47 protein-coding genes, 1 pseudogene and 1 riboswitch (1 of these 49 running past the window's edge) are annotated in these 57,671 nt (G+C 72.3%); of the genes and pseudogenes, 31 read left to right on the top strand and 17 right to left on the bottom strand.

Features of this window, described 5'->3' with window-relative positions; all coding sequences use genetic code 11:
- Positions 1 to 523: pseudogene (locus tag FGF04_RS34100) on the top strand (hypothetical protein); it begins 81 nt to the left of the window's first position.
- 668 nt (positions 524 to 1,191) lie between these two features.
- Here FGF04_RS34100 and FGF04_RS34095 read toward each other — a convergent pair.
- Both FGF04_RS34095 and FGF04_RS34090 read right to left on the bottom strand, forming a co-directional pair.
- Positions 1,192 to 1,818 (bottom strand): hypothetical protein, encoded by a 627-nt coding sequence (locus tag FGF04_RS34095; RefSeq protein ID WP_149515264.1) that lies wholly within the window; start codon positions 1,816 to 1,818, stop codon positions 1,192 to 1,194.
- Between the two features lie 223 nt (positions 1,819 to 2,041).
- Positions 2,042 to 4,204 (bottom strand): RecQ family ATP-dependent DNA helicase, encoded by a 2,163-nt coding sequence (locus FGF04_RS34090; RefSeq protein ID WP_149515263.1) that lies wholly within the window; start codon positions 4,202 to 4,204, stop codon positions 2,042 to 2,044.
- Between the two features lie 403 nt (positions 4,205 to 4,607).
- On the opposite strand from FGF04_RS34090, the gene FGF04_RS34085 reads away from it, so the two are divergent.
- The 7 genes from FGF04_RS34085 to FGF04_RS34055 all read left to right on the top strand — a co-directional run bounded on the left by FGF04_RS34085 (position 4,608) and on the right by FGF04_RS34055 (position 15,312).
- Positions 4,608 to 5,951, top strand: a complete 1,344-nt coding sequence (locus FGF04_RS34085; protein ID WP_408055704.1) for a DUF4192 domain-containing protein — start codon at positions 4,608 to 4,610, stop codon at positions 5,949 to 5,951.
- 316 nt (positions 5,952 to 6,267) lie between these two features.
- Positions 6,268 to 8,325 (top strand): glycogen debranching N-terminal domain-containing protein, encoded by a 2,058-nt coding sequence (locus tag FGF04_RS34080; RefSeq protein ID WP_149515262.1) that lies wholly within the window; start codon positions 6,268 to 6,270, stop codon positions 8,323 to 8,325.
- Positions 8,326 to 8,581: 256 nt separating this feature from the next.
- The gene (locus FGF04_RS34075; RefSeq protein WP_149515261.1) at positions 8,582 to 9,340 is read left to right on the top strand and encodes an NUDIX hydrolase; all 759 of its coding nucleotides are present in this window, start codon (positions 8,582 to 8,584) and stop codon (positions 9,338 to 9,340) included.
- A 99-nt stretch (positions 9,341 to 9,439) separates the two neighbouring features.
- Positions 9,440 to 11,302, top strand: coding sequence for an ABC transporter ATP-binding protein (locus tag FGF04_RS34070; protein WP_149515260.1), 1,863 nt, complete (start codon positions 9,440 to 9,442; stop codon positions 11,300 to 11,302).
- 162 nt (positions 11,303 to 11,464) lie between these two features.
- Positions 11,465 to 12,358, top strand: coding sequence for a FadR/GntR family transcriptional regulator (locus tag FGF04_RS34065; RefSeq protein WP_149515259.1), 894 nt, complete (start codon positions 11,465 to 11,467; stop codon positions 12,356 to 12,358).
- A 400-nt stretch (positions 12,359 to 12,758) separates the two neighbouring features.
- Positions 12,759 to 14,303 (top strand): RNA polymerase sigma factor, encoded by a 1,545-nt coding sequence (locus FGF04_RS34060; RefSeq protein WP_188114354.1) that lies wholly within the window; start codon positions 12,759 to 12,761, stop codon positions 14,301 to 14,303.
- 214 nt (positions 14,304 to 14,517) lie between these two features.
- Positions 14,518 to 15,312: a serine protease gene (locus tag FGF04_RS34055; RefSeq protein WP_149515257.1), complete on the top strand. Its 795-nt coding sequence runs from the start codon at positions 14,518 to 14,520 to the stop codon at positions 15,310 to 15,312.
- A gap of 246 nt (positions 15,313 to 15,558) precedes the next feature.
- On the opposite strand, the gene FGF04_RS34050 is transcribed toward FGF04_RS34055, so the two are convergent.
- The gene (locus FGF04_RS34050; RefSeq protein WP_149515256.1) at positions 15,559 to 15,789 is read right to left on the bottom strand and encodes a DUF7455 domain-containing protein; all 231 of its coding nucleotides are present in this window, start codon (positions 15,787 to 15,789) and stop codon (positions 15,559 to 15,561) included.
- A gap of 440 nt (positions 15,790 to 16,229) precedes the next feature.
- Between FGF04_RS34050 and FGF04_RS34045 the strand changes: the two genes are divergently transcribed.
- The 3 genes from FGF04_RS34045 to FGF04_RS34035 all read left to right on the top strand — a co-directional run bounded on the left by FGF04_RS34045 (position 16,230) and on the right by FGF04_RS34035 (position 20,699).
- On the top strand, positions 16,230 to 18,353 hold the full coding sequence (locus FGF04_RS34045) for a DNA gyrase/topoisomerase IV subunit B (RefSeq protein WP_149515255.1): 2,124 nt from the start codon (positions 16,230 to 16,232) through the stop codon (positions 18,351 to 18,353).
- 268 nt (positions 18,354 to 18,621) lie between these two features.
- Positions 18,622 to 19,110, top strand: coding sequence for a DUF485 domain-containing protein (locus tag FGF04_RS34040; RefSeq protein WP_235882637.1), 489 nt, complete (start codon positions 18,622 to 18,624; stop codon positions 19,108 to 19,110).
- Complete coding sequence (locus tag FGF04_RS34035) at positions 19,107 to 20,699, top strand: solute symporter family protein (RefSeq protein ID WP_149515253.1); 1,593 nt, start codon at positions 19,107 to 19,109, stop codon at positions 20,697 to 20,699. Before FGF04_RS34040 ends, FGF04_RS34035 begins: the two co-directional genes overlap by 4 nt.
- Positions 20,700 to 20,823: 124 nt before the next feature.
- Here FGF04_RS34035 and FGF04_RS34030 read toward each other — a convergent pair whose 3' ends face one another.
- From FGF04_RS34030 to FGF04_RS34005, 6 genes are all read right to left on the bottom strand, one after another.
- Positions 20,824 to 21,504 carry a response regulator gene (locus tag FGF04_RS34030; protein WP_149515252.1) on the bottom strand — a complete coding sequence of 227 codons (681 nt, stop codon included), beginning with the start codon at positions 21,502 to 21,504 and terminating at the stop codon, positions 20,824 to 20,826.
- Positions 21,501 to 23,198, bottom strand: a complete 1,698-nt coding sequence (locus tag FGF04_RS34025) for a sensor histidine kinase (protein WP_149515251.1) — start codon at positions 23,196 to 23,198, stop codon at positions 21,501 to 21,503. The genes FGF04_RS34030 and FGF04_RS34025 overlap by 4 nt, the downstream gene beginning before the upstream one ends.
- A gap of 88 nt (positions 23,199 to 23,286) precedes the next feature.
- The gene (locus tag FGF04_RS34020) at positions 23,287 to 24,219 is read right to left on the bottom strand and encodes a sucrase ferredoxin (protein WP_149515250.1); all 933 of its coding nucleotides are present in this window, start codon (positions 24,217 to 24,219) and stop codon (positions 23,287 to 23,289) included.
- Between the two features lie 346 nt (positions 24,220 to 24,565).
- Positions 24,566 to 24,811: a hypothetical protein gene (locus FGF04_RS34015; protein WP_235882636.1), complete on the bottom strand. Its 246-nt coding sequence runs from the start codon at positions 24,809 to 24,811 to the stop codon at positions 24,566 to 24,568.
- Positions 24,812 to 24,944: 133 nt separating this feature from the next.
- Positions 24,945 to 25,181 carry a hypothetical protein gene (locus FGF04_RS34010; RefSeq protein ID WP_149515444.1) on the bottom strand — a complete coding sequence of 79 codons (237 nt, stop codon included), beginning with the start codon at positions 25,179 to 25,181 and terminating at the stop codon, positions 24,945 to 24,947.
- 121 nt (positions 25,182 to 25,302) lie between these two features.
- On the bottom strand, positions 25,303 to 25,821 hold the full coding sequence (locus FGF04_RS34005) for a DUF6082 family protein (RefSeq protein WP_149515248.1): 519 nt from the start codon (positions 25,819 to 25,821) through the stop codon (positions 25,303 to 25,305).
- Positions 25,822 to 26,139: 318 nt separating this feature from the next.
- Here FGF04_RS34005 and FGF04_RS34000 point away from each other — a divergent pair, with 318 nt between their 5' ends.
- Positions 26,140 to 27,261 (top strand): CobW family GTP-binding protein, encoded by a 1,122-nt coding sequence (locus tag FGF04_RS34000; RefSeq protein ID WP_149515247.1) that lies wholly within the window; start codon positions 26,140 to 26,142, stop codon positions 27,259 to 27,261.
- Positions 27,262 to 27,274: 13 nt separating this feature from the next.
- Here the strand turns inward: FGF04_RS34000 and FGF04_RS33995 are convergent, their stop codons facing one another.
- Positions 27,275 to 29,725, bottom strand: coding sequence for a DNA gyrase/topoisomerase IV subunit A (locus FGF04_RS33995; protein WP_149515246.1), 2,451 nt, complete (start codon positions 29,723 to 29,725; stop codon positions 27,275 to 27,277).
- A 441-nt stretch (positions 29,726 to 30,166) separates the two neighbouring features.
- Between FGF04_RS33995 and FGF04_RS33990 the strand changes: the two genes are divergently transcribed.
- The 4 genes from FGF04_RS33990 to FGF04_RS33975 all read left to right on the top strand — a co-directional run bounded on the left by FGF04_RS33990 (position 30,167) and on the right by FGF04_RS33975 (position 35,032).
- Positions 30,167 to 31,537 (top strand): M16 family metallopeptidase, encoded by a 1,371-nt coding sequence (locus FGF04_RS33990; protein ID WP_188114352.1) that lies wholly within the window; start codon positions 30,167 to 30,169, stop codon positions 31,535 to 31,537.
- Positions 31,534 to 32,922, top strand: a complete 1,389-nt coding sequence (locus FGF04_RS33985; RefSeq protein ID WP_149515244.1) for a M16 family metallopeptidase — start codon at positions 31,534 to 31,536, stop codon at positions 32,920 to 32,922. Before FGF04_RS33990 ends, FGF04_RS33985 begins: the two co-directional genes overlap by 4 nt.
- 256 nt (positions 32,923 to 33,178) lie before the next feature.
- A riboswitch (cyclic di-AMP (ydaO/yuaA leader) is annotated at positions 33,179 to 33,334 on the top strand.
- A gap of 13 nt (positions 33,335 to 33,347) precedes the next feature.
- Positions 33,348 to 34,136 carry a M23 family metallopeptidase gene (locus tag FGF04_RS33980; protein ID WP_149515243.1) on the top strand — a complete coding sequence of 263 codons (789 nt, stop codon included), beginning with the start codon at positions 33,348 to 33,350 and terminating at the stop codon, positions 34,134 to 34,136.
- A gap of 203 nt (positions 34,137 to 34,339) precedes the next feature.
- On the top strand, positions 34,340 to 35,032 hold the full coding sequence (locus FGF04_RS33975) for a GntR family transcriptional regulator (protein ID WP_149515242.1): 693 nt from the start codon (positions 34,340 to 34,342) through the stop codon (positions 35,030 to 35,032).
- Positions 35,033 to 35,245: 213 nt separating this feature from the next.
- Here FGF04_RS33975 and FGF04_RS33970 read toward each other — a convergent pair whose 3' ends face one another.
- Positions 35,246 to 35,527, bottom strand: coding sequence for an HPr family phosphocarrier protein (locus FGF04_RS33970; protein WP_149515241.1), 282 nt, complete (start codon positions 35,525 to 35,527; stop codon positions 35,246 to 35,248).
- Positions 35,528 to 35,885: 358 nt separating this feature from the next.
- Between FGF04_RS33970 and FGF04_RS33965 the strand changes: the two genes are divergently transcribed.
- The 4 genes from FGF04_RS33965 (at position 35,886) to FGF04_RS33950 (ending at position 41,420) form a co-directional block, all read left to right on the top strand.
- Positions 35,886 to 38,855: a bifunctional acetate--CoA ligase family protein/GNAT family N-acetyltransferase gene (locus tag FGF04_RS33965; RefSeq protein WP_149515240.1), complete on the top strand. Its 2,970-nt coding sequence runs from the start codon at positions 35,886 to 35,888 to the stop codon at positions 38,853 to 38,855.
- A 41-nt stretch (positions 38,856 to 38,896) separates the two neighbouring features.
- Positions 38,897 to 39,484 carry a DUF5998 family protein gene (locus tag FGF04_RS33960; RefSeq protein ID WP_107021511.1) on the top strand — a complete coding sequence of 196 codons (588 nt, stop codon included), beginning with the start codon at positions 38,897 to 38,899 and terminating at the stop codon, positions 39,482 to 39,484.
- Complete coding sequence (locus FGF04_RS33955; protein ID WP_188114351.1) at positions 39,484 to 40,674, top strand: alkaline phosphatase family protein; 1,191 nt, start codon at positions 39,484 to 39,486, stop codon at positions 40,672 to 40,674. Before FGF04_RS33960 ends, FGF04_RS33955 begins: the two co-directional genes overlap by 1 nt.
- An 89-nt stretch (positions 40,675 to 40,763) precedes the next feature.
- A complete protein-coding gene (locus FGF04_RS33950; protein WP_149515238.1) occupies positions 40,764 to 41,420 on the top strand; it encodes a thymidine kinase in 657 nt (218 codons plus the stop codon).
- A 43-nt stretch (positions 41,421 to 41,463) separates the two neighbouring features.
- On the opposite strand, the gene FGF04_RS33945 is transcribed toward FGF04_RS33950, so the two are convergent.
- Positions 41,464 to 42,258 (bottom strand): VOC family protein, encoded by a 795-nt coding sequence (locus FGF04_RS33945; RefSeq protein WP_149515237.1) that lies wholly within the window; start codon positions 42,256 to 42,258, stop codon positions 41,464 to 41,466.
- Between the two features lie 286 nt (positions 42,259 to 42,544).
- Here FGF04_RS33945 and FGF04_RS33940 point away from each other — a divergent pair, with 286 nt between their 5' ends.
- Positions 42,545 to 43,372, top strand: a complete 828-nt coding sequence (locus tag FGF04_RS33940) for a sulfurtransferase (RefSeq protein ID WP_149515236.1) — start codon at positions 42,545 to 42,547, stop codon at positions 43,370 to 43,372.
- Between the two features lie 63 nt (positions 43,373 to 43,435).
- Here the strand turns inward: FGF04_RS33940 and sepH are convergent, their stop codons facing one another.
- From sepH to FGF04_RS33925, 3 genes are all read right to left on the bottom strand, one after another.
- Positions 43,436 to 44,518: a septation protein SepH gene (gene sepH, locus FGF04_RS33935; protein WP_149515235.1), complete on the bottom strand. Its 1,083-nt coding sequence runs from the start codon at positions 44,516 to 44,518 to the stop codon at positions 43,436 to 43,438.
- 449 nt (positions 44,519 to 44,967) lie between these two features.
- Complete coding sequence (locus FGF04_RS33930; protein WP_149515234.1) at positions 44,968 to 46,287, bottom strand: D-arabinono-1,4-lactone oxidase; 1,320 nt, start codon at positions 46,285 to 46,287, stop codon at positions 44,968 to 44,970.
- Entirely contained in the window at positions 46,247 to 47,485 is a 1,239-nt protein-coding gene (locus FGF04_RS33925; protein WP_149515233.1) for an MFS transporter, read from the bottom strand. Before FGF04_RS33925 ends, FGF04_RS33930 begins: the two co-directional genes overlap by 41 nt.
- Before the next feature lie 163 nt (positions 47,486 to 47,648).
- Here FGF04_RS33925 and FGF04_RS33920 point away from each other — a divergent pair, with 163 nt between their 5' ends.
- Together FGF04_RS33920 and FGF04_RS33915 are read left to right on the top strand one after the other, a co-directional pair.
- The gene (locus FGF04_RS33920) at positions 47,649 to 48,776 is read left to right on the top strand and encodes a ferrochelatase (RefSeq protein ID WP_149515232.1); all 1,128 of its coding nucleotides are present in this window, start codon (positions 47,649 to 47,651) and stop codon (positions 48,774 to 48,776) included.
- The gene (locus FGF04_RS33915; RefSeq protein ID WP_149515231.1) at positions 48,773 to 49,597 is read left to right on the top strand and encodes an inositol monophosphatase family protein; all 825 of its coding nucleotides are present in this window, start codon (positions 48,773 to 48,775) and stop codon (positions 49,595 to 49,597) included. The genes FGF04_RS33920 and FGF04_RS33915 overlap by 4 nt, the downstream gene beginning before the upstream one ends.
- 101 nt (positions 49,598 to 49,698) lie before the next feature.
- Here the strand turns inward: FGF04_RS33915 and FGF04_RS40395 are convergent, their stop codons facing one another.
- Positions 49,699 to 49,872, bottom strand: coding sequence for a hypothetical protein (locus FGF04_RS40395; protein WP_188114350.1), 174 nt, complete (start codon positions 49,870 to 49,872; stop codon positions 49,699 to 49,701).
- 423 nt (positions 49,873 to 50,295) lie between these two features.
- Between FGF04_RS40395 and FGF04_RS33910 the strand changes: the two genes are divergently transcribed.
- From FGF04_RS33910 to FGF04_RS33895, 4 genes are all read left to right on the top strand, one after another.
- Entirely contained in the window at positions 50,296 to 50,949 is a 654-nt protein-coding gene (locus FGF04_RS33910) for a response regulator transcription factor (RefSeq protein WP_149515230.1), read from the top strand.
- A gap of 6 nt (positions 50,950 to 50,955) precedes the next feature.
- Entirely contained in the window at positions 50,956 to 52,197 is a 1,242-nt protein-coding gene (locus FGF04_RS33905) for a sensor histidine kinase (protein ID WP_149515229.1), read from the top strand.
- A gap of 393 nt (positions 52,198 to 52,590) precedes the next feature.
- Entirely contained in the window at positions 52,591 to 52,887 is a 297-nt protein-coding gene (locus tag FGF04_RS33900) for a DUF4193 domain-containing protein (RefSeq protein ID WP_005481602.1), read from the top strand.
- 13 nt (positions 52,888 to 52,900) lie between these two features.
- A complete protein-coding gene (locus FGF04_RS33895) occupies positions 52,901 to 53,797 on the top strand; it encodes a hypothetical protein (RefSeq protein WP_149515228.1) in 897 nt (298 codons plus the stop codon).
- A 112-nt stretch (positions 53,798 to 53,909) separates the two neighbouring features.
- Here FGF04_RS33895 and FGF04_RS33890 read toward each other — a convergent pair whose 3' ends face one another.
- Positions 53,910 to 54,371 (bottom strand): DUF3093 domain-containing protein, encoded by a 462-nt coding sequence (locus FGF04_RS33890; protein ID WP_149515227.1) that lies wholly within the window; start codon positions 54,369 to 54,371, stop codon positions 53,910 to 53,912.
- Between the two features lie 58 nt (positions 54,372 to 54,429).
- Here FGF04_RS33890 and FGF04_RS33885 point away from each other — a divergent pair, with 58 nt between their 5' ends.
- The 4 genes from FGF04_RS33885 (at position 54,430) to FGF04_RS33870 (ending at position 57,506) form a co-directional block, all read left to right on the top strand.
- Complete coding sequence (locus FGF04_RS33885) at positions 54,430 to 55,014, top strand: PaaI family thioesterase (protein ID WP_149515226.1); 585 nt, start codon at positions 54,430 to 54,432, stop codon at positions 55,012 to 55,014.
- Positions 55,011 to 55,532, top strand: a complete 522-nt coding sequence (dut, locus tag FGF04_RS33880) for a dUTP diphosphatase (protein WP_149515225.1) — start codon at positions 55,011 to 55,013, stop codon at positions 55,530 to 55,532. Before FGF04_RS33885 ends, dut begins: the two co-directional genes overlap by 4 nt.
- Before the next feature lies 1 nt (position 55,533).
- The gene (locus tag FGF04_RS33875) at positions 55,534 to 56,295 is read left to right on the top strand and encodes a DUF3710 domain-containing protein (RefSeq protein WP_149515224.1); all 762 of its coding nucleotides are present in this window, start codon (positions 55,534 to 55,536) and stop codon (positions 56,293 to 56,295) included.
- Positions 56,296 to 56,624: 329 nt separating this feature from the next.
- On the top strand, positions 56,625 to 57,506 hold the full coding sequence (locus FGF04_RS33870) for a peptidoglycan-binding domain-containing protein (RefSeq protein ID WP_149515223.1): 882 nt from the start codon (positions 56,625 to 56,627) through the stop codon (positions 57,504 to 57,506).
- Positions 57,507 to 57,671: the final 165 nt, after the last annotated feature.

Below are 57,671 nucleotides of genomic sequence, written 5' to 3'. Positions count from 1 at the left end.
CCGACCCCCCGTCCCGTACCGTCCAGGCCGTCCGGGTCCTGTCCGGCCGATGCCGCCTGTGCAACGCACGCCGCGCGACACGGCCGTGGCCAAGCCGGGGCCTGCCGCCCCGGCGGCCCCCGCCGCTGCCCCGACTCCGCAGCTCCAGCTGATCCCGGCCTCGGCCGAGGGCGCGCTGGACGCCGCCGAGGAAGCGGTCGACCTGCTCCTTGACTCGGGCAGGGCCCCCGGTGAGGTGCTGGTGATCACCACCGGCGAACCGCACCCGTGGGCCGCGCACGAGCTGTCCTTCGGCGAGGCCGCGTACTGGGCCCAGCACGACGCGGGGGACGACGTGTTCTACGCCGACGCCTCCGCTCTCGGTCGTGCCGCGTCCCGGCCCGTGGTCGTGGTCGCCGTCAACGGCGGGCCCGACGACGCCGTTGCCGCCGCCCTGCCGCTGGCCCGTGGCCGGGCCGGCACCCTGCTGATCGTCTGCGGGGAGCCGCAGCGGATCAACTCGGCGCTGGGCGCGGGGGTCTGAGGACTCCCGCTCTTCCGGGGGACCTCAGGACCTCACGACCGGGTGCCACCGCGGTGGCACCTGCTCGGAGCACGCGACAAGCACGGAGAGCGGGCTGACGTGTGCCGGTACGGGGACGTGCCGGCGTCGGCGGTCACCGCCGGAGGCGAGCGAGCGCGACCGGGGCACTGCCCCGGCCCGCTGTCGCCGCTGCCTTCGGCCTGGCCTGGTCCGGCCCGTATGGGGTCCTGCCGCTCCACGACCTGCGCCCCGGCGATCCTCCGGCTCGGCCAGCAGTCCGTCGGTCCTGTGACCCGGTGACCCGGTGGCCCAGTGGCCCGTCAGTCCTGTGACTCGACGGTCCTACAGCCCCGGGGCAGGACGGCGTTGGCTGATCACGGCGAAGCGAACCGGGCCGAGCGCGGCGAAGCGGACCGGGCCTGACTGGACCGGAAAGGACCGGAAGGTGCCGGACTGGTCCGGGAAGTGCTGGGCGCGGTCGGACCGGATCAGGCCGGACCGGATCGGACCGGACTGAACCGGGCCGGGCCAGACCGGAAGGGCGGCTCCGGTCCGTGCTCGCCGGGTGCGTGCCCGTTCCGGCGACGTCGGCAGCGCCGGCCGGTGGTTCCGGTCGGTGGCGTCGACCGGCGACTCCGCCGGTGACGCCGCGCGCCGGGATCGTCGGCTCAGCGGGCCGCCGCGCGCCGCAGTACCTCCGAAGCGACGCCACCGGTACGCGGCTGTATCGCCTCGGCCACCGCGAACGAATCCAGTGACTCCGGCTGCGAGTCCGCGTTGGGCCGCCGTCCTCCCCGGCCTTCGCCGAGCACCTGCCAGCCGTCACGCGTCAGCGTGATGTAGGCCCCGCAGCGCAGTCCGTGCAGCGTGCAGGCGTCCCGCAGCCCCCACATCCACGCCCCGTCCTCCTCCGTCCAACGCGCGTCGCCGTCACGGCAGTAGAGCAGGACGGCCGTACGCACCGGCGTGCGGCGCCGCAGGTCGTGCGGGATGACCCGGCGCAGCTGCGCGAGTAGTGCGTTGCGGAACATCCAGCCGTCCGCCGGAGCCGGTCGCCGGATGAAGGAGGCGCTCGCGCTCAGCCGTTCGTCCGGGTCGAGCACCGCGACGATCGCGGTCGCGGGCCGGGGTCGATGCCGGGAGTGCAGCCCGCTGACGACCTCCCGGGGATTGCGCAGGAGCGGAATCCCTGCCGCGGCCCATTCGGCGGGTTCGAGCATCCGGGCCAGTGGGTTGGCGGAAGTGGCGGACGTCGACATCGACGCCGACGAGGACGGAGCGAATCCGAAGGTCACGGTCCTCCCTTCGGCTACGCGCCCACACTGCGGGCGGGGGTCGGACTGGGGGAGCGCGCCGCAGCACAGCCCGAACGGGGGGTCTCGAAAGACCACGCGGGGCGCGAGACCAATTCTTCCTGTCGAATCTGGTTGCGGCAACGAGCAATTGGGGCCACCGGACCGCTATGCGGTGATCCGTCGCATATATCGCTCCCCGGTATCTACCCACGTCACGCAAGGATCACCCTTGCACGGCGAGGACCAGCGGCAACACCCCCTGGGCGCCGGCCCGCCGGAGCATGCGCGCGGCCACCGCGAGCGTCCAGCCGGTGTCGGTCGAGTCGTCCACGAGCAGGACCGGCCCGTCGGCCCCGGCGAGCGCCTCGGCCAGAGCGGGCGGCACCACCAGCGCACCGTCCAGGGCCTTCAGCCGCTGCGCGCTGTTGCTCCTGGAGGCCTGCGAGGCATCCGCGCCCGGCGCATAGGCGAGGGAACCCAGTAGGGGCAGCCGACCGACCTCGGCGATCCGCGCGCCCAGTGACCGGATGAGCTGCGGTCTGCGGTGCGACGCCATGGTGACGACGCCGACCGGCCGCGGCAGGGCGTCGGAACCGCCCGAGGCCCAGCCGCCCGGCCCCTTCGCCCAGTCGGCCAGCACACCGACGACGGCCTGCGCCACATCGTCCGGAACGGGTCCGTCCGGCGCTTGAGGGCCCAGCATCGGCCGCAGCCGGTTGCCCCAGCCGATGTCCGAAAGCCTCCCCAGTGCCCGCCCGGTGGCGGCCTGCTCCCCGGCCGGGATGCGTCCCTTCAGGTCGACGCCCACAGCCGGCAGACCCGTCGGCCACATCTTCCGGGGCTCCACCTCGACACCCGCGCGGTCCAGCTCCCCGCGGGCCGTGTCCAGGGCGGAGGAGGACACGGCGTCGGAGAACCGCGGCTCGGCGCAGTTGTCGCAGCGGCCGCACGGGGCTGCTTCCTCGTCGTCCAGCTGCCGGCGCAGGAACTCCATCCGGCAGCCGGTCGTCGTCACGTAGTCGCGCATGGCCTGCTGTTCGGCCTCACGCTGTTTGGCGACCCACGCGTAGCGCTCGGTGTCGTACGCCCACGGGGCGCCCGTGGAGACCCAGCCGCCCTTGACGCGCTGCACGGCACCGTCCACGTCCAGGACCTTGAGCATCGTCTCCAGCCGGGAGCGGCGCAGCTCCACCAGCGGTTCGAGCGCGGGCAGGGACAGCGGGCGGCCCGCCTGGCCCAGAACGTCCAGGGTGCGCCTGACCTGTTCCTCCGGGGGGAAGGCGATCGACGCGAAGTACTGCCAGATCGCCTGGTCCTCCTTGCCGGGCAGGAGCAGCACCTCGGCGTGTTCCACCCCGCGTCCCGCGCGGCCCACCTGCTGGTAGTAGGCGATGGGCGAGGACGGGGAGCCCAGGTGCACCACGAAACCGAGGTCGGGCTTGTCGAAGCCCATGCCCAGCGCCGAGGTGGCCACGAGGGCCTTGACCCGGTTGGCGAGCAGGTCCTCCTCCGCCTGCTGGCGGTCCGCGTTCTCGGTCTTCCCGGTGTACGAGGCCACGGTGTGACCGCACTGGCGCAGGAAGGCGGTGACCTCCTCGGCGGCGGCCACCGTGAGCGTGTAGATGATCCCGGAGCCGGGGAGCTCCCCGAGGTGCTCGGCGAGCCAGGCCATCCGGTGGGCGGCGTCCGGTAGTTGCAGCACGCCGAGGCTCAGGCTCTCCCGGTCCAGCGGGCCCCGCAGGACGAGGGCGTCCGTACTGCCGCCGGTGCCCAGTTGCTCGGCGACGTCGGCGGTCACGCGCGCGTTGGCCGTGGCGGTGGTCGCCAGGACCGGGACGCCCTGGGGCAGATCAGCCAGCATCGTGCGCAGGCGGCGGTAGTCCGGCCGGAAGTCGTGGCCCCAGTCGGAGATGCAGTGTGCCTCGTCGACCACGAGCAGACCGGTCGCCGCGGCGAGCCGGGGCAGCACCTGGTCTCTGAAGTCCGGGTTGTTGAGCCGCTCCGGGCTCACCAGGAGGACGTCGACCTCTCCCGCGGCCACCTCCTCCTGGACCGTGTCCCACTCCTCCGTGTTGGACGAGTTGATGGTCCGTGCTCTGATACCGGCGCGCGCCGCCGCCTCGACCTGGTTGCGCATGAGGGCCAGGAGCGGGGAGACGATGACGGTGGGACCCGCCCCGCGCTCCCGCAGCAGCGCGGTCGCGACGAAGTACACGGCGGACTTGCCCCAGCCGGTGCGCTGCACGACCAGGGCCCTGCGCTTGTCGGCCACCAGGGCCTCGATGGCGCGCCACTGGTCCTCGCGCAGCCGGGCGTCGCCTCCCGGCGCGCCGACGAGGCGGGCGAGGACGGTGTCGGCCGCGGCACGCAGCTCTTCGTTGCTCATGGCCCCATGCAACCCGATGGGTCGGACATTGCGCGAATGAGGTCCGCGGACTGTGGACAAGTCCTGACGCGGACATGGTCCTGGTTATCCACAGGGCGGAGCGGGATTTACGGATCCGCGGGATGGTCACGGCATGACGAACCACAGCGAACCGGCCGGGAACCTCGGCGACGGTGACATCGGCGGATGCGGCGAAACGACCGCGCGGGACGGATACGGGGGCGGATCGGGCGCGAGCCGCGGCGGCGACAGCAGTGACGGCAGGCCTAAGAGGGAGGAGGACGGTGCTGTTCCTGCCGGCCCGGCACACGGAGCAGCGCACGGTCGGGCATTCGGCACTGCACATGGCCCGGTCGGCGCCCCGGGCCCCGAGCGCCAGGTCACCCTGCGTACCCCGGCCGAATTGGCCGACGCCCTGCCGTACCTGCTCGGATACCGGCCCGAGGACAGCATCGTGCTCGTCGCCCTCCACGACAGGGACGGGCGCGGCCGGTTCGGCGGGCGGGCCCGGCTCGGTATCCCGGGCAACAGGGACGACTGGCCCTCCGCGGCGCAGCAGTTGACGCAGGGCCTGGTGAAGGGCAGCGAGCGCAGGGGCGCCCTGCCCGAGAGCATGGTCCTCTTCCTCTGTCAGGAGCCCGGCGAAGGGGAATCGGGTCGCGCGGTGATGGAGCGCCTGCGTCCGCTCGCACAACGGATCCGCACGGCCTGCGGGGCGCTCGACGTGCCGGTGATCGAGGCCCTGTGCATCTCGGACGGCCACTTCTGGTCGTACTGCTGTCCGAGCGAGCACTGCTGCCCGACGGACGGCACGGCGATGGGGCTCCCCGGCACCTCCGTGCTCGCCGCGGCCGCCACCTACGCCGGTCTGCAGGTCAGGGGGACCCTACGGGAACTGCGCGCGCGGCTCGCCCCGTGGGAGACGGGGGCGGCGGTGGAGCAGGAGTCCGCCCTGGACGCGATGGGCATGGCGCTGATCCCCCGCATCCTGGACGACGGGAGCCGTGCCGGCGTGGCGGCCCAGACCCTGGACCTGGCGCGCCAGGTCATGAACCGGCTGGCGGACGCCGACCCCGTGGCCCGTGGCTCCGGCCCCCTCCCGGCGGACCTCCGGGACGACGAACTGCTGCGGCACGACGAGGCGGCCCTGCTGATCCTCGGCCTGCAGGACCGCACGACACGGGACCGGGCCGCGGAGTGGATGGAGGGTGACGAGGCCGGACCGGCCCTGCGCCTCTGGCGGGCCCTGGCCCGCCGCTGCGTCGGGTCGTACGGCGAGCACGCCGCCGCTCCGCTCACGCTCGCCGGGTGGGTCGCTTGGTCCTGCGGCGACGAGCTGGAAGCCCGGGAGGCCCTGGCCATGGCACTCGGAGCGGATTCCGCCTACCTCTTCGCCCGCCTCCTCCACCAGGCGTGCAACGAGGGCCTGGACCCGGAGTCGATTCGCCGCTGTCTCCGCCGTGCACGGGCGGATGACGGCACGGACCGTACCGAGGAGGACACTGCCGCCACCGCCACCGCCACCACCAGCGCCACCACCAGCGACGCCGACGGGCCGGCCGGGCCCGCGGTGCCGGTCAAGTCMCCCCGCCCCTCTGCCCGCCGCCGGCGTAGGACACGGGCAGCCGAGAGCGCGGTCGACCGGCCCGGCTCCCGCTCGGACGGCACCGGGACCACACGGCGGCCCCGCCGGAGCGCCGGGCAGCCCGGGACGCCGAAGCTCGGGACGTCGAAGGGGGACACCTGAGAGGACCGGCACAGACACGGGAGAGGGCGGGACGGGAGAGGACACAGGAGGGCGAGGCCCGCCCCGTTCACCTGAGTGGTGCCGCTCACGGCTGTGCCGTCGCACCGCATCGACCCCTTCCCCCTCCCCCCGTCCCTGTGCCCGCTCCGTCGGAGTCCCGTACTTCTCGAAGCCCCACACCCCGCCGAGCCCGATACGCCACCTGCTCTCCCCCTCCCTCGCTCTCTGCCTCTCCACACACGCACACACAGGTATCGCCGAACCCCAGACATCGCCGAGGACCCACTCAGCGAACGGAGCACGGAAGAAGCCGCCCATGCCTCTGCCCAACCCGTCCTCCACGCCCTCCGTGCCTTCCGGCCAGCCCTCCATGGGCCGTGGTGCCGTTCTCGCTCCGCAGACCGTGCCGGCCGGGCGGCGCGGCGCGGTCGACCTGCCGGCCGCGCACACCGCGCTGATCTGCGTCGCCCTGCCGGGACTGGCGATCTCGACGGATCAGGGGCAGCTGACCGGCCACGGATTCGAGGGCTTCTACCGATCGGGTCGGCGCGTGCTCTCCCGGTGCCGGCTGCGGGTGGCGGGCCGGGAGCCGCTCGCCGTGCAGGCGCGGATGATCGCGGCCGACCAGGCGCGGTTCGTCGCGACCCTCAGCCTGTCCACCGACGGCGGACCCGACCCGGACGTCCTGGTCGAGCGTGTGCGGTACGCGGACGGCACGGAGCGGATCACCCTGCGCAGCGCGGCCCACCGGCCGCTGCGCCTCCCCGTCGAGGTGGCGCTCGGCACGGACCTGGCCGAGCTGGGAGCGGTCGCGGCGGGGAGAGCCGGGCCCGAGCTGCCCGCCAGTGTCCACGACGGCGGTATGCGGTGGTCGTCGGGCACGGCGCACTCCGTCGTCACGGCCGAACCGCCGCCTACGGACGCACTGGCCTCCGCGGGGCTGCTCCGCTGGGAGTTCGAACTGCCGCCCGGGGGCACCCGGAGTGTGGAACTGCGTGTGGGACCGGCGGGGGCGGGGCCCGTCCGGGCCGTCGCGCGCGGCGCCGCGAGCCCCTTCGCCCAGGCCCGGGCCACCGGTGACGACTCGCGGATCGAGGCGTTCCTGCGCACCTGCATCGACGACCTCCAGGCGCTTCTTCTGCGTGATCCCGCACAGCCGTCCGACCTGCACCTGGCGGCCGGGGCCCCGTGGCGTTGCGGCGCGGCGCCGGCCGAGGCCCTCGCGGCGGCGCGCATGACCCTGCCGCTGGGCACACGCCTGGCGGCGGGCACCCTGCGGACCCTGGCCCGTACGCAGTTCACGGATGCGGGGCCACACTCCGGTCTGATCCCCGGACCGCGACGGCAGACCGGTGCCCGGCTCCCACCGAGCTGCACGGGGCAGGAGGCGACCCTGCTCTTTCCCGTGGTCCTGGCGGAGGCCCGCCGCTGGGGCCTCTCCGAGGCGGAGACGGAGGAGCTGCTGCCCGCGGCCGAGCGCTGCCTGCGGTGGCTGCGCACGGCCGTCGGCGACGGCACGTACCTGTCGGACCCGCATCCGGGCGGACCCTGGCGCTGCGAGACCCAGGCGCACGTCCACCGGGCCGCCCTGCTGGGCGCGGACCTCCTCGACGCCTACAGCAGGGGAGGGGCCACCGAGCTGAGGGAATGGGCGGAAAAGCTGAGGTCCGCGTTCCGGGAGGACTTCTGGATCGAGGATGCAGGAGGCGGCAGACCGGTCGCGGCCCTTCTGCCGGGGGAGCGGGTCGTACCGCACCTGGGCGCCGGCAGTGTCCACCTGCTCGACACCGGGCTGCTCGGCGCCGGCGCACCGGCCCCGGGCCTGCTCGACCAGGTGCGTACGGAGCAGCTCGCGCGCCTGCTCGGCGGGCCCGCCATGGACTCGGGCTGGGGGCTGCGCAGCCTCGGGGCGAAGGAGACGGGCCACAACCCGTTCGGGCACCGCAGCGGGGCCGTGCGCGTCCACGAGACGGCGCTCGCCGTGGCGGGGCTGGCGGCCGCGGGCTACGAGAAGGAGGCGGGTTCGCTGCTGCGGGGCGTGCTGGCGGCTGCGGAGGCCTTCGGGTACCGGCTGCCCGAGATGTACGCAGGGGAGCAGCGCGTCGAAGGCGGCGCCCCGGTGCCGCACCCGACCGCCTGCAGACCGGCGGCGACGGCCGCGGCCGCCGGTGTCCTCCTGCTCACCGCCCTCGCCGGGATCCGCCCCGACGCGCCCGCCCGTACGGTGACGCTGCGTCCGGTCCGGGAGGCGCCACTGGGAGAGATCGAGCTGACCGGGCTGCGTGTCGCGGGCGCCCCCTTCTCCGTGCGCGTCAGCAGACTCGGCCTCGCCGTGGTGGAGGAGGCGGCCGAGGGACTGCAGCTGGGAGCCTGAGAACCGGCCCCCACCGCGGCGTACCCGCCGGAGACCGCGGACGTACCCGCCGGAGACCGCGCCCGTGCCTGTCGGCGACCTCCGCCGTGACCGCCGGAGGCTGCGTCCCTGCCGCCGGAGACCGCGGCCGCGCCTGCCAGCGACCTCCGCCGTGCCCGCCGCGTGTCGTGGTGGTCTGTCCCGGGGCGACGGATCAGCCACGTGAGCGACCGGTGAAGGGAGTGTTTATCGTCAGGCAGACGACTATGATCGCGGCATGCCCTACGACCCGTCAGCTTTCGCGCCGTTCGCCGTCACCGTCGACCTGGTCGTGCTGACCGTGCGTCGTCATGCCCTCTGCGCGCTGGCGGTACGCAGGGGTGAGCCGCCCTTCCAGGGGCGGTGGGCGCTGCCCGGCGGGTTCGTCAGGCCGGACGAGGACCTGTCGCAGGGCGCCGCGCGGGAGCTGCTGGAGGAGACCGGGCTGTGCGCGCACGATCCCGACGCCCCCGCCCAGGTCAACGGTGCGCACCTGGAACAGCTCGCGACCTACGGCGACCCCAAGCGCGATCCGCGGATGAGGGTGGTGAGCGTCGCGCATCTCGCCCTCGCCCCCGACCTGCCGGCGCCGAGAGCGGGCGGGGACGCCAACAGCGCGCGTTGGGCCCCGGTCGAGGACCTGCTCCACCAGAGCGGCTACGGCAGGGACGGGGAGCAGGCCGCACCGCTCGCCTTCGACCACGCCCGGATCCTCGCGGACGGCGTGGAGCGCGCCCGTTCCAAGATCGAGTACTCCTCGCTGGCCACCGCCTTCTGCCCGCCGGAGTTCACGGTCGGTGAACTGCGCCGGGTGTACGAGGCGGTGTGGGGCGTGGCGCTCGACCCCCGCAACTTCCACCGCAAGGTGACCGGGACGCCCGGCTTCCTCGTTCCCACGGGCGGGACGACGACCCGGCAGGGCGGCCGCCCCGCCCAGCTCTTCCGCGCGGGCGGAGCCACTCTGCTCAACCCGCCGATGCTCCGCCCGGAGGTCTGACACCGGCCCGGGGCCGACCGGCCGAACCCGTACCGGGTCCGTTCTCCTGCTTGCCCGTGATGACGGTAAAAAGGTACATATCAAGCTATCTTGCTTCGGGTGATCCAGGCCATCGGACTGACCAGCAACGCCCGCAAGGAGCTTCCCCCGGCCGTCGACGACGTCTCCTTCGAGGCGCCACCGGGCCGTGTCACGGCGCTCCTCGGGGCTCCGGGCGCGGGAAAGACGACCGCGCTGAGACTCATGCTCGAACTCCAACCGGGCCGTGGGATCACCTACTTCAGAGGCCGCCCGCTCCATCGCGTCGCCCATCCCTCGCACGAGGTCGGTGTCCTCCTCGGCGAGGTCCCCGGGCACCCGGCGCGCACGGTCCGGGGTCAACTGCGCATGCTGTGCGCGGCGGCGGGCGTACCCGCACTCCGTGCCGACGACGTCCTGGAGGCGGTGGGTCTCGCCGGTCTGCGCGACGAGCGTCTCGGCACGCTCTCGCGCGGCATGGACCGCCGCCTGGGCCTGGCGTGCGCCCTGCTGCCGGACCCGCACGCCCTGGTCCTCGACGGCGCGGCCGGCGGACTCTCCGCCCGTGAGGGCCGTTGGCTGCACGGGGTGCTGCGCGCCCACGCCGACGCGGGCGGCACCGTGCTGTTCACCACGGACGACCCCAAGGAGGCCGCGGGCGCCGCCGACCGGGTCGTCACACTGGAGCGGGGCAGGGTGGTCGCCGACCAGGAGATCGCCGAGTTCTCCCGCACCCGCCTGCGGCCGCGCGTCGCCGTCCGGAGTCCGTACGCGGCGCGGCTCGGTGCCCTGCTGGTCAAGGAGGCCCGTTCCGCCCGGCATTCCGTGGAGGTCGTCCAGGAGGAGGGCAACCGCCTCTGCGTGTACGGCAGCACCTGCGCCGACGTCGGAGAGGCCGCCTACCGGCATGGCATCCTCGTACACCAACTCGCGGACGAGGTCGGCGACATGGGGCCGACTCCCGTACCGGCGCCCACGCAAGCTCCCGTACCGCCGCCCACGCAAACTCCCATGCCGACCCCCACAGAAGCTCCCGTAGCGGCTCCCGTACCGCCGTCCCTGTCGGAGTCCGKGGAGGGATCCGGTGAGGACGGAGCGCCCCCCGTGCGGGCCGTGGAGAAGGCGGGCACGCGCGCGTCGGCGCCGCTTCCGCCGCCCATCACCGTCCGCCCGGGGTCCGGCCCCCTGCGCCCGCTGCGCTACGAACTGCTTCGCGCGACGGGCGTCGGTACCGGCTGGGCGACCGCGGCCGTCGCGCTCGTCGCCTCCGTCGTCGTCTGCGTCCTGCTGGCCGGGGCGGGCCACACCCCGCAGCCGCGGCTGCTCGCCGCGTGGCCGCGGGACTTCCCGCTGCCGCCCGCGGCGCTCGGCGCGGGACTGCTCGGCGCCTTCGCCTTCGGCGACGAGTTCCGGCACCCCGCGCTGGCCGCGGACCGCGGGACCGTTCCCCGCCGCCTGGGGCTGTTGACCGCCAAACTCGCCGTCGCCGCGCTCACCGCGCTGACGCTGGCGGTCCTCGTGGTGGGCGTGGACGCCGGCCTGCTCCACCTCCTCCACGGACGGGAACTGACCGCGGTCCCCCCGGACTGGATCGAACTGGGCGCGAGTTGGATCGGCCTGATGGTCGGCTGTGCCTGGGCCGGTGTCCTGGCGGCGGGCATCTTCCGCTCCACGACCGCCGGGCTGGCGGCGGTCCTCGCCGTGCCGGTGGCCGTCGTGCCGGTCGTGCAGAAGGTCCTGGAGGGGCCGTCGGTCCGGACGGCCGCCGGGTTCTCGGCCCGGCTGCGCGAGCTCGTACTGGTGCGGTGGCCGTTCGGCGGCGAGCACTACCTGGCCGCCGTGGCGGGTGTGATCGCCCAACCCGTCGCCGGCGCGCTGATGTTGTCGCTGACGGCGCTGCTCTGCGCGTATCTGCTCACGAGCCTGCGGAGCCGGGTCCGATGACGACCGTCCGTGCACGCCCGTTCCCCTCGTGCACACAACTCCGCGCAGAACGCCCATTTCCTTCCGATAAGGCGTCAATTGCGACGGTGTGAGCGATCACCCTTTCGTGTGCTTTTCACCAAAGACCTCAAGGGAGTTGGAGGCAACGCCGACAAAGGATCCGTGACTACCCTTGCGCACGCCATGATGACCGCAGCCCGTTCCGCAGACTCCGGCCTCGCCGGACCCGGACCGGGCGAACTCGATCGCTACCCCTATGCGGAGACCCCGGGCGCGGACCGCCTCGGCGCCTCCGCGTGGGACGCCCCGGATCCGGAGCTGGGGCGCGTGGGCCGACGCACCGGCGGCAGTCGCGGCCGCGGCCTGCACGGACAACTGGTCCAGCAACTCGGTCAGATGATCGTCTCCGGTGACCTCGGCGCCGACCGCCCGCTCGTGCCCGAGGAGATCGGGCAGCGCTTCGAGGTCTCCCGCACCGTCGTCCGCGAGTCCCTCCGGGTGCTCGAAGCCAAGGGCCTGGTGAGCGCCCGCCCGAACGTCGGCACGCGGGTGCGCCCGGTCAGCGACTGGAACCTCCTGGACCCGGACATCATCGAGTGGCGCGCCTTCGGCCCGCAGCGCGACGACCAGCGGCGCGAGCTGAGCGAGCTGCGCTGGACGATCGAACCGCTCGCCGCCCGCCTCGCCGCCGGGCACGGCCGGCCCGAGGTCCAGCAGCGCCTCGCCGACATGGTCGAGATCATGGGGCACGCGCTGGGACAGGGCGACGCGCTCACCTTCTCGCGGGCCGACGCGGAGTTCCACTCCCTGCTCATCCAGGTCGCCGGCAACCGCATGCTGGAGCACCTCTCCGGGATCGTCTCCTCCGCGCTCCAGGTGTCCGGCGGCCCGGTCATCGGCTGCGACCGGCCGAACGAGATCTCCCTCGCGCACCACGCCCGTATCGCCGACGCCCTCGCGGCGGGCGACGCCTCGGCCGCCGAGGCCGCCATGCGGCAACTGCTCACCGTCCACCCCGAGGTGGAGCGCGTCGTGCCCGCCCCGCGCGAGCACTGATCGCGTACCGCCGGTGGTGCGGTCGGGAGCGGCTGCCCCGTACGGCACGGCCGGGCCGGGGAGCGGTCCGCCGCCGGGCCCCGACGGATTCCTCGAGGATCCGGCGGGGCCCGGCGGTGTGATGAGACGCTGTAATCGTCGACTGACCACCTCTGACCGTGTATGGCTGTTTTTATGCGCTTACGGGGTGTGACTCGGGCCACGCAGATTGGGCGTAACGCTCTTCGGGACAGCGCGATGACCTAAGAGGTGACAGCCGAGCAGGGAATACGGGCGCCGCTTCAGGCGCTGTGACTCTTTCCGGTTCTCGCCCACGCCGCCGGCCCACTCCAAGCCGTCGGTCGTCGGCTCCGGTCCGCAGTGGACGGGGCCGGAAGCCGTTTTCCAACGTTCCGAGAGGTTGTTCGTGTCGGCCAGCACATCCCGTACGCTCCCGCCGGAGATCGCCGAGTCCGTCTCTGTCATGGCTCTGATTGAGCGGGGAAAGGCCGAGGGGCAGATCGCCGGCGACGACGTGCGTCGGGCCTTCGAAGCTGACCAGATCCCGGCCACTCAGTGGAAGAACGTACTGCGCAGCCTCAACCAGATCCTGGAGGAAGAGGGTGTGACGCTGATGGTCAGTGCCGCGGAGCCCAAGCGCACCCGGAAGAGCGTCGCAGCGAAGAGTCCGGCCAAGCGCACCGCCACCAAGACCGTCGCGGCGAAGACGGCCACGGCCAAGAAGGCCACCGCCACCGCCACGCCGGTGATGCCCGCCACCGACGTCCCCGACGAGGACGCGTCCGCCGGGAAGCCCGTCGCCAAGAAGGCCGCGGCCAAGAAGGCCGTCGCGAAGAAGACCGTCGCCAAGAAGACCGCGGCGAAGAAGACCGCGGGCAAGAAGGACGACGCCGAGCTGGTCGACGAAGAGGCCGTCGAGGAGACCCCCGGCACCGCCAAGGCGGGCGAGGAGCCCACCGAGGACGGCGCGCAGGGCTTCGTCCTGTCCGACGAGGACGAGGACGACGCGCCCGCGCAGCAGGTCGCCGCCGCCGGTGCCACCGCCGACCCTGTCAAGGACTACCTCAAGCAGATCGGCAAGGTCCCGCTGCTCAACGCCGAGCAGGAGGTCGAGCTCGCCAAGCGCATCGAGGCCGGTCTGTTCGCCGAGGACAAGCTGGCCAACGCCGACAAGCTGGCGCCGAAGCTCAAGCGCGAGCTGGAGATCATCGCCGAGGACGGCCGCCGCGCCAAGAACCACCTCCTGGAGGCGAACCTCCGTCTGGTGGTCTCCCTGGCCAAGCGGTACACCGGCCGCGGCATGCTCTTCCTGGACCTCATCCAGGAGGGCAACCTCGGTCTGATCCGCGCGGTGGAGAAGTTCGACTACACCAAGGGCTACAAGTTCTCGACGTACGCCACGTGGTGGATCCGTCAGGCGATCACCCGCGCCATGGCCGACCAGGCCCGCACCATCCGTATCCCGGTGCACATGGTCGAGGTCATCAACAAGCTCGCGCGCGTGCAGCGCCAGATGCTCCAGGACCTGGGCCGCGAGCCCACTCCGGAGGAGCTGGCGAAGGAACTCGACATGACCCCCGAGAAGGTCATCGAGGTCCAGAAGTACGGGCGTGAGCCGATCTCCCTCCACACCCCCCTGGGTGAGGACGGCGACAGCGAGTTCGGTGACCTCATCGAGGACTCCGAGGCGGTCGTCCCGGCCGACGCGGTCAGCTTCACGCTCCTCCAGGAGCAGCTGCACTCCGTCCTGGACACCCTCTCCGAGCGCGAGGCGGGCGTCGTCTCGATGCGCTTCGGCCTCACCGACGGCCAGCCGAAGACGCTCGACGAGATCGGCAAGGTGTACGGCGTGACGCGTGAGCGGATCCGCCAGATCGAGTCCAAGACGATGTCGAAGCTGCGTCACCCCTCGCGCTCGCAGGTCCTGCGCGACTACCTCGACTAGACCGCCCTCCCGTCCGGGCCGCCCACCGGGTCCCGGTCGCCAGTACGCCACGCAGGGCCCGGCACCCCGTCAGGGGTGCCGGGCCCTGCGCGTGTGCGTACGGCATGGGGTGCGCCCGGTCCGTGCGAGGGGCGAAGGGCGGGGTGCGCGTGCGGAGCACCGCCGTCTGGATCACGCTGGGTGTTTCCTGACAACCTCAGAGTGAGGAGCGCGCATGCGTCGTCCCTTCGCCCGAGCGCTGGCCCTGGCGGCCACGATGGCCGTGGTACCGCTGGCCCTTCCCGCCCCCGCGGCGGCCGATGTCGTCATCGGCGGCTACCCGGTCGAGATCTCCGCGGTCCCCTGGGTGGTGGCCCTCTCCAGCCGTGACCGGTTCGGGGGTACCCGCGCGGGACAGTTCTGCGGGGGCGTGGTGATCGGCCGGTCCACCGTGCTGACGGCGGCCCACTGCCTGGGCGAGGAAGTGCTGGGCGCCTCCCCGCGCAAGGTCCGGGACCTGCGGGTCGTCGCGGGACGCGGCGACCTGGGAGCGGGCGGGGGCAGGGAGATCGCCGTACGCGACACCTGGATCAACCCCAGGCACGACGGCCGTACGAACGCCGGCGACTTCGCCGTGCTCACGCTCGCGGAGCCGCTCGGCGCCGGCTCGGTCATCCGCATGGCCGCCGCCGGGAACGCCGCGTACGCGCCCGGTACGGACGCCGTGGTCTACGGCTGGGGCGACATGACGGGAAGCGGCGACTACGCGGGCGCCCTGCGGGCGGCGCGCGTCGAGGTGCTGTCGGACGCCGTCTGCGAGAAGGCGTATCCCGGCAGTGCGGACGGAACGTACCTGGCCGGCTCCATGCTGTGCGCGGGAGAGGCCGACGGGGGCCGGGACGCCTGCCAGGGCGACAGCGGCGGGCCGCTGGTCGCACAGGGGGTCCTGATCGGCCTCGTGTCGGCGGGGAGCCCTGGGGTCTACACGCGGGTCTCAGGGGTCGTCACGGCGCTGGGAGGGAGCCGCTGAGCCCCGGGAGCCCCGGCTGAGGGACGAGAACCCGAAGAAGCCGAGGCCCGGGCCCGAGGGCCGGACCCGGCGGTCCGGGCTTCCCAGTCCGGGCGGCCTCGTGGTCCGGGCGGCCTTGCGGCCCGGATTCCGAGATCTCCGGAGGACTTGTGCCTGGACGAGCGCGAACGGCCGCCCCTGAGGGTCCAGGGGCGGCCGCCCGGTCACCGGCCTGTGCCGGAGATGGCTCGTCGTCTGCGCGAAGTGTCAGTGCTCTTCGTCGTTGGCGCTTGCCGGAGTGGCGGTCAACCGCTCCGTCTCGTCCTGTATCTCAGCGGCGATCTTCTTGAGTTCCGGCTCGAACTTGCGCCCGTGGTGGGCGCAGAAGAGCAGTTCACCACCGCTGAGGAGGACGACGCGCAGATATGCCTGGGCGCCGCAACGGTCGCAGCGGTCAGCGGCCGTCAGCGGGCTCGCGGGGGTCAGAACAGTAGTCACGTCGCCTCTTCTCTAGCTCGACGAGCTGTCGTACCAGGGTCAACATCCAACCAGGCCGAAAACGTTCCCGCTTGTGGCTCTTCCTCGAAAAAAATCTTTCCGAGTCGGCTGTCTGCTGCCGGTTGGCGGCGAATGAGCCGTATTGCGTGTCTTCGTGTCTTACGGGTTTCGCACTCTGTCAGGTTCAGTCCTCCGGCTGGCTTGCCGGTTGTTCTTGAGGACGTGCCCGGAGCCTAAATGGTTCATGCCCCGAAGGGAACGTGATATGTACTTCACTCCAACGAGGGATCGAACACCCATGCGACTGTGGACTAGTCTGCGTTTGGGGCGAGGGTGGCGTTACAACGGCTCTACCAGGCCTCGGTACCCTCGGACCGGTGACCGAAGCCGGACCCTTACCCATCAGGGCCCCCATTGAAATTCAGCGAGGAGCGAACCGCGTGACCGCCGAGACGTCCGTGCCGTCCACAGCCCTGCTGACCGGAGCAGACCGGGACGGTTCCAACTACACCGCGCGGCACCTCCTCGTCCTTGAGGGCCTGGAGGCCGTGCGCAAGCGCCCGGGCATGTACATCGGATCGACCGACAGCCGCGGTCTGATGCACTGCCTCTGGGAGATCATCGACAACTCCGTGGACGAGGCCCTCGGAGGGTACTGCGACCACATCGACGTGACCCTGCACGACGATGGCTCGGTCGAGGTGCGGGACAACGGCCGGGGCATCCCGGTCGATGTCGAGCCCAAAACCGGCCTCTCGGGTGTCGAGGTCGTCATGACCAAGCTGCATGCCGGAGGCAAGTTCGGCGGCGGCTCGTACGCGGCCTCCGGCGGTCTGCACGGCGTGGGCGCCTCCGTGGTGAACGCCCTCTCGGCCCGCCTGGACGTGGAGGTGGACCGCGGGGGCAACACCCACGCGGTCAGCTTCCGCCGCGGTACGCCCGGCGCCTTCAAGGGCAACGGCGCCGACGCCGCGTTCGACCCGACGTCCGGGCTGCGCAAGCTCAAGAGGGTCCCCAAGACCCGCACCGGCACGCGCGTGCGCTACTGGGCCGACCGCCAGATCTTCCTCAAGGACGCCAAGCTCTCCCTGGAGAACCTGCACCAGCGCGCCCGGCAGACCGCCTTCCTGGTGCCCGGCCTCACCATCGTCGTCCGCGACGAGTACGGGCTGGGCGAGGGCGGCAGCAAGGGCGAGGAGTCCTTCCGCTTCGACGGCGGCATCAGTGAGTTCTGCGAGTACCTGGCCTCCGACAAGCCCATCTGCGACGTGCTCCGCTTCTCCGGCCAGGGCACCTTCAAGGAGACCGTCCCGGTTCTCGACGACCACGGCCAGATGACCCCGACCGAGGTCACCCGCGAGCTGGGCGTCGACGTCGCCCTGCGCTGGGGCACCGGCTACGACACGACCCTCAAGTCGTTCGTCAACATCATCGCCACGCCCAAGGGCGGCACGCACGTCGCAGGCTTCGAGCAGGCGGTCGCCAAGACCGTCAACGAGGTGCTGCGCGCCAAGAAGCTGCTGCGCGTCGCCGAGGACGACGTCGTCAAGGACGACGCCCTGGAGGGCCTCACCGCCGTCGTCACCGTACGGCTGGCGGAGCCGCAGTTCGAGGGGCAGACCAAGGAGGTCCTCGGTACCTCCGCCGCCCGTCGCATCGTGACGAACGTGGTCTCCAAGGAACTCAAGGCGTTCCTGACCTCCGCCAAGCGCGACCAGGCCGCCCAGGCCCGCGTCGTCCTGGAGAAGGCGGTCGCCGCCGCCCGTACGCGGATCGCGGCCCGCCAGCACAAGGACGCCCAGCGTCGCAAGACGGCCCTGGAGTCCTCCTCGCTGCCCGCCAAGCTCGCCGACTGCCGCAGCGACGACGTGGAGCGCAGCGAGCTGTTCATCGTCGAGGGCGACTCCGCGCTCGGCACCGCGAAGCTCGCCCGGAACTCCGAGTTCCAGGCCCTGCTGCCGATCCGCGGCAAGATCCTCAACGTTCAGAAGTCGTCCATCTCGGACATGCTGAAGAACGCCGAGTGCGGCGCGATCATCCAGGTCATAGGGGCGGGGTCAGGGCGTACGTTCGACCTCGACGCCGCCCGCTACGGCAAGATCATCCTGCTCGTCGACGCCGACGTCGACGGTGCACACATCCGCTGTCTGCTCCTGACGCTCTTCCAGCGCTACATGCGGCCCATGGTCGAGGCCGGCCGGGTCTTCGCCGCGGTGCCGCCGCTGCACCGGATCGAGCTCAGCCAGCCGAAGAAGGGCCAGGACAAGTACGTCTACACGTACTCGGACCGTGAGCTGCGCGAGACCCTGCTGGAGCTCCAGCGCAAGAACGTGCGCTACAAGGACTCGATCCAGCGCTACAAGGGTCTCGGCGAGATGGACGCGGACCAGCTGGCGGAGACGACGATGGACCCGCGCCACCGCACCCTGCGCCGGATCAACATCTCCGACCTCGAAGCCTCCGAGCAGGTCTTCGACCTGCTGATGGGCAACGACGTCGCCCCGCGCAAGGAGTTCATCTCCAGCTCCGCGGCGACGCTGGACCGCTCACGCATCGACGCGTAGGCGGCCGGCGGGACCGGCCACGGCGCCGCACCGGGGGTGTCGTCCGCACGGCGGGCGGCACCCCCGCGCACGTCCGGCGGGCGGCACCCGCGCGCGACCGGCGGGCGCGAGGTCCGCGCCCGTTACGCCCCCGCGGAGGGACGTGTGGGTCCACCAGGGCGTGGGTCACCTGATGGGGTGAAGTGCGCGGAGAGAAGAGTCAGGGATCTTCCCGATCTGTCCATCCTTGGGCACGCGGCCGGAACGGGCGGCGGACAAGGAGAGTTCGGTGGAGAAGCAGGATGGTCCCGACTCCGGAGAGGCCCGGATCGACGATCCCTGGTACGACGCGCTCGCCTCCGGGTGGGGCGAGCTGGACGGTACGGGCGCGCCGGCCCCCGTCGTGCCGCCCGCGCGCGGCCGGCCGGAGGACCGGGGCGTCCGCGCCGCCGACATCTACCTGGAGGTGCAGCGCAGCGCGGCCTTCCAGGAGGTGCGCGGCCGGTACCGGAGGTTCGTGGTCCCGAGCGTCGCCGTCTTCCTCACCTGGTACGTGGGATACGTCGTGGTGGCGACCACGGCACCGCAGTTCATGGCGCGGCCCGTCGCCGGCGCGGTGAACGTGGCGATGGTCGCGGGGCTCGGGCAGTTCCTCACGACGTTCCTCTTCACCTGGGCGTACGCCCGGCACGCGCGGCTGCGCCGGGACCGCGCCGCGCTCGACCTGCGCTGGGACACCCAGGAACTGACGCGCGGCGTCGCGGGCGGTGGACGGTGACCGGGAACCACCAGACGCTGGCGCTGCTGCTCTTCAGCGTGTTCGTCGCGATCACCCTGGGGATCACCACCTGGGTGAGCCGCCACCGGCACGGCTCGGCGGAGGACTTCTACGCGGGCGGCCGGCTCTTCTCGCCGATGGAGAATGGTTTTGCCATCGCGGGCGACTACATGTCCGCCGCCTCCTTCCTCGGCATCTCGGGACTGATCGCGCTCTTCGGCTACGACGGGCTGCTGTACTCGGTGGGCTTCCTCGTCGCCTGGCTCGTCGTGCTGTTCCTGGTCGCCGAGCTGGTCCGCAACTGCGGCCGGTACACCCTCGCCGACGTCGTCGCCGCCCGGATGCGCGAGCGGCCGGTGCGCATCGCGGCGGGGACCTCCTCGGTGACCGTGTCCGTCCTGTATCTGGTGGCGCAGATGGTGGGGGCGGGCAGCCTGGTCGCGCTCCTCCTCGGCGGCACGAGCGGGGCGGCACAGGCCTGGACGGTCGTCGGCGTCGGTGCACTGATGATCGTCTACGTGTCCTTCGGGGGCATGCGGGCCACCACATGGATCCAGATCGTCAAGGCGGTCCTGCTCATGGGCGGGGCGATCGCGCTGACGGTGCTCGTCCTGCTGCGGTTCCACGGGGACTTCGACCAGTTGCTGCGCACGGCGGCCCAGCGCAGCGGGCACGGCACGGCGTTCCTCGCGCCGGGGCTCAAGTACGGCGGGGACTGGACGGCGCGCCTCGACTTCATCAGCCTCGGGCTCGCGCTGGTGCTCGGCACGGCGGGGCTGCCGCACATCCTGTCGCGCTTCTACACCGTGCCGACCGCCCGCGCCGCACGCCGCTCGGTGGTCTGGTCGATCGGCCTGATCGGCGGCTTCTACCTGATGACGATCGTGCTGGGGTTCGGAGCGGCGGCGATCGTCGGCCCCGACGCCGTACGCGGGTCGAACGCGGCCGGGAACACGGCGGTCCCGTTGCTGGCGCTCGACCTGGGAGGCGGTGCCGGATCCACCGGAGGAACGGTTCTGTTCGCGGTCGTCGCCGCGATCGCCTTCGCCACGATCCTCGCGGTGGTCGCCGGCATCACGCTCGCCTCCTCGGCGTCCGTGGCCCACGACCTGTACGCGTCCCTGCGCAGACGGGGGGCGAAGCCGCGCAGCGAGGTGGCCGTGGCCCGGGCCGCCGCCGTGGGCGTCGGCGTCGTGGCCATCGCACTCGGACTGCTCGCGCGGGACCTGAACGTGGCCTTCCTGGTGGGGCTCGCCTTCGCGGTCGCCGCGTCGGCGAACCTGCCCGTCCTGCTGTACTCGCTCTTCTGGCGCAACTTCACCACCCGCGGCGCGGTCTGGTCCGTGTACGGAGGCCTGGTGCCGGCCCTGGTGCTGGTGGTGCTGTCGCCCGTGGTGTCGGGCAGCCCCGCCTCGCTCTTCCCGGGCGTCGACCTGCAGTACTTCCCGCTGGAGAACCCGGGCCTGGTCTCCATCCCGCTGGGCTTCCTCGCGGGCTGGCTCGGCACGGTCACCTCGGCGGAGCCGCCGGACGAGGCGAAGCACGCGGAGACCGAGGTACGGGCGCTGACGGGCGCGGGGGCGGTCTGAGGGGCCCGGGGAGCGCGGCTGGAGACCGCGGGGCTGCGGATCACGGGCCCAAGGACCACGGGGCTGCGGATCACGGGTCCGGAGACCACGGAGCTGCGGATCACAGCCCCGTGGACCATGGTGCTCAGGCGCGGGTCGCCCAGACGTAGCGGTGTTCGGGGCGGCCCGCGTCGCCGTACTTCAGGCTCAGCGTGGCCCGCCCGGTGCGCTCCAGGAGCTTCAGGTAGCGCTGGGCGGTCTGCCGGCTGAGCCCGGTCCGGTCGGCGAGCTCCTGGGCGGACAGGGGCCTCTCCGCGCTCATCAGGGCCTGGCGCACGGCCTCCGCGGTGGCGGGTGAGTGCCCCTTGGGCAGATCCGGTTCGGTGCCCGCCGAGAGGGCGCCGAAGATCCGGTCGACCTCGGCCTGCTCGGCCTCGCCGCCGCCGTCCAGGGTGCGGCGCAGCTCGGCGTACGCCTCCAGCTTCGCGCGGAGCCCGGCGAAGGCGAACGGTTTCACCAGGTACTGGAGGGCGCCGTGCCGCATCGCCGCCTGGACCGTGGTGACGTCCCGCGCCGCGGTCACCATGATCACGTCGGTCTGGTGGCCGCGCCGCCGCATCTCCCGTACGACCGCGAGTCCCGTGTCGTCGGGCAGGTAGTGGTCGAGCAGCACCAGGTCCAGCCGGGGCAGCGCCTCCACCTGCCGCAGCGCCTCCGCCGCCGAGTGCGCCTCGCCCGCCACGTGGAAGCCGGCGACCTTCCCCACGTAGGCGGCGTTGACCCGCGCGACCCGGACGTCGTCGTCCACGACCAGTACCTCGATCATCGCGCTTCCCCCTCGGCGGTCGTGGCGGTCGTCCCCCGTGCGGGGCCGAACTCGGACTCGGACCCGGGCCCGGGTGCGGGCGCCGGTTCCGCGAGCGCCTCCGGCAGCACGACCGTGAACTCCGCGCCGCCGCCCTCCGCCTCCGCGACCCGTGCGCTGCCACCCTGCCGCTCGGCGAGCCTGCGCACCAGCGGCAGGCCGATTCCGCGCCCACGGTGGGCCGGCGGCTCCTTGGTGGACCAGCCGTCCGTGAAGACCAGCTCGCGCTGTCCCGCGGGGACGCCCGGTCCGGTGTCGCGTACGGCGAGCACGGCCGTACGCCCCTCCGCCCGCAGTTCGACCTCCACGCGCGCGTGCCGGGTGCCCGCCACGGCGTCGAGCGCGTTGTCGACGAGGTTCCCGACGATCGTGACCAGCCCGCGGGGATCCACCAGCCGGTCGGGGAGCAGCGTGCCGTCGGAGATGCGCAGGGCCACCGCACGCTCCGCCGCGACGGTCGCCTTGCCCACCAGGAGGGCGGCGAGCAACGGGTCGTGGATCTTCCCGGTGACCTGTTCCGCGGTGGCCCGGTGGTCGCCGACCACCTCACCGACGAACTCCACGGCGTCGTCGAACATCTCCAGTTCCAGCAGGCCGAGCAGGGTGTGCATCCGGTTGGCGTACTCGTGGTCCTGCGCGCGCAGGGCGTCGATCAGACCGCGGGTGGAGTCGAGTTCACGGCCCAGCTGCTCCAGCTCCGTGCGGTCGCGCAGGGTGGCGACGGTCCCGCCGTCGTCGGTCGGCATCCGGTTCGCGACCAGGACCCGCTGTCCGCGCACGGTGAGCAGATCGGTCCCGCCGACGGTTCCGGCCAGCACGTCGGCCGTACGCCCCTCGCCGAGCGCCGCGCCGAGCGGCTGCCCCACTGCCTCGTCACCCAGGCCGAGCAGCCGCCGTGCCTCGTCGTTGAGCAGCCGGATCCTGCCGTCGCGGTCCAGCGCGACCACCCCCTCCCTGATGCCGTGCAGCATGGCCTCACGCTCCGCCAGGAGCCCGGCGATGTCGGAGAAGGCCAGATCGCGGGTCTGCCGCTGCACCCGCCGCGAGATCACATAGGCCGCCAGCGCGCCGACGGCCAGGGCGCCGCCCGCGTAGGCGAAGAGCCCCGGGATCGCATGGACCAGACGGGCCCGCACACTGTCGTACTCGATGCCGACCGACACCGCACCGACGATCAGGCCGTCGGCGTCGCGCAACGGCACCTTGCCGCGCGCAGAGCGGCCCAGCGTGCCGTCGTCGATCTGCATGACCTCCCGGCCGGCCAGCGCCTGCCGCGGGTCGGTGGAGACGCGCCTGCCGATCTCGGCGGCGTTGGTGTGCGACCAGCGCACCCCGCGCATGTCCATGACCACGACGTACTCGGCCCCGCTCGCCCTGCGCACCCGCTCCGCCTCGGCCTGCACGGGCCCGTCCGCCGAGGGGGCCGTCGACGTCAGCTCCTCGGCGAGCTGCGGCTGCGCCGCCGCGGTCTGCGCGATCGCGAGCGCGCGGCGCATCGCCTGGTCGTCCAGCTGGTCGCTGAGCGGGGCGAGGAACAGCCCCGTCGCGAGTACGGCGACCCCGGCGGCGATCGCCACCTGCATCAGCAGCACCTGCGAGAACATCCGCTTCGGCATCCCGAGGCGCAGTCGCCGGGCAGGGGGAGGGGAACTCATACCCACGACGGTACGGGCAGCGGTGCCGAGCTCCGCGGGAGGTGTGGCGCGGATCTCGTCGAAACCGCTGGTCAGCGGGGCGCGGGGATCAGGCCGCGGTACGCGACAGCTCGCGCACCGCCAGGACGTCCATCCGCGCCGGCGACCCCAGGGGCGAGCCGCAGCTCTGCGGCCGGGGCGGCGACGAGGCCCCCTGGGCGACCGTGACGAGCCAGCGGCGGCCGTCGGTGTGGGCGACCGTCACCTCCCAGTGGGGCGCCTGGCCCTCGGTGCGGACCACGGTGAGCACTCCGGCCGCGTCCTCGGAGACCGCCGCCCGCACGGCCAGTTCGGCGGCCTGGCCGGGCCGTTCCCACGCGGAGCTGCCACGGCACCCCTCGGTGACGACACGCCCTTCCCGCACGCCCTGGAGGACCTCCTTGACCGCGTGGGCCTCGGCGCGCCCGTACGCGTAGCCGAACGGCAGCACGAGGAGGGTGGGCGAGAAGCGGTGGCCCCCCAGGTGGGTGACCTCCCACGCGCCGTCCACTCCGGAGGCGGCGAGTTCGGCGGCGAGGGGGCGGCCCAGGAGGGCGCAGCACCGGTCGCGCTTGCCGTTGGTGCACACCAGGGCGAGCGGGCCGCCGGGGTGGGGCCGGCCGCCGAGAGCCCTGTCGAAGGTGCCTGCCCGGCCCCCGCCGAGTGCGGCGAAGTCGAGGTCGAGCAGCCGCTCCGGGTCCGACGTGGTGGCGCTGTGCAGCCATACGTTCCCCGGAGCGGTGTGGGCCGCGTACACCTGGCGCTCGGCGGTCGTGCGGCAGTCGGCGTGCCGCCCCGGACGGCGGATCAGCGCGATGCGTACGCCGGTGCCCTCGGCCGCCTCGTCCAGGGCGCGGCCCAGCGCGGGGTCCAGGTGGCTCGATGTCAGCGCGTCGGCGCCCCAGGGACCCGGCTGTTCGACCAGCAACCACGTCCTCGCCGTGGCGGCAGTTCCCGCGAGGGGCTCTTCCAGGTCCCGTGAGACCTTCGCGCACGTACTCACAGAGGTGAGCCTAACCTGACCAACCCCCGAAGGCTTCCGGGACGCGTGGTGTCACTGCTCCGGAAGTGGCTGGACAATGTGATGTCCGGTTCAAGCGGCCGAGCTCCGGCCAAGGGTGGAGTGCGGGTTCAACCGGGTCCGGTGGTCACCGGTGGACCGTCGGCCCGAAGCCTGTGCGCCGAGAGCGCCGGAGACGGTGCTCTCGGCAGTGACCGTGCGGAAGCAGGCCTGGCCGCCAGTGCAGCCAGGCCTTTCGCAGTGGGGATCTCAGTGTCCTGTCGCGGTTGGGGGGCGACGGGATGGTCCGTTGGGATGCGGTTTTCCTGCCGTATGGGGTTTTCTCGCCTCAGGCATCCGGGATGTCGAACTTGGCGCGAATTAGCGTTTCCCGGGTGATGACCACGATCCGCTCGTCACTTGACCGCCCCGCGTCGGCCGGTAGCTTGCCCTCAAGGGAGTCGGTTCTGTCCGCTCCGATAACTGCAAAAGAGCCGTCGCTCAGCTCAAAAATATCTGGGCAGGTGTTGCCGTCGAGGCTTCCGCGCTGCCGTGGGGACACGCCAATGCGGCGCGTGATGTCTAGTGAGGTCACAGAGCGTAGCCAACACCATAGGGGCATCCCGAAGCAAATCAATCGTAGCGCCAGAAGATTCCTGGGATGAACGGTTATTCGAATAGGCGGTGACCTAATCGTGGGCTTATGAGACCGCAGTTCTCGGATGCGGTTAGCGGTCGGGAATGTCGGCCTTGGCGCGGATCAGCGTCTCGCGACTGATGACCACGATGCGCTCATGGTCGGCCCGCGCTGCGTCGGCGGGAAGTTCGTCCTGGAGTGCTTCTGTGGCATCCGTTCCGATGATGGCGAAGCTGCCGTCGCTCAGTTCGAAAATGTCGGGGCAGGTCTCACCTGAGATGCTGCCGCGCTTGCGAGGTGAGGGGCCGATGCGACGAATGATCTTCAGCGTAACCCGCTCCAAGTGGTCGGAGGACGCGACGGTGAATGGGTAGGGAGTGTTTGCTGGCATGAACGACAAACCTACCCACGTTGACGGCGCTGCGTGAAACCCGGACGACCGGATGAACTCACTCGTGTGGATCTCCCACGACCCACCATTCGTCGGTATCGGCCTCATCGAGGTCGTTGATGAGGTTGTCCATCAAGCGCCCTACCTGGGCTTCGATCGAACTTGCTTCCAGGCTGGCGCGAGCAGGCCGCGTCACTTCCCAGTATTCGCGGAAGATTGGATTCTGTACGGTACCGCGCAGATGACCGAAGAGTTCGGCTCGATTTACGTTGCCGATGCGGTAAGCGAGCAACGCGTTGGTGTACAGCGCGTTGGCAAAGAGGAACTGGCGGTACTTCGCAGACGGAATGGCACCGTCGTGCGTATCGAGTACGGCGGCCAGCGCGGGGTCCTCCAGTGCTTTGCTCAACAACTCCCAGTGAAGTCGCTGCTGGTTGGCGAGGTTGATGTGCTGCTCGCTCAGCCGCAGCCTCCTGGACTGCCGCTGCTGGACGACGAGAACGCCGATGGCTGCCGCGAAGGTCAGCCCGACCGCTGCGGCCGAGCCGCATCCCCGTGCAAAGTTCTGTGTGGCCATGTCAACCCCCGGATCAGGCGGCCGTCCGCCGGTCGTCGGGTGCGGGTCGACTGATGGGGACCGGCGAGCGTTGGGCGGCGCTTGCCGTCTCCCAGGGTGCCGAGTGGATCGGTTCTGCTGGGAGGCGGAGAAGCGGCGCACGGAGGGAAGCGCGGGTCGCGCAACTCGGCGCCTTGACTGACGTGTGCCCCGCGAGCGCCGCTAACAATCGTTCACTTCGCGTGGTATCCGGCGGCTCGTATCCTTGGTGGGCATTCGTTTCCCGTAGTGAGAGCCGGTTCGTGAGCCGGTGTGCGCATTGGTGAAAGAGGTCGCACGTTGAGTCAGGCGAGCCCCCGCCAGATCCCCGTCCTCGTCCTCGCCGGCTTCCTCGGATCCGGTAAGACCACCCTCCTCAACCACCTCCTGCACCGCAGCGGCGGCAGCCGTATCGGGGCCGTCGTCAACGACTTCGGGGCCATCGAGATCGATGCCATGGCGGTCGCCGGAGCGCTCGGCGACTCCACCGTCTCCCTCGGGAACGGCTGCCTGTGTTGCGCCGTCGACTCCAGCGAGCTCGACCTCTACCTGGACCGGCTCGCCCGCCCCGTCGTCCGGATGGACGTGATCGTCATCGAGGCGAGCGGCCTCGCCGAACCGCAGGAGCTGGTCAAGATGCTCCTCGCCAGCGAGAACCCGCACATCGTCTACGGCGGTCTCGTCGAGGTCGTCGACGCCGCCGAGTTCGACGCCACTCGCGAGAAGCACCCCGAGATCGACCGGCATCTCGCCCTCGCCGACCTCGTCGTCGTCAACAAGACGGACCGGGCCGACGATCCCGACCGCGTGCTCCGGCTGGTGCGGACGCTCGCCGACGGTGCCGCCGTCGTCCCCGCCTCCTACGGACGGATCGACCCCGGGTTCCTCTTCGACTGCCGGCCGGCCGAGGAGCGCCTCGGCCAGCTCTCCTTCGACGACCTGCACCGCGATGAGGGGGAGGACGCCTCTGACGGGACCGACGGGCATCACCGGCATCTGCACTCCGGCTACGACTCCCTCTCCTTCACCTCCGAAGCACCCCTCTCGCCCCGGCGGCTGATGGACTTCCTCGACAGCAGGCCCGACGGGCTGTACCGGATCAAGGGGTACGTCGACTTCGGCCCGTCCGATCCCCGCAACCGCTACGCCGTCCACGCCGTGGGGCGGTTCCTGCGCTTCTACCCGGAGCCCTGGCCGCCGGGCGGGCCGGCGGAGCGCCTCACCCAGCTCGTGCTCATCGGCTCGGGCATCGACACGCCCGCGCTCGGCAAGGAACTGGAGGCGTGCAAGGACGACGCCCCACACGCCGACGAGCACGGCATGTGGGGCGTCCTCAGGTACGTACAGGAACCTGACGTACCCGAGCAGGAGACGGAATCACGGATGCAGGAGACGGAGTCACCCAGGGAAGACGTGCTCTAGGCCGGGCCCGCCTCTAGGCCGGGCCCGCCACCACCGACACCGTCTTCGCCAGCGAGACCCCCGAGCCGTCGCGGCGTGGGTCCATGTCGGGCAGTTCCGCGGGCGTGCCGTCCTTCTGGGCGGCGCGCGCCGGAGCGGGGCCCGCCCACGCCAGGCTCAGGCAGTCCTCGCCCTTCAGGAACCGCTGGCAGCGCACCCCGCCCGTGGCGCGCCCCTTGCGCGGATACTGGTCGAAGGGGGTCAGCTTGGCGGTCGTCTGGACGGAGTCGTCCAGCGTGCCGCGCGAGCCCGCCACGGTGAAGACCACCGCGTCCACGGCCGGGTCGACCGCCGTGAACGAGATGACCTTGGCGCCGTCCGTGAGCTTCACGCCCGTCATGCCGCCCGCCGGCCGGCCCTGCGGACGGACCTGGGACGCCTGATAGCGCAGCAGCTGCGCGTCGTCGGTGATGAAGACCAGGTCCTCCTCGCCCGTGCGCAGCTCGGCCCCGCCGACAATCCGGTCGCCGTCCTTGAGGGTGATGACCTCCAGCTCCTCCTTGTTGGAGGGATAGTCCGGCACCACGCGCTTGACCACGCCCTGCTGCGTGCCGAGCGCCAGGCCCGGCGACGACTCGTCGAGCGTCGTCAGGCAGACCACCTGCTCGTCGCCCTCCAGGGCCAGGAACTCCGAGACCGGAGCGCCCCCGGAGAGGTTCGGGGCGGCGGCGGTCTCGGGGAGCTGCGGGAGGTCGATGACGTTGATGCGCAGCAGCCGCCCGGTGGAGGTGACCGCGCCGACCTCGCCCAGCGCCGTCGCCGGGACGGCGGAGACGATCAGGTCGTGCTTGACGCGCCGTTCGCCGCCCTCGCCGAAGGGCTCGCCGTTGGCCGTGCGCGCGAGCAGCCCCGTCGACGACAGGAGCACCCGGCACGGGTCGTCCGCCACCTGCAGCGGCACGGCCGCGGCGGTCGAGCCGGCGGACTCCAGCAGCACCGTGCGCCGGTCGGTGCCGAACTTCTTCGCCACCGCGGCCAGCTCGCTGGAGACGAGCTTGCGCAGCTCGGCGTCCGACTCCAGGATGCCGGTCAGCTCGTCGATCTCGCCGTTGAGCCGGTCGCGCTCGGTCTCCAGCTCGATGCGGTCGAACTTGGTCAGCCGGCGCAGCGGCGTGTCCAGGATGTACTGCGTCTGGATCTCGCTCAGCGAGAAGTGCTCGATCAGGCGCTGCTTGGCCTGCGCTGAGTTCTCGCTGGAGCGGATGAGCCGGATGACCTCGTCGATGTCCAGCAGCGCGACGAGCAGGCCCTCGACCAGGTGCAGCCGGTCGCGCTTCTTCGTGCGGCGGAACTCGCTGCGGCGGCGCACGACCTCGAAGCGGTGGTCGAGGTACACCTCCAGCAGTTCTTTCAGGCCCAGCGTGAGCGGCTGGCCGTCCACCAGCGCCACGTTGTTGATGCCGAAGGACTCCTCCATCGGCGTCAGCTTGTAGAGCTGCTCCAGGACGGCCTCCGGCACGAAGCCGTTCTTGATCTCGATGACCAGTCGCAGGCCGTGCGCCCGGTCGGTGAGGTCCTTGACGTCCGCGATGCCCTGCAGTTTCTTCGCGTTGACCAGGTCCTTGATCTTGGCGATCACCTTCTCCGGACCGACGGTGAAGGGCAGTTCGGTGACGACGAGGCCCTTGCGGCGCGCCGTCACGTTCTCCACGGCGACCGTCGCACGGATCTTGAAGGTGCCGCGGCCCTTCTCGTACGCGTCCCTGATCCCGGACAGGCCGACGATCCGGCCGCCGGTGGGCAGGTCGGGTCCCGGGACGTGCTTCATGAGCGTGTCGAGGTCGGCGCCGGGGTGGCGGATCAGGTGGCGGGCGGCGGCGATGACCTCGCCCAGGTTGTGCGGCGCCATGTTCGTCGCCATGCCGACCGCGATGCCCGACGCACCGTTGACCAGGAGGTTCGGGTACGCGGCCGGGAGGACCGCGGGCTCCTGCTCCTGGCCGTCGTAGTTCGGGGCGAAGTCGACCGTGTTCTCCTCGATCGACTCCGTCATGAGGGAGGTGGCGTCGGCCATCCGCGCCTCGGTGTACCGCATGGCGGCCGGCGGGTCGTCGTTGCCCAGCGAACCGAAGTTGCCGTGGCCGTCGACCAGGGGCAGCCGCATGGAGAAGGGCTGGGCCAGGCGCACCAGGGCGTCGTAGATCGACGCGTCCCCGTGGGGGTGGAGCTTGCCCATGACCTCGCCGACGACGCGGGCGCACTTCACGTAGCCCCGGTCGGGGCGCAGGCCCATCTCGTTCATCTGGTAGACGATGCGGCGGTGGACCGGTTTGAGGCCGTCGCGGGCGTCCGGCAGGGCTCGGGAGTAGATGACCGAGTACGCGTACTCAAGGAAGGAGCCCTGCATCTCGTCGACGACGTCGATGTCGAGGATGCGCTCCTCGAAGTCGTCCGGAGGCGGGGTCTTCGTGCTGCGGCGGGCCATCGCTGCTGCGACTCCTTCACAGTCTCTGCCGGGGCATGAACGGGTTCTGACGGGTCTGACGCGGTCCATTGTGGACCTGAGGACTGACAACGCGGACCACGACCCGTCCGTACGGGCCTCGCGGACCAGGCGCGCCACCGCCTCGACAGGCCTCGCGGACCGCGCCGAGGAGGCCCCGGAAGGCCCGGCGGGCACGGCCTCCGGCTGTCTGCGTAGGTCCCAGGACGCTACCGCGTCACCGGCCGCGCGAGGTTCTGGAGGCTACCCCGTCGCCGGCCCGGGAGCGCCCGTGCTCGTACGACCGTACGAGACGGAGCGGCCGGCGTGCTCGCTCTCGGCGTACGCGACGCGGGAACTTCGCCAGCTGTCCGCGCGCTTGCATACAGTGGCAGGACTAGCAGGAATCCAGCATTTCCCGCGATCGAAGGGACGTACATGCCCATGGGTCACACGGCCACAGCTGAGGCCGGTTCCGGCGGCCTGACAGCGACCGAGCACCGCCTGGCCAACGGCCTGCGTGTGGTGCTCTCCGAGGACCACCTGACCCCGGTCGCGGCGGTGTGCCTCTGGTACGACGTCGGCTCGCGCCACGAGGTGGAGGGCCGCACCGGACTCGCCCACCTCTTCGAGCACCTCATGTTCCAGGGCTCCGGCCAGGTCAAGGGCAACGGCCACTTCGAACTGGTGCAGGGCGCGGGCGGTTCGCTCAACGGGACGACGAGCTTCGAGCGCACCAACTACTTCGAGACCATGCCGACGCACCAGCTGGAGCTCGCCCTCTGGCTGGAGGCGGACCGGATGGGCTCGCTGCTCGCCGCCCTCGACGAGGAGTCGATGGAAAACCAGCGGGACGTCGTCAAGAACGAGCGCCGCCAGCGCTACGACAACGTCCCCTACGGCACGGCCTTCGAGAAGCTGACCGCCCTCGCCTACCCGGAGGGCCACCCGTACCACCACACGCCCATCGGGTCGATGGCGGACCTGGACGCGGCCACCCTGGAGGACGCCCGCGCCTTCTTCCGCACCTACTACGCGCCCAACAACGCCGTGCTGTCGATCGTCGGCGACATCGACCCGGAGCAGACGCTCGCCTGGGTCGAGAAGTACTTCGGCTCCATCGCCGGCCACGACGGCAAGCCCGCCCCGCGCGACGGCTCGCTCCCGGAGACCATCGGCGGCCAGCTGCGCGAGGTCGTCGTGGAGGAGGTCCCGGCCCGCGCGCTGATGGCCGCCTACCGGCTCCCGGAGGACGGCACGCGCGCGGCGGACGCCGCCGACCTGGCCCTGACCGTCCTCGGCGGCGGCGAGTCGTCCCGGCTCTACAACCGGCTCGTACGCCGTGACCGCACGGCCGTCGCCGCCGGGTTCGGCCTGCTGCGCCTCGCCGGGGCGCCCTCCCTGGGGTGGCTGGACGTGAAGACGTCCGGGGACGTCGAGGTCCCGGTGATCGAGGCCGCCGTCGACGAGGAGCTCGCCCGGTTCGCCGCGGAGGGCCCCACGGCCGAGGAGATGGAGCGCGCCCAGGCCCAGCTGGAGCGCGAGTGGCTGGACCGCCTCGGCACGGTCGCGGGCCGCGCCGACGAACTGTGCCGGTACGCCGTCCTGTTCGGCGACCCGCAGCTCGCCCTGACCGCCGTGCAGCGCGTCCTGGACATCACCGCGGAGGAAGTCCAGGAGGTCGCCAAGGCCCGCCTGCGCCCCGACAACCGCGCGGTGCTGGTCTACGAGCCGCTGGCCCCCGAGGAGCCCGCCGCCGACGCCACCACCACCGACGCCGCCACCACCGACACCGACGAGGAGGCGGCCAAGTGACCGAGCTCGCCACGATGGAGTTCCACCCGCGGCCCCAGGCCGGCGAAGCCCGGCCCTGGGCCTTCCCGGCGCCCGAGCGCGGCACGCTCGACAACGGCCTGACGCTGCTGCGCTGCCACCGCCCCGGCCAGCAGGTCGTCGCCGTCGAGGTGCTCCTGGCCGCCCCGCTGGAGGCCGAGCCGAAGGGCCTGGACGGCATCGCCACGATCATGGCGAGGGCCTTCTCGGAGGGCACCGACAAGCACTCCGCCGAGGAGTTCGCCGCCGAGCTGGAGCGCAGCGGCGCCACGCTCGACGCCCACGCCGACCACCCCGGCGTCCGGCTCAGCCTCGAAGTCCCCGTCTCCCGGCTGCCCAAGGCGCTGGGCCTGCTCGCCGACGCCCTCAGGGCGCCCGCGTTCGACGACGGGGAGATCGAGCGGCTGGTGCGCAACCGCCTCGACGAGATTCCGCACGAGACCGCCAACCCGGCCCGCCGGGCCGCCAAGGAGCTGTCCCGGCAGCTCTTCCCGGCGGACTCCCGCATGTCGCGCCCGCGCCAGGGCACCGAGGAGACGGTCGCCGCGATCGACTCCGCGGCCGTGCGCGCCTTCTACGAGAAGCACGTACGCCCGGCCACGGCCACCGCGGTCGTCGTCGGCGACCTCACCGGCGTCGACCTCGACGCGCTGCTCGCGGACACGCTCGGCGCCTGGACCGGCTCGCAGGCCGAGGCGCGTCCCGTGCCGCCGGTGACCGCCGACGACACCGGCCGGGTGATCATCGTCGACCGGCCCGGCGCCGTGCAGACGCAGCTGCTCATCGGCCGCGTCGGCCCCGACCGGCACGACCGCGTGTGGCCCGCCCAGGTGCTCGGCACGTACTGCCTCGGCGGCACCCTCACCTCCCGCCTGGACCGCGTCCTGCGCGAGGAGAAGGGATACACCTACGGCGTACGGGCGTTCGGGCAGGTGCTGCGCTCCGCCCCGGACGGCACGGGCCTGTCGATGCTCGCCATCAGCGGCTCCGTGGACACCCCGAACACCGGCCCGGCGCTCGACGACCTCTGGAAGGTGCTGCGCACGCTCGCGGCCGAGGGGCTGACCGACGCCGAGCGGGACGTCGCCGTGCAGAACCTGGTGGGCGTGGCGCCCCTGAAGTACGAGACCGCGGCCGCCGTCGCGGGCACGCTCGCCGACCAGGTCGAGCAGCACCTGCCCGACGACTTCCAGGCGACGCTGTACCGGCAGCTCGCCGCCACCGGCACCGTGGAGGCCACCGCGGCCGCCGTGAACGCCTTCCCGGTGGACCGGCTGGTGACCGTCCTCGTCGGGGACGCCTCGCAGATCGAGGAGCCCGTCAGGGCCCTCGGCATCGGCGAAGTGAGCGTCGTGACGGCCGAGTAGGGGCCAAGCAGGAAGCCGAGCAGGGAGCCGGACAGCGACCGGCGGCGACGGGGCCCGGGCGGACGGACGAACCGCCCGGGCCCCGTCGCGTCCGCCTTCGTCCATGGTTGATCAAGGGTGTCCGTATTGAGGGGGAGGCTGCCTGTCTGCCCTGTGGCATGCGCTACAAAAGTGGTGATCCGTTTGTCTGCCGAAAGGGCCGCCGCTTAGCGTCGGTCCGGCTGTTCGTCAGGCAGTGCGCCGCGTCCGCGGCACCGGACAGTCATCGCCGAGTCCCCGTACGGCGCGAGCCCGGGGAGCCGGGGACCCACAGTCCCTGGGGTGAATCGGACGTCCTTCCCGGAGGGCGCCCGTAGGAGACCTTCCTGCTCCGAACCCGTCAGCTAACCCGGTAGGCGAGAAGGAAGGAAAGGACCAGCCACTTCATGGCGTTCAGCCGCGCCACGGGGAAGCACCGTCTTCCCAGCCGCATGACGCGCACGACCCGCAGGACCGTCGGCGTCGCCGCCCTCGCCACCACCGGCGTCGTGGGCACCCTGGCCGCCTCCCCGGCGTTCGCCGCCGAGAGCGCGGCCGAGCAGACCGGCCCCCTCAAGGCCGTCGCCATGGGTGACTCGGTCGCCCAGGAGATCGACGCGCAGGCCGCCGCCCAGCGCCAGGCCGCCGAGCAGGCCGCCGCCCGCGAGAAGGCCGAGGCCGCCGCGAGGAAGCGCGCCCAGGAGGCCGCCGCCAAGGCCGAGGCCCGGGCCGAGAAGGAGCGCGAGGCGAAGGTCCGTGCCGCCCGCGAGGCCGAGCGCAAGCGCCTCAACGCGTACACCGCGCCGATCGCCGGCTCGTACGTCTCCACCTTCTACAAGGCCGGCGGCGCCGTCTGGTCCTCGGGCAGCCACACCGGCATCGATTTCCACGCCGCGAGCGGCACCGCCGTGCACGCGGTGGGCTCCGGCACGGTCGTCGAGGCGGGCTGGGGAGGGTCCTACGGCAACCAGGTCGTCATCAAGATGACCGATGGTACGTACACCCAGTACGGACACCTGTCGTCCGTCAATGTCTCGGTCGGCCAGACGGTCACCCCGGGGCAGCAGATCGCCCTCTCCGGGGCGACCGGCAACGTCACCGGGGCGCACCTGCACTTCGAGGCGCGCACCACCGCCGAGTACGGCTCCGACATGGACCCCGTCGCGTACCTGCGCGCGCACGGCGTGAACGTCTGACCCCGCCGCGCGACACCGCGCGGTACGGCACTTCGGCGGAAGGCCCCGACTCACCGAGTCGGGGCCTTCCGCCGAAGTGCCGGGTGTCCAAAAAATATCCATGGATTTCCGGCTGCCTTCGGAATTTCCCGCCCTCTGCAATAGAGTCACCGAACAGGCTTCGATCGACCGCGTTTCGCGGGGGTAAAGGCGGAGGTCCGGTCATGCGTATTCCCGCGCGTTCGGTATGCACGGCGATCCGTGACGACATCGTCGCGGGTGTCTACGAGCGCGGCAGCCGGCTCACCGAGGAACTGCTCGCGCGCCGCTACGGCGTCTCCCGGGTCCCCGTGCGCGAGGCCCTGCGCACCCTGGAGGCGGAGGGGTTCGTGGTGACGCGCCGCCACGCGGGCGCGTGCGTCGCGGAACCGACGGAACAGGAGGCCTCCGACCTCCTGGAGATGCGCATGCTGCTGGAGCCGCTGGCCGCCGCCCGGGCCGCCCAGCGCCGCACCGAGGCCCACCTGAAGGTGCTGCGCGGCCTGGTCAGGCTGGGGCAGGAGCGGGCCAGGCGGGGCAACAGCGAGGACCTGCGCTCGCTGGGGGGCTGGTTCCACGAGACGCTCACGCAGGCCTCGGGCAGTCCGGCGCTGACCTCGACCCTCGCCCAGCTGCGGCACAAGATCGCCTGGATGTACGCGGTGGAGGCGCCCGCGCACCCGGCCGAGTCCTGGACCGAGCACGGGGCCATCGTGGACGCCGTCGCCCGCGGGGACGCCGACCGGGCCCGGTCGGTCACGGCGCTGCACACCGAGCGGGCGACGGCCGCGCACCGGCTGCGCTTTCCCGGCGGGGACCGCGCCGAGCGTGTGAGGTCTTTGCAACATCCCGTAAACACGGCGGGCCCGCGGTATTAACAGGAGCACCGTATACAAAGAATGCCGCCGGGCGAGGGCCTGTTTTTCGATGCCCGTTTTTCCGTGTTTCCCGGAATTCCCGAGCGCGGTATTTCCGTGTGCACGGAAATCGGTCGGCCGGCGACGGCGGGAAAACGCGGACGGCGGAGCCGTGTCGCCCGGATCGCGGGTGACGCGGCTCCGCCGTGCGGAAGACGCGCGGGTGGCGCGGGATCAGACCGTCTCGGGGAGCTCTTCGAGGCCCTCGGAGACCAGCTTCGCCAGGCGGTCGAGCGCGGCGTCCGCGCCGTCCGCGTCGGAGGCCAGCACGATCTCCTCGCCGCCCTGGGCGCCCAGGCCGAGGACCCCGAGCATGGACGCGGCGTTGACGGGGTTGCCGTCCGCCTTGGCGATCGTCACGGGGACGCCGGAGGCCGTGACCGCCCGGACGAAGATGGAGGCGGGGCGGGCGTGAAGGCCCTCGGCCCAGCCGACGTTGACGCGGCGCTCAGCCATGTGATGCTGCCCTTCAGGTGTCTCAAGGTTGTCTAGACCAGTGTTCCACACGTGGAGCGCGCCCCGGGCGGGGCGCGACCCCCAGACTGCCCCGCACCCCGGCCGTGCGCGAGCCCGACGGCACGGTCCGCGTACCCGCCCGCGCCGGGCCACGTATCCGTCCGCGCCGGTCCGCGTACCCGCCCGCGCCGGGCCACGTATCCGTCCGCGCCGGTCCGCGTACCCGGCCGGGCGGACCCGGGGCCCGCCCGGAGCCCGTGGTGCGCACCGGACCTCCGCGCGGCAAGGGCCCGACAGGGGCTCCGCGGGGCCCCGTCAGGCCCCCGCCGTTGTCCGACCCGAGCCGTAGTCTGGGCCCATGCAGACCCCGACGGACCGGCACGAGTACCCCGCTCACTGGGAGGCCGACGTCGTGCTGCGCGACGGCGGCACCGCGCGCATCCGGCCCATCGCGGCCGACGACGCCGACCGCCTCGTCAGCTTCTACGAGCAGGTGTCCGCCGAGTCGAAGTACTACCGCTTCTTCGCGCCGTACCCGCGTCTGTCCGCCAAGGACGTCCACCGCTTCACCCACCACGACTTCGTGGACCGGGTGGGGCTCGCGGCCACCGTCGGCGGCGAGTTCATCGCCACCGTGCGCTACGACCGCATCAGCGCGGACGGCATGCCCGCCTCCGCCCCCGCGGACGAGGCGGAGGTCGCCTTCCTCGTCCAGGACGCCCACCAGGGCCGCGGCGTGGCGTCCGCCCTGCTGGAGCACATCGCGGCCGTCGCCCGCGAGCGGGGCGTGCGCCGCTTCGCCGCCGAGGTGCTGCCCGCCAACACCAAGATGATCAAGGTGTTCACGGACGCCGGGTACCAGCAGAAGCGCAGCTTCGAGGACGGCGTCGTCCGCCTGGAGTTCGACCTGGAGCCCACCGACCGCTCGCTCGCCGTGCAGCGCGCGCGGGAGCAGCGGGCGGAGGCGCGCTCGGTCGCCCGCCTCCTCGCACCCGGTTCGGTCGCGGTCGTCGGAGCCGGCCGCACGCCCGGGGGAGTGGGCCGCAGCGTCCTGGAGAACCTGCGCGACGCCGGCTTCACCGGCCGCCTGTACGCGGTGAACGGGGCGCTGGAGGAGAAGGAGCTGGCCGGCGTCCCGGCCCACCGCAGCGTGCGGGACATCGCCGAGCCCGTCGACCTCGCGGTGATCGCCGTTCCGGCCGAACGGGTGCCCGAGGCGGTCGCGGAGTGCGGTGAGCACGGCGTGCAGGGACTCGTCGTGGTGTCCGCGGGTTACGCCGAGAGCGGTCCCGAGGGCAGGGAGCGCCAGCGCGCGCTCGTCCGTCAGGTGCGTACGTACGGGATGCGGCTCATCGGTCCGAACGCCTTCGGCGTCATCAACACCTCGCCGCGCACGCGGCTCAACGCCTCGCTCGCGCCGGAGATGCCGCGCACCGGCCGCATCGGCCTGTTCGCCCAGTCCGGGGCCATCGGGATCGCGCTGCTGTCCCGGCTGCACCGGCGCGGCGGCGGGGTCACCGGGGTGACGGGCGTGTCGACCTTCGTCTCCTCGGGCAACCGCGCGGACGTGTCCGGGAACGACGTCCTGCAGTACTGGTACGACGACCCCGACACCGACGTCGCGCTCATGTACCTGGAATCGATCGGGAACCCGCGCAAGTTCACCCGTCTCGCACGGCGCACCGCGGCGGCCAAGCCGCTGGTCGTCGTCCAGGGCGCCCGGCACGGCGGGGCCGCGCCCCAGGGGCACGCGGTACGGGCCACCCGCCTGCCGCACGCCACGGTGTCGGCGCTGCTGCGCCAGGCCGGGGTCGTCCGGGTGGACACCATCACGGAGCTGGTCGACGCGGGACTGCTCCTGGCCCGCCAGCCCCTGCCCGCTGGCCCCCGGGTGGCGATCCTCGGGAACAGCGAGTCGCTCGGGCTGCTGACGTACGACGCGTGCCTCGCCCAGGGTCTGCAGCCCCTGCCGCCCCGCGACCTGACCACGGACGCCTCCGCCGAGGACTTCCGCGCCGCACTGGCGCAGGCGCTGGCCGACGAGGCCTGCGACGCCGTGGTGGTCACCGCCATCCCGGCGGTGGGGGAGCGGTCCGCCGGGGACGCCGCCCTCGCGCAGGCCCTGCGGTCGGCCTCGGCCGCGGCGCCCGACAAGCCGGTCCTGGTGGTCCACGTGGAGCTGGGCGGGCTCGCGGAAGCCCTGTCCGCGGCCACCGGCACCGCACCGCAGCCCGCACCCGCACCCGCACCCGCCGCGGGCGGGGCCGCGCAGACCGGTGACGCCCACCCGGTCCGCCCGGCCGACGACCCCCCGCAGGCAGACGCAGATACACAGGCACAGGCAGAGGCGCAGGACGCGCCCGGGGCAGAGGCCCACTCCCGCCTCATCCCCGCCTACCCCGCCGCCGAGCGCGCCGTCCGCGCGCTCGCCGAAGCCGTCAAGTACGGCCAGTGGCGGCGCGAGGACGCCGATCCCGGCAGGGTGCCCGAGTACGACGACATCGACGAGAAGGGCGCGGCCGACCAGATCGCCCGCCTCCTCGCCGAAGAAGCCGGAGAGTCCGGAGAGGCCGGAGGAGTCGGAGAAGAAGCCGGGAAGGCCGGAGAAGAATCAGGAAAAGCCGGCGAACAGGGCGAGGACGGCCTCACGCTCGGCCCCGACGACACCTGCGACCTCCTCGCCCGCTACGGCATCGGCGTCCGCCGCGCCCTGCCCGCGCCCACGCCCGGGGAGGCCGTGGCGGCGGCGGAGCGCCTCGGCTACCCCGTGGCGCTGAAGACCACCGCCCCGCACCTGCGCCACCGCGCCGACCTGGGCGGCGTCCGCCTCGACCTCGCGGACGAAGGGCAACTGCGGCGGGCGTACGCCGAGTTGACCGGCCTGTTCGGGGAGCCCGAGGAACTGCTCCCGGTGGTCCAGGGCATGGCGCCCCGCGGCGTCGACACGGTCGTCCACGCGGTCATCGACCCGGCGGCCGGGGCGGTGCTCTCCTTCGGCCTCGCCGGAGCGCCGTCCGAGCTGCTCGGGGACACCGCGCACCGCCTGATCCCGGTCACCGACCGCGACGCCGCCTCCCTGGTCCGGTCCATCCGGACCGCGCCGCTCCTCTTCGGCTGGCGGGGCTCCGCCCCGGCGGACGTCGCGGCACTGGAGGAACTGCTGCTCCGCCTGTCACGCCTGGTCGACGACCACCCCGAGGTCGTCTCCGTCTCCCTGGAGCCCGTCGTCGTCGCCCCGCGCGGGCTGAGCGTGCTCGGGGCCTCCGTCCGGCTCGCCCCGCCGCCCGCCCGCGACGACCTCGGCCCCCGCACCCTTCCCGTGTACTGAGCGGTGCCTCGCAGTCAGTGGGCCACCGTAGGATGGACGTCATGGCCAAGACCAGTACGACGACCCAGGGGCTGCGAGCGGCGATCGAGCGCAGCGGCTACTACCCGGCCCTCGTGGCCGAGGCGGTGGAGGCCGCTGTGGGCGGCGAGCCGATCCGGTCGTACCTGGTCCACCAGGAGACCACGTTCGACGCCAACGAGGTGCGCCGGCATGTCACGGTGCTCGTCCTCACCGGCAACCGCTTCATCGTGAGCCACACGGACGAGCAGGCGGCGGACAGCACGTCGCCGACGCCGTACGCGACCACCTCCACCGAGTCCGTGAAGCTCGGCCGGATCTCGTCGGTGGTGCTCAGCCGGGTCGTGGCCAACCCCGAGAAGTACGTCGTGGGGACGCTGCCGCGCGAGGTCGTCCTCACCATCGGCTGGGGCGCGGTCGCCCGCATCGACCTGGAGCCCGCGGCCTGCGGCGACTCCAACTGCGAGGCCGACCACGGCTACACCGGCAGCTCCACGGCGGACGACCTGAGCCTGCGCGTCAGCGAGGCCGGGGACGGCCCGGACGCCGTGCGCCAGACGCTCGCCTTCGCGCAGTCGCTCTCCGAGGCGACCGCGGACGTCACCCGCTGATGTCCCAGGCCGCCTGGGACCACCACCCGGAACCACTCACCGTCGACTCCGCGCCCGTCCCCGAGTACGGCACCGGCTCCCTCGCCGACCTGCTGCCGACCCTGGCCGCCGGCATGGGCGTACCGGACATGACCGCCTCGCTCCCGGAGCTCGGCCAGGCCGACCGGAACTGCGTCTTCCTGATCGACGGCCTCGGCTGGGAGCAGCTGAGGGCGCATCCGGACGAGGCGCCGTTCATGAGCTCCCTGCTGGACAGCTCGCGCGGCGGCACCGGCCGGCCGATCACCGCGGGCTATCCCGCGACCACCGCGACCTCGCTCGCCTCGGTCGGCACCGGACTGCCGCCGGGGGCCCACGGCCTGCCCGGTTACACGGTGCGCGACCCGAAGACCGGTGAGCTGATGAACCAGCTCCGCTGGATCCCCTGGACCGAGCCGGCCGTGTGGCAGCCGTACCCGACGGTGTTCCAGCTGGCCGACGCGGCGGGCGTGCACACCGCCCAGGTGTCGTCACCGCACTTCCAGAACACGCCCCTGACCAAGGTCGCGCTCAGCGGCGGGACGTTCCACGGCCGGCTGACCGGCGAGGACCGGATGGACTGCGCGGCCGAGCAACTGGCCGCGGGCGACCGTTCGCTGGTCTACACGTACTACGCCGAGGTGGACGGCAAGGGCCACCGCTTCGGCGTCGACTCCGACGCCTGGCGCGGGCAGCTCATGTACGTGGACCGGCTGGTGCAGCGGCTGGCCGAGCAACTGCCGCCGCGCGCCGCCCTCTACGTCACCGCCGACCACGGCATGCTCGACATCCCCTTCGACGACGAGCACCGCATCGACTTCGACGCGGACTGGGAACTGCGCGCGGGGGTCGCCCTGCTGGGCGGCGAGGGCCGCGCCCGGCACGTCTACGCCGTCCCGGGCGCCGCGTCGGACGTCCTGACCTGCTGGCGCGAGGTGCTCGGCGAGCAGTTCTGGGTGGCCTCGCGCGACGAGGCGGTGGCGGCGGGCTGGTTCGGACCGCAGGTCGACGAGCGGGTGTACGGGCGCATCGGCGACGTCGTCGCGGCGGCCCGGGACGACGTGCTGATCACCGCGTCCGAGCGCGAGCCGAAGGAGTCGCTGATGGTCGGCAACCACGGCTCGATGACCCCCGCGGAACAGCACGTCCCGCTCCTGGAAGTACGTTCCTGACCCCGCGCCCGCCCCGAACCGCCCCTGCTCACAAGCCCTGCCGAGAAGTCCCCGCCGAAACGTTTTCGCTGAAAGGTGCCCGACTCCCCATGCCCGAGCTGGTGTTCTTCTCCGGAACGATGGACTGCGGGAAGTCGACGCTGGCTCTGCAGATCGAGCACAACCGCTCGGCCCGCGGGCTGCAGGGCATGATCTTCACCCGGGACGACCGCGCGGGCGAGGGCAAGCTCTCCTCCCGCCTCGGCCTCGTCACCGACGCGGTGGAGGTCGAGGACGACCAGGACGTGTACGCGTACCTCGTGGAGCACCTCTCGCGGGGCGGCCGCGCGGACTACGTCATCGCCGACGAGGCGCAGTTCCTGGCCCCCGAGCAGATCGACCAGCTCGCCCGCGTGGTGGACGACCTGGACATCGACGTCTTCGCCTTCGGCATCACGACCGACTTCCGCTCCAAGCTCTTCCCCGGCTCGCAGCGCCTGGTCGAACTCGCGGACCGCGTCGAGGTGCTGCAGGTCGAGGCCCTGTGCTGGTGCGGGGCCCGCGCCACGCACAACGCCCGCACGATAGGCGGCCACATGGTCGTGGAGGGCGCGCAGGTCGTCGTCGGCGACGTCGACCAGTCGGAGGACATCGGCTACGAGGTGCTGTGCCGCCGGCACCACCGCCGGCGGACGACCGCGGCCACCGCGAGGGCGGGCGCGCTCTCCCCGGACGTCCTGCCGGTGGACGCCGCGGCCCGCCGCTGACGGCTCGCACCCGGCTGCGGCGGAACGGGGCGGCCCGGGCGGCTCAGCGCCTCGTCCGGACCACCGAGAACGCCGCGCCCTCCGGGTCCGCCACCGTGGCGACCCGCCCCTGCGGGCTCTCGTGGGCCGCCCGCAGGACGTGCCCGCCGAGGTCGACGGCCTGGGTCACCGCCGCGTCCACGTCCGCGACCTCGAAGTACGTCATCCAGTGGGCGCCGCGGTCCCGGGGCAGCGCCCCGCCGACGCCGTGGATGCCGGCCACCGGGCGGCCCTTGACGTGCAGGGTGAGGTAGTCGAAGTCGGCGGAGACCACGGCCTCCCGCTCGTAGCCGAAGACCGTCTCGTAGAACTTGGCGACCCCTTCGGAGTCACGCGTGACGAGCTCGTTCCAGGCCAGGCTTCCGGGGACGCCGGTGATGCCCGCGCCGAGGTGGGCCGCGGCCTGCCAGACGCCGAACACCGCGCCCGAGGGGTCCGAGGCGATCGCCAGACGGCCCGCCTCGTCGGCGACCAGCGGCCCCACGCCGACCGTGCCGCCGCAGAGCCGTACCGTCTCCGCCGTCAGGTCCACGTCGTCCGAGGCGAGGTAGGGGGTCCACGCGACGGGCAGGTGCCGGTCGACCGGGAGCAGCCCGATGCCCGCCACCTCGTGCCCGTCCAGCCGCGCCCGCACGTACGCGCCCAGCTGCTGCGGGCCGGGCCGGAACTCCCAGCCGAACAGTTCCCCGTAGAACTCCTGGGTCGCGGCCATCCCGTGCACCATCAGACTCACCCAGCAGGGCGTGCCGGGCGCGTACGCAGTGCCGTTCGGGCCGGCCGACCCCGGTGCCTCGGTCATCGTCACCCTCTCCTCGGCGCCTCGCGGGGCCGCTTCGCTTCCGCCTCCCGGACCGCCTCTGCGCGGATCGGGTGCCCGGTGCCGATGGTCGCACCACCCGGGGCGGGCCGCGCCCCGGCCGTACACGGTGCGTTCCGGCCGTACGTGGTGCGCTCCGGCCGTGCATCGTACGTGCCGGTCGTACGGCGCGTGTCCGGACCGGTACGCCGCGTGGCCGGGGCGGCCCGGCGGAGCACAGTAGCCGGACCCGGACGATGTAGCCACCCCGTGCGCGAGGATGGTGACCATGAACGCCATCATCTCCGCATCCCGACTCGCGAGCGACCTGGCGGGCCCGAACCCGCCGGCCGTGCTCGACGTCCGCTGGCAGCTCGGCGGCCCGAACCTGCGCCCGGCCTACGAGGAGGCGCACATCCCGGGGGCCGTCTACGTGGACCTCGACACCGAACTGGCCGGTCCCGCGGGTGCGGCGGGCCGCCATCCGCTGCCCGACCCGGAGGCCTTCGGCGCGGCCATGCGCGCGGCCGGGGTGTCCGCCGACCGGGACGTCGTCGTGTACGACGGGGGCCTCGGCTGGGCCGCCGCGCGCGCCTGGTGGCTGTTGCGCTGGACGGGTCACCCGTCGGTGCGTGTACTTGACGGCGGCCTCCCGGCCTGGACCGGTCCGGTCGAGAGCGGCCGGACGGCGCCGGCCGCCGGGACCTTTGTACCGGCTCCCGGGGCGCTGCCCGTGCTGGACGCCGACGGCGCCGCCTCGCTGGCCCGCACCGGTCTGCTGCTCGACGCCCGGGCCGCCGAGCGCTACCGCGGCGACGTCGAGCCGATCGACCGGGTCGGCGGTCACATCCCGGGCGCGGTCTCGGCGCCGACCACGGAGAACGMGGCCGGATCCGGCCGGTTCCGGCCCGCCGCCGAACTCGCCGACCGCTTCTCGTCCTTGGGCGCCGACGGCACCACCGAGGTGGGCGTCTACTGCGGATCGGGCGTCTCCGGTGCGCACGAGGTGCTGGCACTGGCGGTCGCGGGCGTCCCGGCCGCGCTGTACGTGGGTTCCTGGTCGGAGTGGTCCCGGGACGAGAACCGCCCGGTCGCGACCGGGCCCGACCCGCAGTAGACCGAAGGACGCCTGGGGGCGGGGGMTCGCGCCGAATCGGTGATTCCCAGGCGTCCTGTTGCTTCAGTCCTGCTTCTTGCGGCGCGTCCCGAAGACGATCTCGTCCCAGCTCGGCACGGCCGCTCTGCGTCCCGGACGGACACCGTCCGCCTCGGCCTGCCGGTCGGTGGCCCCGACGAGCCGCTCCCGGTGGCTGGCCACCGCGCGCGGCATGAGCACGTCCGCGTAGGCGGAACCGGCCGAGGCCGCGGGAGCCGGCGGCTCCTCCACCTCGGACTCCGGAGCGGGCGCCTCCTCCGTCTCGGGAAGGTCCGTGGCCGGGGCCGCCGAGGCGGCGGGCGCGGCCGAGGGCCGCTCGGGCACGACCATGTCGCCGCGGAAGCTGGGCACCGCCTCCAGGAGGCTGGTCAGCGAGTCGCGCTCGCCGACGCTCTCCTCCAGGTCCGCCTCGGAGGGCGGTCCCGGCAGGCTCGGCCGCTCGATCTGCCGGTCCAGGGAGCGGTCGAGGGGGCGGTCGCGCGGCAGTCGGGCGATGCGCGGCACGAACGGGAAGCTGGGCTCGGCCGCCGCGAGGTCGTCGGACTCGCCGATCAGCGAGCGCGCCTCGTCGTCGACGGCCTGGACGAGCCGCCGGGGCGGGTCGTACGTCCAGCTCGCCGAGTGCGGTTCGCCCGCCACCCGGTAGACCAGCAGGACCTCCCAGGTGCCGTCGTCGCGGCGCCAGGAGTCCCACTGGACGGTCTCCTTGTCGGCGCCGCGCAGCAGCAGGCGCTCCTGCACCGCCTCGCCGAGCTGGGGGCCGGTCGTCTCACCGGGGCGGCGGACGGGGGTCTTGCGGGCCCGCTCCGCCATGAAGGCGCGCTCGGCCAGCACGGGGCCTTCGAAGCGGCGCACACGGTCGACGGGGATGCCGGCGAGCGAGGCGACCTCTTCGGCGGATGCTCCCGCGCGTATGCGCGCCTGGATGTCTCGGGGGCGGAGATGGCTCTCCACCTCGATCTCGATCTGGCCGAGGCGGGGACGGTCGCCGCGTACGGCGGCGCGTAGACGCTCGTCAATCGGAAGCGTGTACTCCGTGCTGTCCGCAGCCTTCAGCACCAGCCGTGTGCCGTCGTTGGAGACGGCCACGACACGCAGTTCGGGCATGGGGACCTCCCGGGTGGTGCCTGCCGACGTCACGTGCGTCGCTGCTTCCGCTAGTCGAGTGTGGCCTGCCCGGGTGCAGCCTGCCACAACCTTGCCGAGTTGCCCGGCGTGTCGGACCGTGGCCCGAACTCGCCGTTATGGCACGGTTACCTATTCGCAACGCTAAGTGACGAACCTCATCACCCTGTGCAACGAGCCCCCTCCCGGCGGTCCTGGAAGGCCCCGGACGGCCTGGTGAGTGTCCGGACCCAGGGCTCGCAACAGTACTCCATTCGGGCCACTTGCGTGGATCGGCACGCCGCCGAACTTCTGTCCGGCGACGGGAGTTGGACACCGGAAGTGACGCTTCGGTGATCAAGCCGATATCTGTTCTCCACATGATCGCCGGGCGTGGGGCGGTCCTCGTGCCCCCGTCTCCTGTGCGCGGGCAACCGGTCGGTCGGGCCGGGCTACTCGCCGAGGACCCGCCGCAGGTAGTCGTTGCCGAAGCGCCGTTCCGGGTCGAGCCGGTCGCGCAGCCGGGTGAACTCGCCGAAGCGCGGATAGGCGCCGGCCAGGTACTCGGCGTCGCGGGTGTGCACCTTGCCCCAATGCGGCCGGCCCTCGTGCGCGGTGAAGATCCGCTCCGCGGCGCTGAAGTACGCCTGGTACGGCGTCCCCCGGAACATGTGGACCGCGATGTACGCGCTGTCCCGGCCGGAGGCGGTGGACAGGGCGATGTCGTCCCCGGGGGCCGTGCGCACCTCGACGGGAAAACTGATACGCAGTGGCGAACGGTCGACCATGGCCTTCAGTTCGCGCAGCGCCTCGACGACGGCGGCCCGCGGAACGGCGTATTCCATCTCCGTGAAGCGCACCCGGCGCGGAGAAGTGAAGACCTTGTGGGGAATGTCGGTGTAGGTGCGCGCGGACAGCGCGCGGCTGGAGATCCGCGCGATCGAGGGGATCGTGGCGGGGACGGCCCGGCCCACGTAGTTGACGGCCTGGAAGAGGCCGTTGGAGAGGAACTCGTCCTCGTAGAGGCCGCGGACGGTGCCGACCGGCCGCTCCGGGCCCGCGCTGCGGTTGTTGCGCTTGGTGTTGCAGTTGCCGGTGTGCGGGAACCAGTAGAACTCGAAGTGCTCGTTCTCCGCGAACAGTTCCTCGAACGAGTCCGTCACCTCGTCGAAGCCCATGGGCTCCTCGCGCGCGGTCAGCAGGAAGAGCGGCTCCACGGAGAAGGTGATCGCCGTGATGACGCCCAGGGCGCCGAGACCCACCCGGGCCGCCGCGAAGACCTCGGGGTTCTCCTTCTCGGAGCAGGTGAGGACCGAGCCGTCGGCGGTCACCATCTCCAGGCCCTTGATCTGGGCGGCGAGCGAGGCGGAGTCGCGGCCGGTGCCGTGCGTACCGGTACTGGTCGCGCCCGACACCGTCTGCTCCATGATGTCGCCCATGTTCGTGAGCGAGAGCCCTTCGCGGGCCAGGGCCAGGTTGAGGCGCTTGAGCGGCGTACCGGCCTCCACCGTGACGGTGCCGCCCTCGCGGTCGATCCTGCGTATGCCCGTCAACAGATGAGGGCGGATCAACACACCGTCGGTGGCCGCCGCCGCCGTGAAGGAGTGGCCCGTACCGACGGCCTTGACCCTCAGCCCGTCCTCCGCGGCCTTGCGCACGATGGCGGAGAGTTCCTCGACGGAGGCCGGGGCGACCTCCCGGGCCGGCCGGGCGGTGACGTTCCCGGCCCAGTTACGCCAGGTGACGCTCTTCCCGCTCACTGTGCTCTTCATGGGTCCCTCCCCGCTGCGGAACCGGCCTGCTGAGCCGGCGATACCCGAGGAAACCCACCGCGACCGCGACGGCGCCGGCCGCGACCGGAACCCCGTACCCGGCCCGCGCCCCGGCCGAGTCGATCACCCAGCCGGACAGGGAGGAACCGAGCGCAACCCCGACCGCGAGGCCCGTGCTCACCCACGTCATGCCCTCGGTCAGTTTCGCGCGTGGTACGTGCAGTTCGACGAGGGCCATCGTCGTGATCATCGTCGGCGCGATGGACAGGCCCGCAACGAACAGCGCCACGGCCAGAAACGGCAGGTTCCCGACCAGTAGCAGAGGGATCATACTCACGGCCATCGTGCAGATGCCCAGGGCCCACCGGCGGGCGGGCGCCCCGGAGAAGCGCAGCAGCCCGAAGACCGCCCCCGCCACGCAGGAGCCCGCCGCGTAGACCGCCAGCACGACACTCGCCGCGCCCTTGTGGCCCTCCTCCTCGGCGAAGGCCACGGTGACCACGTCGACCGCGCCGAAGATCGCGCCCGTCGCCACGAACGTGGCCACCAGCACCTGGAGTCCGGCCGAGCGCAGTGCCGAGCCTCCCGTGTGGTGCTCGCGGGGGTGCGGCGCCGGCTCGGTGGCGCGCTGGGACGTCAGCCAGAAGATCCCGGCCGCGAGGAAGAGGGAGGCGAGCAGCGGTCCGGCCTCCGGGAACCACACGGTGGACAGGCCGATGGAGACGATCGGCCCGAAGATGAAGCAGACCTCGTCGACGACGGACTCGAAGGCGTACGCCGTGTGGAGCTCGGGCCTGCCCCGGTAGATCAGCGCCCAGCGCGCCCTGGTCATCGCCCCGACGCTCGGTACGCAGCCGATGCCGGCCGAGCAGAGGAAGAGGACCCAGTCCGGCCCCCTGAGGTGGACGGTCAGCAGGAGCCCGGCGGACGCGGTGAGCGCGGCCAGGGTGGCGGGCCGCAGCACCCGCCGCTGCCCGTACCGGTCCACCAGGCGGGAGATCTGGGGGCCGAGCACCGCCGCGGACAGCGCGATGGTCGCCGACAGCGCGCCCGCGAGCCCGTACCGCCCGGTGACCTGGGAGATCATCGTGACCACGCCGATGCCCATCATCGACAGCGGCATCCGGCCGAGGAGACCCGCGGTGGTGAAGCCCTTGGAGCCGGGGGCGGCGAACAGGGCGCGGTAGGGGCTGGGCACGGGGGTTCTCCGGTGAGGTCCGGTAAGGCGTGAAGTTCGTCGATACAGCTTACGGGTGCGGTGACCCCGACGCATACGTGCCGACGGCCGGTGACCCCGCCCACCTGCCGACAGACCCCCCTGCCGGTGCCCGGTTGTCGGAGGCGGATGGCAGGATCGAGATATGCCAGACGCGCTCGATGCCACCCCCTACGACGCCCTGCTCCTGCTCTCCTTCGGCGGCCCCGAGGGCCCCGACGAGGTGGTCCCGTTCCTGGAGAACGTGACACGCGGCCGGGGCATCCCCAAGGAACGCCTCAAGGAAGTGGGACAGCACTACTTCCTGTTCGGCGGGGTCAGCCCGATCAACGACCAGAACCGCGCCCTGCTGGACGCCCTGCGCAAGGACTTCGCCGAGCACGGCCTCGACCTGCCGGTGTACTGGGGCAACCGGAACTGGGGCCCGTACCTGACCGACACGCTGCGCGAGGCGGTCGCCGACGGCCGCCGCCGCATCCTGGTGCTGGCCACGAGCGCGTACGCCTCGTACTCGGGCTGCCGGCAGTACCGCGAGGACCTGGCCGGCGCCCTGGCCACCCTGGAGGCCGAAGGCCTTGAGCTGCCGCGGATCGACAAGATCCGGCACTACTTCAACCACCCGGGCTTCGTCGAGCCGATGGTCGAAGGGGTCCTGAAGTCCCTCGCCGAGCTGCCCGAGGACGTCCGCGCGGGCGCGCACATCGCCTTCACGACCCACTCGATCCCGACGGCCGCGGCGGACACCTCCGGACCGGTGGAGGGCCACGGCGACGGCGGGGCGTACGTGCGCCAGCACCTGGACGTCGCCCGGCTCGTCGCCGACGCGGTGCGCGAGCGGACCGGCACCGACCACCCGTGGCAGCTCGTCTACCAGTCGCGTTCGGGGGCCCCGCACATCCCGTGGCTGGAGCCGGACATCTGCGACCACCTGGAGGAGCGGCACGCGGCCGGCGTCCCGGCCGTCGTCATGGCGCCCATCGGGTTCGTCTCGGACCACATGGAGGTCCTGTACGACCTCGACACGGAGGCCACCGCGAAGGCCGCCGAGCTGGGGCTGCCGGTGCGCCGCTCGGCCACCGTCGGCGCCGACCCGCGGTTCGCCGCCGCTATCCGCGACCTCGTCCTGGAGCGGGCCGCCGCGGAGAGCGGCAGGAACGTCTCTCCCTGCGCGCTCGGCGCCCTGGGTCCCAGCCACAATCTCTGCCCCGTGGGCTGCTGCCCGGCCCGCAACCCCAAGCCCGCCGCCGCGGGCGCCGACAGCCCGTACGCATGAGGAGCCCCGTGACCGCCACCGCGAACGACGAGCTGAAGGCCGAGCTGCTGGAGATCGCGCTGGACGCGGCCCACCGCGCGGGCGCCTTCCTGAGGGACGGCCGCCCCGACGACCTGGGGGTGGCGGCGACCAAGTCCAGCGCGGTCGATGTCGTCACCGAGATGGACATCGCCTCCGAGAAGCTGATCACCGGCCTGCTGGCCGAGGTGCGGCCGGACGACGGCGTGCTCGGCGAGGAGGGGGCCGACGTCGAGGGGACCAGCGGCGTCCAGTGGGTGATCGACCCGATCGACGGGACGGTCAACTACCTGTACGGGCTGCCCGGCTGGGCCGTGTCCATCGCGGCCCGCAAGGACGGCGAGACCCTCGTCGGCGTCGTCCACGCCCCGATGCGGGGGGAGACCTACCGGGCCGTCCTCGGCGGCGGGGCGTACGTGAACGACCGTCCCGCGCGCGTGCGGCCCGCTCCCGACCTCGCGCTCGCCCTCGTCGGCACCGGCTTCGGCTACCTCGCGGACCGCAGGACCCGCCAGGCCGAGGTGCTCGGGCAGCTGATCTCCCAGGTCCGCGACATCCGGCGCGCCGGCTCGGCGGCGATCGACCTGTGCGACGTGGCGACGGGCCGGCTGGACGCGTACTACGAGCGCGGGCTGAACCCCTGGGACTACGCCGCCGGCGACCTGATCGCCCGGGAGGCCGGCGCGCTGACCGGCGGGCGCCCCGGCGACCCGCTCTCGACCGATCTGACGGTGGCCGCCCCGCCCGGCCTCTTCGAACCCCTGCAGGCCCGCCTCGACGAACTCGGCGCCTGGCACGACTGACACCGCACGGCAGCCACCGAACGGCTGGTACCAAGCGGCCGGCAACGACGAAGCGGGGCCCCGGGCTGGATCCCGGGGCCCCGCTCTCGTACCGAACTGGATCAGACGTGCGAAGCGCCGAGCTGCACACCGTGCTCCGCGGCAAGGCGGTGAAGGTCGTCGAGTTCCGCCTGCTCGACCTCCGCGAGGAAGTCGTCGCCGGTCTCGCGGGCCATCGTCAGGTCGGACTCGGTCGTCCTTATGCGCTGCAGAAGTCCTGAGGTGAATGCGTCCATGCTGCGCCCCCTCGTCCTGGGTCGTGGGTCGGTGGCACGGGGGTGTGCCATTCGGAAGGGGCGATCACATCTCCAGGTGCCCGGCGCCGCCCGACCGGGCGGCAGCGGTGCCGGACACCCACGCCCGCCCTGCGGGAAGCGGACCGAGCCGTACCGCAAGGTGGTGCGGTACGAGCAGAGCGTGATCGCGGGGTGTAAAGCCGTCCTCCCCCGGCTCTCTTCCGCAGAAACCTCAACCGCACGAGAAAATCTCGCATTCCCGGGCCTGCGAACCCGTCTTACAGCCGACTTATGGCCGAAAAGGGCAGGATGGAGTCGCACCCTCCCTGTTCCCGGCTGCGTTCGAGCGGGAGGGCCCCATCAGACACCGCCCGCGCGTGCCGTGAAGCCGCCGCGCGGGTGGACGGAGGAAGGACAAGCGACGTGCGTGTACTCGTCGTCGAGGACGAGCAGCTGCTCGCCGATGCGGTGGCCACCGGACTGCGCCGGGAGGCCATGGCCGTCGACGTCGTGTACGACGGCGCGGCCGCCCTGGAGCGCATCGGCGTCAACGACTACGACGTGGTCGTCCTCGACCGCGACCTGCCGCTGGTCCACGGCGACGACGTCTGCCGCAAGATCGTCGAGCTCGGCATGCCCACCCGCGTGCTGATGCTGACGGCCTCCGGGGACGTCAGCGACCGGGTGGAGGGCCTGGAGATCGGCGCCGACGACTACCTTCCCAAGCCCTTCGCGTTCAGCGAGCTGACGGCACGCGTGCGTGCGCTGGGCCGGCGTACGAGCATGCCGCTGCCGCCCGTCCTGGAGCGCGCCGGGATCAAGCTCGACCCCAACCGCCGCGAGGTCTTCCGCGACGGCAGGGAGGTCCAGCTCGCGCCCAAGGAGTTCGCCGTCCTGGAGGTGCTGCTGCGCAGCGAGGGCGCGGTCGTCTCCGCGGAGCAGCTCCTGGAGAAGGCCTGGGACGAGAACACCGACCCGTTCACCAACGTCGTGCGCGTCACGGTGATGACCCTGCGCCGCAAGCTCGGCGAGCCCCCGGTCATCGTGACCGTGCCGGGCTCCGGGTACCGGATCTGACCGGCGATGACCACGACCCCCGCTCCGCCCAAGGCGCCGCCGAAACCCACCTGGGACCCCCGCAAGCCGGAGCCGCCGTTCCCGTGGCTGCGCCCGACCATCCGCATACGGCTCACGCTGCTGTACGGCGGGATGTTCCTGATCGCGGGCATCCTGCTGCTGTCGATCATCTATCTGCTGGCGGCCCAGGCCCTGCACGAGGGCAGCGGCGTCGACTTCAAGGTGACCGGCAGCAACCTCCAGCTCACCAGTGACACCTGTCCGCAGCTGAGCGGCGCCGGCAGCAACGAAGAGCTGAACGCGATGCTCAAGGAGTGCACCGCCGTCCAGCGCCAGCACGCGCTCGACGGCCTGCTCAGCCGCTCGCTGATGGCGCTGCTCGGCCTCGCCGTGATCGCGTTCGCCTTCGGGTACGCGATGGCAGGCCGGGTGCTCTCGCCGCTGGGCCGCATCACCCGCACCGCGCGCGCGGTGGCGGGCTCGGACCTCTCCCGGCGCATCGAGCTGGACGGCCCCGACGACGAGCTCAAGGAGCTGGCGGACACCTTCGACGACATGCTGGAGCGGCTGCAGCGCGCCTTCACCGCCCAGCAGCGGTTCGTCGGGAACGCCTCGCACGAGCTGCGCACGCCCCTCGCGATCAACCGCACCCTCCTGGAGGTGCACCTCTCGGACCCGGGCGCCCCCGTGGAGCTGCAGCAGCTGGGCAAGACCCTGCTCGCCACGAACGAGCGCAGCGAGCAGCTCGTCGAGGGCCTGCTGCTGCTCGCCCGCAGCGACAACCAGATCGTCGAGCGCAAGCCGGTGGACCTCGCCGAGGTCGCCGCGCAGGCCATAGAGCAGGTGCGCGGCGAGGCGGACCTGAAGGGCGTGGAGGTGCGCGGGGAGCGGGCCGCGGCGGTCGTGCAGGGCAACGGCGTCCTGCTGGAGCGGATCGCCCTGAACCTCGTCCAGAACGCCGTGCGCTACAACGTGGCGCAGGACGGCTGGGTCGACGTCGTCACGGCCGTGCAGCACGGCCAGGCGGTCCTCACGGTGTCGAACACGGGACCGGTCGTTCCCGCGTACGAGGTCGACAATCTTTTCGAGCCCTTCCGGCGGCTGCGCACCGAGCGGACGGGAAGCGACAAGGGAGTGGGCCTGGGCCTGTCCATCGCCAGGTCGGTGGCCCGCGCCCACGGCGGCCACATCTTCGCGGAGCCGCGTGAAGGAGGGGGCCTGGTGATGCGCGTCGCCCTGCCCATCTGAGACCATGTCGCCGACACGCGGCGATGTTCGCTTTGCGCGGAAATTTCTGGGTAGCCGGACAGTGCGCTTCTGTGTGATCGATCACAGGGGCGAATTTCGGACCATCCACCCTCCGTGATCAACAGGCTGTCGTAAAGCCGGGATAATCCGGGTTTTCGGGAGTTGGAATCACGGGAAGTACACGGTGAGACGCCTTTGAAGTGCGGCATTCGAACCGTGTACGGTCCCGTTCGCCATCCAAGCCGATCACTCTTCGCGAGTGCGGTTGGGTGTCGATTGAGTAACAGACCTTGATGTGAGGCAAAATCTCCGCCTCAGGTCGGGCACAAGTCCGGCCTCTCACGCGTTACGTGCGCTGAGACACTGCAGACACCCAGAGGGGGAGAGCGACACATGGCAACGGATTACGACACCCCACGCAAGACCGACGACGACGTCGACTCGGACAGCCTTGAGGAACTGAAGGCCCGCCGGAACGACAAGTCGACCTCGGCGGTCGACGTGGACGAGTTCGAGGCCGCCGAAGGCCTGGAACTGCCCGGAGCGGACCTCTCGAACGAGGAGCTGGCCGTCCGGGTCCTGCCGAAGCAGCAGGACGAGTTCACCTGCATGAGCTGCTTCCTGGTCCACCACCGCAGCCAGCTGGCCCGCGAGAAGAACGGCCAGCCGATCTGCCGCGACTGCGACTGAGGCAGGGTCGGCCGTGACAGGCTCGACCCCGCCCTGGAAGCGCCGCTTCCGTGACCGGGAAGCGGACCAGCCGTCCCAGGACGGTACGTACGACGACGGGCGAGGCCGTTCGGCCTCGCTCGAACCGACGGACGCGACAGGCGCCTCCGGTGCCCTTGAGGTGCCGGAACCGAAGGCGCCTGTCGCCAGACGCCGGGCCGCCGCCGTCGGCCACGGCGTCAAGGAGGGCGTCCGCAAGAGCGGCAGCCGGGCCAGAGCCGCCCTGGCGAACCTCGCCGACCGCATCATCGAGATCGCCCCGCGCATCCCCGTGCGCGACCTCGCGACGCTCCGCAGGCAGTTCCCGGGCCTGGGCCCCGAGCAGCTCGCGGACAAGCTCGTCGCGGGCGCGTGCAACGCGACGTCCACGGTGGGCGCGGGAATCGGTGCCGCCGCGATGATGCCGGTACCGCTCGCGATGCCCACGGAGCTGGCCGCCGAGGTCACCGGGGTCGCCGCGATCGAGCTGAAGCTGATCGCCGAGCTGTACGAGGTCTACGGCCTGCGGCCGCCGGGCAGTCTGCGGGAACGCACGACCACGTACCTGGGCTCCTGGTCGGAGGAGCGCGGCATCGACGTGACCAAGCCGTCGACGCTCAACGCGGCCCTCGGGGGCCATGTGAAGCGCGAGATGCGCCAGCAGATCATGAAGCGCACGGTCAGGAACCTGCCGAACCTGATGCCGTTCATGGTGGGCGCAGCCGTCGGAGCGGCGATGAACCGCCGTGACACGAGGAAGCTCGCGGACCGGGTCCGCAGGGACCTCCGCAAGGTGCAGGTGCCCTGGGACGCCCTGCCCGCCCTGCCGCCCCTGGAGGGGCCGGCCCGGCCGCTGGACATGGGCGACCTGCCGAGGGAGCTCGGGAGCTGACCCGGGAGCCGGGACACCGGTCCCGGGACCGGCCGGGAAGCGGCCCGCGCGCGGGGGTCCGCCCGCGGGCAAAGTTCCGGCCTGCGGAAGGAAAAGTTTTCGTACCGGACGTCTACGCGGCCGTGCGCGCCGCGGCCAGGGCGGCCGCCAGGCGCTCGGGGTCGCGCGTCGACAGGTACACGTACGGCGTCGGGTCCGCGGGGTCGGTGATGTCCACGCGCAGGGCCGTCGGTACGTAGGCGCGCAGCAGCATGTACGCACGCGCGTCGGCCTTGAACGTACGCCAGGCGCGGGCCTCCTCGGCGTCCATGACGTGGGCCTCGCCCAGTGCGGTGACCGGGATCCGGGCGTCGCCCGCGATCAGCGAGCCACCCACCACGCGGATCCGCGCGGAGCCGTACGAACTGGCCACCACCGCCGCCACCGCCGTGCCGCCGACCAGGCCCCCCAAGAGCGGCAGCGTGCCGAAGGGGAGCAGGACCAGGGCCATCGAGAGGCCCACCAGCAGGCAGATGAACCACCAGGAGCGCGGTGCGGTGAGACGTTCTTCGTACGGCGGGGCGGAAGGCTGCATACCGCCAAGCCTGCCACGGTGCGTCCCGGCCTCCGACGCGGAGGTAAGGTCTGCGCCTGTGAGTGGTACATCTTCGGCCCTGCGGCCCCCTTCCGACGCCGTGGCGCCGGTGCGCCATCCCGACGCGCCCGCCCCCGGCGAGCTGCTGGGCGCGCACTACGACCTGTGCTTCGGCTGCGGCGGCGGACAGCCGCACGGGCTGCACCTGGCGGCCCGGGCGGGCGAGGGCGTGCGGATCACCGCCGAGTTCACCGTGCAGCCCGCGCACCAGGGCGCACCGGGCCTCGCGCACGGCGGCGTCCTGGCCAGCGCGCTCGACGAGACCCTCGGCTCGCTGAACTGGCTGCTGCGCACCATCGCGGTGACCGGCCGGCTGGAGACCGACTTCGTGCGGCCCGTGCCCGTGGGCACCGTGCTGCACCTGGAGGCCGAGGTCACGGCGGTGGCCGGACGCAAGATCTATTCGACCGCGACCGGACGCATCGGCGGCCCCGACGGGCCCGTCGCCGTCCGCGCGGACGCCCTCTTCGTCGAGGTGAAGGTCGACCACTTCGTGGACAACGGCCGCCAGGAGGAGATCCGGGCGGCCATGGACGACCCCGACACGGTCCGCCGGGCCCGTGCCTTCGAGGTGAACCCGTGACCCCCGGGCGGGCTCCGGTGGGCGTGCTGATCAAGCGCGTCGACCCGGACGTACCGCTTCCGCAGTACGCGCACCCCGGTGACGCCGGAGCGGACCTGCGGACCACCGAGAGCCGCGTGCTGGAACCGGGCGAACGCGCCGTGCTCCCCACCGGGGTGTGCATCGCGCTCCCCGAGGGGTACGCGGCCTTCGTGCACCCCCGTTCCGGCCTCGCCGCCCGCTGCGGTGTCGCCCTCGTGAATGCCCCGGGGACGGTTGATGCCGGGTACCGTGGGGAGATCAAGGTGATCGTGGTGAATCTCGACCCGCGCGAGTCCGTGCGGTTCGAGCGCTTCGACCGGATTGCCCAACTGGTCGTCCAGCAGGTCGAGAAGGTGAGCTTCCAGGAAGTCGCGGAGCTTCCCGACTCGGCGCGGGCCGCAGGGGGCTTCGGGTCCACCGGCGGGCATTCCGCGGTGGGCGGCACAACGGGTGGGAATCGATACGCTTCGGTCGTATCCGACCGGGAAGGACAGTGACGTGTTCGGACGTCGCAAGAAGGGCAGTGCCGCCGAGGACGCGGCGGGCGAGGCCGAGCAGGTCGTCGACGGCGTCGACACTGAGGCGGACGGGGCGGAGCGCGAGCGCGTGAGGCTCGAACCGGAGCCGCGCCCCGACGGTCCCTGGGACAGCACCGAGGTGCGCGACCCGGCCGACGGCCGGGTGGACCTGGGCGGCCTCTTCGTACCCGGGGTCGACGGCATGGAGCTGCGGGTGGAGGTGGCGGGCGACGCGATCGTCGCGGCCACCGTGGTCCTCAAGGACAGCGCGGTCCAGCTGCAGGCCTTCGCCGCTCCCAAGCGGGAGGGCATCTGGGGCGAGGTGCGCGAGGAGATCGCCACCGGGATCACGCAGCAGGGCGGTGTCATCGACGAGGTCGAGGGCCCGCTGGGCTGGGAGCTGCGCGCCCAGGTGCCGGTGCAGCTGCCGGACGGGACCGGCGGCTTCCAGGTGGTCCGGTTCATCGGCGTGGACGGGCCCCGCTGGTTCCTGCGCGGAGTGATCTCCGGGCAGGGCGCGGTGCAGCCGCAGGCCGCCGGTCTGCTGGAGCAGATCTTCCGGGACACCGTGGTGGTCCGCGGCGAGGGTCCGATGGCCCCTCGCGACCCGATCGTCCTGAAGCTGCCCGACGACGCGCAGATGGTCGCGGAGGGTGTGCAGCAGGAGGAGCAGGCGGGTTCCCGCTTCTCCGGCGGCATGGGGCAGCTGCAGCGCGGACCGGAGATCACCGAGGTCCGTTAGACCCCCACGCACAGAAGTGCACGAAGGGCCGCATCCTCTCCAGGGGGATGCGGCCCTTCGGCGTTCCCCGCTGGTGGGACCGGGCGGCGACGGCCCTCGGCGGCGACCGCGGTGTCCCTCCCGTGCGCGCCTTCCTTTCCCCTTCATGTAGGGACATTCATGCTTTTCGAGGTCCGACACGTGGGCCGAACGGGTGAAGAAAAGCCCGAGTCGCAACCCGAAAGCGGCTACGCTGCGTCACCCTGGACGTGGCGACGGACGGGGTGGGGTCCCCAACTCCCGCGCGCCACAACCGACTTGTTGATCACCGGCAACCATGGGGGAGCGCAATGGCCACCAACTGGATCGAGAAGGCCCAGCGGCTGGGCGACGGGAGCATCGGGGGCGCGATGGACCTTCCGTCGATCCCGGGCCGCGTCGTCTGGCACACCACGGAGAGCGGCACGGGCGACGCGGCCTTCAAGGCGGTGTCGGCGCACCTGATCAGCGTGTCCGCCGAACCGCACCTGCTGTACGACCCGACGACCGACCGGCTCGGCCAGTTCGGCCCGCTCAACCACAGCGCGCGGGCGCTGCGCAACGACGGGTCGACGCGCACCAACCGCGTCGGGAAGGTCTGCATCCAGATCGAGGTGCTGGGACGGGCCGCGAAGCCGTTCACCAAGACCTGGAAGCCGGGCCCCAACTACCGCGCCATGATGGCCGCGATCCGCTCCTGGAACATCCCGGACACCTTCCCGGCGGGCCGTCTGGCGACCTCGGGCGCCGACGCCACCAACCGCCCCCGCGCGGTCTGGATGAGCAAGGGCGGGCACTACGGCCACGCGAACATCCCGGGCAACGACCACTGGGATCCGGGCAACATCGACAAGGCGGCCCTCTTCGCGGCGGCCCCGGCCGGCAGCGGCACCACGCCCGCCAGGCCCGTCGTCGACCTGAGCAACCTGATCGCCGCCGCGCGCCGCGACCCGGGGCTGCCCCAGGGCGGCACCACGCACAAGAAGGACGTCCTGGTCGTCGAGAAGGCCCTGGTCGCCGAGGGGCTGCTGCCCGCGCAGTGGGCCGACGGCTCCTTCGGCACCAGGACCGTGGAGGCGTACGCGGCCCTCCAGCGCCGCTACGGCTTCAGCGGCGGCGACGCGAACGGCATCCCGGGGCAGACTACGCTCAAGAAGCTCGGCCGGCAGCACGGCTTCACGGTCAAGGCCTGACGGGACGGTCAGGGCTCGACGGGGGCCGGACCGGCGGGGTCTTCCGGGGTGCGCCTTCTCTTGACGCGGACATGGTCTGTACCTATGGTCACCGGCCAACGCCTGTGTTCATAAAGGCATTCCGTGTTCACATACGAGAACGGATGGCCCCCCCATGTCGCCGAC

It is taken from the genome of Streptomyces apricus, assembly GCF_008369065.1.
Lineage (GTDB): Bacteria > Actinomycetota > Actinomycetes > Streptomycetales > Streptomycetaceae > Streptomyces > Streptomyces apricus.
Note: the sequence above shows the minus strand (reverse complement) of the source record. Positions and strands in the feature narration are given on the sequence as shown.

Excerpts from the sequence above, each read along its gene's own strand:
- FGF04_RS34090 (WP_149515263.1), bottom strand. The coding sequence starts at position 4,204 with ATGAGCAACGAAGAGCTGCGTGCCGCGGCCGACACCGTCCTCGCCCGC.
- FGF04_RS34080 (WP_149515262.1), top strand. The coding sequence starts at position 6,268 with ATGCCTCTGCCCAACCCGTCCTCCACGCCCTCCGTGCCTTCCGGCCAG.
- FGF04_RS34075 (WP_149515261.1), top strand. The coding sequence starts at position 8,582 with ATGCCCTACGACCCGTCAGCTTTCGCGCCGTTCGCCGTCACCGTCGAC.
- FGF04_RS34055 (WP_149515257.1), top strand. The coding sequence starts at position 14,518 with ATGCGTCGTCCCTTCGCCCGAGCGCTGGCCCTGGCGGCCACGATGGCC.
- FGF04_RS34030 (WP_149515252.1), bottom strand. The coding sequence starts at position 21,504 with ATGATCGAGGTACTGGTCGTGGACGACGACGTCCGGGTCGCGCGGGTC.
- FGF04_RS34025 (WP_149515251.1), bottom strand. The coding sequence starts at position 23,198 with ATGAGTTCCCCTCCCCCTGCCCGGCGACTGCGCCTCGGGATGCCGAAG.
- FGF04_RS34005 (WP_149515248.1), bottom strand. The coding sequence starts at position 25,821 with ATGGCCACACAGAACTTTGCACGGGGATGCGGCTCGGCCGCAGCGGTC.
- FGF04_RS33995 (WP_149515246.1), bottom strand. The coding sequence starts at position 29,725 with ATGGCCCGCCGCAGCACGAAGACCCCGCCTCCGGACGACTTCGAGGAG.
- FGF04_RS33990 (WP_188114352.1), top strand. The coding sequence starts at position 30,167 with ATGGGTCACACGGCCACAGCTGAGGCCGGTTCCGGCGGCCTGACAGCG.
- FGF04_RS33980 (WP_149515243.1), top strand. The coding sequence starts at position 33,348 with ATGGCGTTCAGCCGCGCCACGGGGAAGCACCGTCTTCCCAGCCGCATG.
- FGF04_RS33975 (WP_149515242.1), top strand. The coding sequence starts at position 34,340 with ATGCGTATTCCCGCGCGTTCGGTATGCACGGCGATCCGTGACGACATC.
- FGF04_RS33970 (WP_149515241.1), bottom strand. The coding sequence starts at position 35,527 with ATGGCTGAGCGCCGCGTCAACGTCGGCTGGGCCGAGGGCCTTCACGCC.
- FGF04_RS33965 (WP_149515240.1), top strand. The coding sequence starts at position 35,886 with ATGCAGACCCCGACGGACCGGCACGAGTACCCCGCTCACTGGGAGGCC.
- FGF04_RS33960 (WP_107021511.1), top strand. The coding sequence starts at position 38,897 with ATGGCCAAGACCAGTACGACGACCCAGGGGCTGCGAGCGGCGATCGAG.
- FGF04_RS33955 (WP_188114351.1), top strand. The coding sequence starts at position 39,484 with ATGTCCCAGGCCGCCTGGGACCACCACCCGGAACCACTCACCGTCGAC.
- FGF04_RS33950 (WP_149515238.1), top strand. The coding sequence starts at position 40,764 with ATGCCCGAGCTGGTGTTCTTCTCCGGAACGATGGACTGCGGGAAGTCG.
- FGF04_RS33945 (WP_149515237.1), bottom strand. The coding sequence starts at position 42,258 with ATGACCGAGGCACCGGGGTCGGCCGGCCCGAACGGCACTGCGTACGCG.
- sepH (WP_149515235.1), bottom strand. The coding sequence starts at position 44,518 with ATGCCCGAACTGCGTGTCGTGGCCGTCTCCAACGACGGCACACGGCTG.
- FGF04_RS33930 (WP_149515234.1), bottom strand. The coding sequence starts at position 46,287 with ATGAAGAGCACAGTGAGCGGGAAGAGCGTCACCTGGCGTAACTGGGCC.
- FGF04_RS33920 (WP_149515232.1), top strand. The coding sequence starts at position 47,649 with ATGCCAGACGCGCTCGATGCCACCCCCTACGACGCCCTGCTCCTGCTC.
- FGF04_RS33915 (WP_149515231.1), top strand. The coding sequence starts at position 48,773 with ATGAGGAGCCCCGTGACCGCCACCGCGAACGACGAGCTGAAGGCCGAG.
- FGF04_RS40395 (WP_188114350.1), bottom strand. The coding sequence starts at position 49,872 with ATGGACGCATTCACCTCAGGACTTCTGCAGCGCATAAGGACGACCGAG.
- FGF04_RS33905 (WP_149515229.1), top strand. The coding sequence starts at position 50,956 with ATGACCACGACCCCCGCTCCGCCCAAGGCGCCGCCGAAACCCACCTGG.
- FGF04_RS33900 (WP_005481602.1), top strand. The coding sequence starts at position 52,591 with ATGGCAACGGATTACGACACCCCACGCAAGACCGACGACGACGTCGAC.
- FGF04_RS33890 (WP_149515227.1), bottom strand. The coding sequence starts at position 54,371 with ATGCAGCCTTCCGCCCCGCCGTACGAAGAACGTCTCACCGCACCGCGC.
- FGF04_RS33870 (WP_149515223.1), top strand. The coding sequence starts at position 56,625 with ATGGCCACCAACTGGATCGAGAAGGCCCAGCGGCTGGGCGACGGGAGC.